Here is a 43,823-nt window from a genome sequence, read left to right on the forward strand (position 1 = left end):
AACGGCAACATGGTCGCGGGCCGCAACCTGTCGCTCGCCGTCAACGGCGACTACACGAACAGCGCAGGCAACAACCTGCACGCGGACGGCAACATGACCGTCAGCGCCACGGGCACACTGACCAACACGGGCACACTCGCGGCCAATGGCACGCTCACCGCGACCGGCGCAAACGTCGTGAACGCAGCGGGCGCAGGCATCAACTCGACGAACACGAGCGTCAACGCTGCCGGCACGCTGACCAACGCGGGACGCATCGAAGGCGACACGGTCACGACGAACAGCGCGACGCTCGCCAATACCGGTACGGTCATCGGCAACGATGTAACGGTGAACGCGAACGACGTCCAGAACACGGGCGCGGCGGCGGTGATCGCAGGCGCGAACAGCGTCCACATCTACGCGCAGAACTCCGTGACCAATGCGGACGGCGCGCTGATCTACAGCGCGGGCAATCTGGAAATCGCGAAGGATGGCACGCGCGACGGCTCTGGCATGCTCGCGAACCAGACAGGCACGCTCACCAATAGCGCCGCGAACATCGAAGCGGACGGCGACATCGACGTCGCGGCGCACACGGTCAACAACATCCGGACAGGCGTCGTTACGCAGGCGGGCACGCCGCAGGATGCGGGCAGCACTACCCTGGCGTTGTGGACGGCGGGCCTGTCGGGTGGCGGACTCGGCAGCCACAGCAGCCTGACGTTCCCGCAGTGGAACTGGCAAGTCGATAACGCACCGCTCAAGGATGCAATCATCGGCCAGTTGTCGAAACCTGTCACTGTCAAGATACCGGCGTCACAGGTCACGAATCTGGACCCAACCGCGCAGACCTTCTCACTGACGCAACCGATTCAGGAGCAGTACACCGATTCGTCCGGCCCCACGGTGCAGACGCGCAGCGTCACCAATAACCCGACGCAGTACTACAACAGCCTGAAAGACAATGGCGACGGTACGGTGTCGATCACCTTCTGGCCGGATTTCGACCCGAACAAAAACATCCGGCCAGATGGCGTCGATCTGCGCTACGACATTAGCGGCACGCACGACTACAGCGAGATCTCGCGCACGACGCAGACCACGAAAACCACCGACCAGCTCGTGAGCGCCGGCAACGCGGCGACCGTCCAGGCGCAGGGTGCAATCCGCATCAATGCGGACGGCGGCAGCATCAATAACCAGTCGTCGACGATGGCGGCAGGTGGTGATCTGGTGCGCCGCGCGGACGGTGGCAGGGTCAACGATACGGGCACGGTGCTCCAGCAGGCCGTCGATACGACGACCAGTTCCGTCTACTACTGGCACCAGAAAACGGGCGGCAGTAGCGACACGACGAAACCAATGACCGACGGCAAGTATGACGGGATCGCCCACACCGTCACGACCGTCGATGCACTACCCGCGATTGCTTCTTCGAACCAGAACGTACAGACCAACGCACAGACCATCAGCATCAATTCGGTTGACCGTCAGGGGCAGACGGTTGCCGGTTCGGGCGTCACGGGCGGCAGCGACGACGGCACGCAGACGGGCACCATCAGCGGCGGCTCGAACCGGCCGCAGACGGTCGGCGGCGCGACGGGTGGCATCCCGAACCTGAAACTGCCGGTCAATGGCCTGTACACATACAACACCGCGCCCGGTGCCACGTATCTGATCGCGACCGATCCACGCTTCACGCAGTACTCGAATTTCATATCGAGCGACTACCTGCTCAAACAGTTGGGCTAGCCAATTCACCTATGATCGACCAACGGGAACAGGTTCGACAAACATAACCGGACCTTTTACCAAACTGGACAAGTCGGACGCTGATTCTATGCGGAACACGACAGCCGATGCGGCCGGCATGATTTCAACCAACGCAGGGAGATTCAGCGCAGCGACAGCGGCTGCGGCCACTATCCCTTCGCCTTATTCCCCTGGATTGTCCGTGGCATCCTACGCCGCGAACGTGGTGGGATTAACTGCCGACGCCGTCGGACAGTTGGTTAAACCCGATGTTGGACAGTACACAAACAACGGAATCGTCAGTATCGTAGCCAACGCTGCCTCTGAGAAATATCCTGGCCTAGCTCCGGCGATTAACGAAACATCTAATGCTATTAACAACAGCGGTATTTCGAGCGCCGTGCAAAAGGCGACGAACAATTACTGGCAGAGTATCGTTGACAGTATCACCGGAGGTTCGAAGAAAAATGGGAAAAATTAAACTGATTGAGGACGGCAATTTCCCGCGCTGGCTCAGATTGGCCCTGATAGTAATTGGGATCGCTATCTTTTACTGCACCATCAAATTTGTGCCGCCGTCGCTGTGGAGCGGACTTCTTTTGATGATTGGTTTCGGTATCGCTCTTGTTGGCGGGATGACGAGCCGCGCAGCGATGTACAAGATCAAGCCATTCGACAACAGCTACAAGAAGGCTCGCGATAGCTACAAGGTCAAGGACGACGAAAACAACAGGTAAGAGAGACGCGGCGACCACATCGGTCGCCGCGTAGCAGGCCGACTCAGGAATCAGTTCTCACATGAAGATTAGCAATAGGCTGGCGGCGTTGCCGCTCTCAGCCCTGGTCACACTCGCGTCTGCGCAAAGCGTCCCATCGCTGGCGGACAAGGCGGCAGCGGCCCGCGCGAATGCCGAACAGAACCAGCAACTTCAGCAGCATCATGACGTGCAGCAGCGCGAGCAGACCGTCAACGCGCCCGCCGTGCGCTCGACTGTACCGAACGCCGGGGTGTTTCCCGAACTTCCTCACGAATCGCCTTGCTTTCGCATCGACACGTTCGCGCTTGATGTGCCCGCCACGCTGCCCGATGTCGCGCGCAAACACGGCGCGTCCAATCTCCCGCTCGATCCCTTCTGGTTCGGGCGTGAATGGCTCGACCATTACAAGGGCCAATGTATCGGCAAAGCTGGACTCGACCTACTCACGAAGGGTCTGCAACAGGCGATTCTCTCGCGCGGCTACGTGACGACGCGCGTGCTGTTACCCGAACAGGATCTGTCGACGGGCACGCTGAAAGTCGCACTCGTGCCGGGTGTTGTCCGTCATCTGCGCTTTGCCGATCCCAACACGCGCGGCACATGGAAATCCGCGTTTCCCGCACGCGATGGCGACCTGCTAAACGTGCGCGATCTTGAGCAGGGCCTGGAGCAGATGAAGCGCGTCGCATCGCAGGACGTGGACATGAAGATCGAACCCACCGACGCACCGGGCGAGAGCGATGTCGTTCTGAACGTCAAGCGCGCGAAACCCTGGACGTTCGTCGTGTCCGCCGACAACTCGGGCACGAAGTCAACGGGCAAGTGGCAAGGCAACGTGAGCCTCGGCATCGACAACCCGCTCGGCCTGAATGATGTCTTCACAGTCGGCGCAAACCAGGACCTGTCATTCAACAACAGGGCACTCGGCTCACACGGTTTCAACGGATCGTATTCCGTGCCGTGGGGCTACTGGACGGCAACGCTATCGGGCAACACAAACACCTATTATACGAACATAGCCGCCGTCAACGATACGTTCGTGTCAAGTGGCAACTCGCAGACCGCCGCCATCAGGATCGCGCGCGTGTTTTCACGCAGCCAGGCCGACGTATTCGGTGCATATGTGCAGCTATCGAAGCGCTTCGGCGAGAGTTTCATCGAAGGCACGACGATCCCGATTCAGGACCGTAACAACACCTTCATCGAGTTAGGCGCAACCGACCGCCATTACTTCGGCGGCGCGCAGTTCGACGGCACGCTCGCCTACCGTCAGGGCATTCACGGCCTCGGCGCGACAGGCGATCCGAACCCGGACCTGTATAACCCAGCGGACCAGGCCACGCCACACCCGACCTATCTGTACAAGATGGCGGTACTCGACGCGAACCTGTCGATACCGTTTGCCATTGCGTCACAGAAATTCCGCTACGTGACGACGTTTCACGGCCAGTACACGAACGACCTGCTGTTCTACATCGATGACCTGACCATCGGCAGCCGCTACACGGTGCGCGGTTTTGACGGCGAAACGATGCTCGCGGCAGAGAAAGGTTTCTACTGGCGCAACGAACTGCAATGGCCCATCTTTCAGACGGGACAGGCGCTATACGCAGGTATCGACTACGGACGCGTGTTCGGGCCGAACACGGCGATTCTGGTGGAGACTCAGCTCGCGGGCGCAGTGATCGGCGTTCGCGGCGGCATACCGGCGAAGTACGCGGGCCTGTCCTACGACCTCTTCGCAGGCACGCCCATTTACAAACCGGCCGGATTCCCTACTGCGCGCGTGACGGTCGGGTTCCAGATGACGGCGCAGTTCTAGGAATCCAACCAGACCGATCTCACCTGCCCGGGGGACAAGGTGTATATCCGAATATCCATGTTCACGCGTCGGAAGGATTCCACCCATCGCTACGACGTTTGGCTGGAGCTTATTTTTAGTGACGGAGCTTGTCCCATGTTTTTTAGAAACGCAATCGTGGCCATTGGCGCTATTACCTTAGGCGCTGCCTGCACGATCCTTCCGCAACCGACGCATGAGCTAACGACTGAGACGCCTGACTACGATGCAACCGTCTCAGCGCGCATTCGCATACTGACTGGAAACGGGGCAGGCGGCGCAATCTTTCGTCCGGGCGAAGCCTGCTACAAAGGGTTATTTGAACACGACGACAAAAAGGTCGTGGTCGGAGACGGGTTCTGGTCAGCGTGGAAATATTCTTCGCGCAGCATTACCATCGGCATGCCAGCCAGTCCGCGCAAGTGGATGACTTTCGATGGGCTCGAATTCAAGGATTTAATTAGGGAATACATTGTTCCCGCCGGGAAGCCACTCACGGTGGGTATGACAGTCAGTAGCAGCGCTGGAAATTACCACTCGTCATGTACACCTCCAGCGACAACCTTCGCACCCAAACCCGGTCAGGACTACGACATCTTCATGAATAGTGCCGGCAGCCGCTGCTGGGTCGAAGTCCGTAGAATTGACGGACATGGGATGGATGAACTCACAGTGCAAAAGGTTGCGCCCAAATGTGATGCGTCGCCGAAATAGGAACCGGTCTGCGCCGTGGGCGTCTCGTATGACCTGTTCGCGGGCATGCCCATCTACAAACCAGCCGGATTTCCTACCGAGCGCGTGACCGTCGGCGTACAGGCGACGATGCAGTTCTGACCTTGCGTGACAGGCAGGTGTATGCCCGCCTGTCGATTCACCTCCTGATTGCGACCACAAGCAACGCAGTCAGGAAAGTTGCTGAAAAGAGAAACAGTATGTGCCCGATGTCTTGAACCAGGCTTGCTATAAACATGCCGGTGGGCACTATTGAGCGGCCGGTGCCCTGGTCTTCCGCTTCGGCTGGCGAACCCGAGTCAAGGCACGACTTGCGTTTGCGTCGGCGGTTGCATTTTTCGCACCCCTGCAACGGACATAGGCTGGAAGGCCCGGTCGCTTTATCGGCAGTTTCGGGTCTGCCATGAGTTGCAACGATTCAGCCAGGTCCTTGTCCGGAAAGCTGTACCCGTTTGCGTTCATGCAAATGATCGTTGAGAAGTTAACGAAATCCTCGGCCTGGTTCTCGTAGACTTCGACACTCTTCCGCATCACTGACAGTATTGCGTCGGCGCGTTCCTGGTCGGCCGGGGTGATTGCCGGTCGACGATGAAGATCGTCAAGCAGTATTCGAATGGAGCGGAAGCGCGCGCTCATCTGCGCGCCACGCTGGAGCGCAGCCAGCGCGAGCTTTTTATACTTCTCGTCGACGGTGAGCGGTTGTCAAGCGGTTGGCTACACACTCTCAGAACATCGCGAATGGCGTCACGATCCAGAAACCGCCGGCTAGCATTCCGTCCGGCCACTCGCGCTCATCTCCAAGCACCAACAAACGACGATCTCAACACTTGTCATCAAGAGGATCAAGGTAGCGCGAATCCTATTCGTAATACTAATCGTCAAAAACAAAGTTATTAACACTTTCGTCCCGACGCTCAAACAATCGTGTGCGCAGATGACCATTCCTAGCCCATGATGTATCCTGCCAATCGCTTCGAGCGCGTAGCCGCTTTCGCGGGCCAAATCGTGAACGGCCCCGGTCGCTCAAGACGCTGTGCAACGACGCATGGGGCCAAGCCAAATCAGATTTAATTCGATCTCTGTCGATTGCATTTCGCCCGCACAATAGCGGCCCGATTCAAGGGGAGGCGTGCGATTCGGGCAATGAGAATGGCCCGAGCAGTTGCTCATGTCGGTTCCCGTTAATCCGGACGTTTGTGTCGCTGATGCGCACATTAGCAATATGGTGCGCTTCACCGATCGGCGCTATGGGCGCAGGCTCAGCATGACGCGTTTCGTTCACGCGCCATCAGATGATGTGCGAGCATGCGCGTGGATAGCGAAAATTTCTACGCCAGGCGCTTGTTGAAACCACCGTCGGCACTTGCTGCACTGAACGTGAGTGAGGGCGACCGCGAAATCTTTTGCCCCTATGCTTCTGTTTGTGTTGCAATTTAAAATATTACAAATCTTCCGCCAGTGCGTCAAAGCAATCGGCTTTTCAACCTGAGAGTATAAAAATGATCGAACAACTCAACCCTCAGCAATATAGACCAATGGAAGTCGATATTGCCTCTCTGATAGAGACCATCGCGGGGGGCAGGGCCGTGCTATTTGTTGGTTCGGGGTTCGCGCGTAACGCCATCGCGCTGGATGGCTCGACGTTTCCCACCGCAGAAGTGCTCGCGCGGGAGATCGGTGAACTTGGTGGCGTTGACGCGGACAAGGATCTGCGTTATGCGTCCGAGAAATATCTGCGTATGAATTCCGGGGAAAAGCTTGTTGACATGCTTCTGGAAGCTTTCTCCGTCAAAGAGGTGCTGCCGCATCAGACCACGATCGCAGCGGCTCCTTGGCGACGAATCTACACGACGAACTACGATCTAGTCGTAGAAGAATCTGCGAAGCGGGCCGGAGTTCGCATAGAATCTGCCGACATAGACGATCAGCCCGGTGACTATCTGGCTAAGAAAAATACTTGCGTTCACCTGAATGGATCTATACGCAATCTAAAAGCGGAAGATTTGAATGGTCGCTTCAAATTAACGTCGTCGTCATATCTCTCATCCGAAACATTCAATAGTTCCGCTTGGCATTTTCCATTCAAGCGAGATTTGGAAATGTGCACGGCGCTTGTTTTTGTTGGATACTCTTTATACGACATTGAGATTCAAAAAATACTTTACGAAAACCCCGATTTTATTGAAAAGACGTTTTTCGTTACAGCACCGAATGTTTCTGAGCGGGAGCGATTTACCCTTGCCCCCTTCGGGAATTGTCTTGCGATCGGAGCAGAACGTTTTGCCGAACACATAACTCTCTACTTGCAAAAATTTCTGCTTGATCGCAGCGTTGACCTACTGACCAGTTTTAGAAAATATGAGCTATGCGAGCAGAAAAGAGCACCTAGAGATGCCGATGCCGAACGTTTTTTGATGGTTGGGGACGTCAGCGACGCGCTACTTGAGACCAGTCTTCTCACGGGAGAAGGTGCGCCATTAGCCGTTCGTCGCACAGATCTGAATCTCGCTGCAGAAGCGGCGGCAAAAGGACGGCACGTCGCCATTATTTCGGATTTTGGCAATGGAAAGTCCGTTTTTCTGCGCAGTTTAACGATCTTGCTAGTGCAAAAGGGTAATGATGTATATGTCGTCGACAACCCCGACGACTACAACAGAGAAGATTTGGAAATTCTTGCGAAATCGACCAAACGCGCATTTTTGGTAATCGATAGCTACGATCAGCATGTTGACTTTCTTCAACATTTCACCGATCTATCTCCCGCAAACATCACACTGTTGATTGCAGCGCGCACCACCAAACACGAGCGGATGCAAGATACATTAAGCAGATTAAAAATAGATGTCTAGGAATTCGTCATCGACGAACTGGATAATGCTGAGACTGGAGAATTCGTCGAGATTGTTGATAATGTTGGATTATGGGCCGATCTCGTAACGTTGGGCGCAGACAATAAATCGAATCTGATTAAACGAAAGCATCGTGGTCAACTGCAGCAAACGTTGTTGAATATTTTGCAAGCCCCGCAAATGGTGGCTCGGGTCTCGGAGATCGTCAAATCGATTTTCACGAAAAACTCTTACAAAGACACGATTTTCGCGATTAGCGTTCTTTCTGCATTGGACTTTTCACTTAAACCAAGCCTCATTTCTGAAGTAGCAGGAAATGACGAGATTTACAGTTCCACGCTGCGAAGCAGTGAGGATTTCAAAAGCCTTGTGCGAATTGAGCGTGGATTGGTTTTCGCAAGATCGAGCGTATTCTGCCTCGCGTTGATCCGAAATCATTTTGTGTCGACGTATATTGTTGATCAGCTTCTTGCCATTGCAAAGCGAATGGATACGCACGACACGAGTCATCAGAAAGGTGAGGTTTTAAAATCTTTACTTCGATTTTCTGGAGTCGAACGCCTTTTTCCAGAGCGTCAACGAATTAATAATCTCGTCAGATATTACGAAGAGGTGAAAAGGCGCGTAACCTGGCTCAAACAGGATCCGCATTATTGGCTTCAATTTGGAATGGCATTGCTTGCGCACGACGAGTACGAAAAAAGTCAACGCATGTTAACCCAAGCATACGAATGGGCCGCAAAGAAGAATAATTATCATACCGTGCACATTGATATGCAGCAGAGTCGCTTGTATATGAAAATGTCGGTCAAAGAGGAGGACGCGACTCAGAGCTTTAAACTCTTTAAGAAAGGGGTGGAATTTTTGAGGGTGATTCCCGATGATGTCACAAAGTTTAAATATCTCGAAAACGTGGCTCCGATTTTCTCGGCAAAATTTGAAACCTTTAGTTCTGGGCAGCAAATAGAATTCATTAAGACTTGTCAAAAAATGGAACAGGAAATGCATGCGTTTATTGCTCGAGATGGTGGGTCCTACGGAGCAGAGCGAAGATTATCGGACGCCAGGACTAAGCTCGAAGGGACGATAAGCAGCGGTTTGAAAATAATCAAAACTGTCGCGTAGTTTGGGGCATGGTCCTCGTCTTTTCTGCCGGCAGGATCTCGAACTTGGTTGCGTCTCTAGCGGACCGCACCGAGATCCGATTCGCCGGCGTACCTCACTTCCGTAGATAGAGTGGGCTCTTGAATCGTGGGTCGGCTCCGATCGAAACTTCAGTCGAAGTCGACTGCTAAAGGTCTTTTTATTGATGGGCTGACGACTCTTCGACACGAGATCGTTCAGAATAACCCCAAGAAATCATCGATTTACGGGGCGGTTCGTGTTTTTTTAATCATGTGCTGCCGAGCACGGTTACTATCAAACACCAGCAAGCAACGATCTCGACATTCGTCACCCGTACGAACTACGCTGCCAGACTCTAGACGTCGATAACGATGTTAGGAGCGTACGCGTCGACGCGCAGACAATGACGTGTACAGGTGATCATCTGCAGCGCGTCACGAGACTATCTTGCTGCCTTATATTTTTTAGATGCGTGCGTTCACTCGTTGGTGAAGCGAGTGTGTTGTCGCCTAAAAGTATCGATGCGATCATTCTGGTGACGACAGGTTGATCATGGGTATGATCACTCTTGATTGTTGCATGGACGAGCGTGTTCCTATTGTTACTGGACCGCAATGAATCGCAAGGCACGTTACGACGGCAGACCTTCGGCGCGCATTACAGGCAGGGCGCGCGTGCGTGATGTCAAAAGCGATCAGCTGTTAATGGCAGGTGAGAACTGCACACGGTTCACGAGATCGAGGCCACAACTTTCGAAATGCCAACCGCTTATATGGACTTAATGGTGACGTGCGGTGAGCTTTAGATCAATTCGATAGTTGAGCGATTTGTTTTTTGTAGAAACAGTAAATCCATTCAAAAGCGAATGAATAACATGAAACGTTATCTGATCCTGACCGGCGACAAAACCACCGCAAACGGCACCGTGCAAGCGGCCTCGACGACGATTCAACTCGCAGGCCGCGACGTCGCGCACGAAGGCGACGACGTCGCGTGCCCCGCATGCCACTCAACGGGCAAGATCAAGTGCGACGGTCCACGCGAAGTGATGACAGCACCCGATGGCCGTCACGCCGCGTTAAGCGACGACCTATGTCTCTGCAAATGCAACCCGCCGCCAAAGCTGGTCGCATCACAGCAGACATTCTCGGTAGGCGAGTGATCCGTCCATCAGCACCCGGACATCGACGTATCACTCCACCAGCTTCGCCACAATCGGCTCGACCACTTCGCGCTGCCGTTCCGCCTTGATCCTGTAAAGCGCATCCGTCGGATGCACCCCATCGATCAGCAGCGCGCGCCAGTCATGCATCGCGCCGATATACGCATACTGCCGGATCAACGCGAGCCGGTAATGCTTCGCCATTTCATCGACCACGGCCACATAGCGCGGAACGATGGTCCTGTTCACGGCATAATCGACCGGGTTCGGTTCTTCGAGCACCACGATCCGTCCCGCGCCCTGCGACTCTTCGATAAACCGCATCAGATGCGCACGAAACGCAGCCGGCGGTTCCTTGACATGATTGTCCGCATCGTTGAGCGCAAAGTTGACGATCACGATATGCGCCGGCGAACTCGCCACCCACTGCGCGTAAGTCTGGCTATACCCGTTGTTGCCTTTCTCGCGATCGGCCAGCGTCGCGCCAGGTACGCCGTTGTTCTGCACGATCACATGCGGGCCGAAACGCGCCTGCAATGCAGCCTGAAGCAGGGCAGGCGGATTGTTCGGCGTCTGCCACGACTTCTTGAAATCGTCCGATGTCTGGTAGCCCCACATCGTCGAATCGCCTTGTGCGTCGATGATGATCGGCCGCTCAGTCACAGGCGCGCCGGATGCCGGACCCGTCGCCGCCACGGCATGCAGCGCGGCAACACCGAGCATGGCCGCGGCCAGGGCGCGCACCTGTTTAACACGCGAACAGGCGAGTCGATAGTCAGGCGTCATGGTGCCTCGCAATTGAATGGACAATTGAATGAACGTCAGCCGCCGCGACCGATTCTTGCGGCGTCACAAAGCGCAACACGAACTTGATGCACAATCGATGCTGCGTTCGGCACATACGATCTCCACGAGGAGCAGCGATGAGAGTTTCAGATCTGGAAGGCGCGTTACTCGATTACTGGGTTGCACGGGCGGACAATCTGCCCAAGCCGCGCATCGACGACGGCTTCTGCTGGATCGAAGAGCCCGCCTGCGACGGCGATCCCGCTGGCGCGCTCGAAGCCGCCTTCGCACCATCGTCCGACTGGGCGCAATGCGGCCCGATCATCGAGCGGGCGAGAATCCATCTGGTGCCGGCGGCAGCGGGCGAGCGCGCCGCGTGGACGGGCGCCGTTCCGGCGGGCGCGAGCACCATCGAACAGGTCGGCGAGACGGTGCTGATCGCGGCCATGCGCGCCTTCGTCGCGAGCCATTTCGGCGATACCGTTGCGGACCAGCCAGGCACGCACTGAGCCGAACGGTTCATTGTCTGATGCCTTGCCGCATCAGATGCATTCGAACACCACTTCGACAGTCTGGGTGCCCGCCCCGCGCACGCCGTTCGTGTGGATCTCGACGGTGTGCAGTTCCTTGTTCTGTTCGCGGCAGTACGCCCTTGCATGCTTGATCCCCGCGTTACGGACGCTATTCCACGACACCAGGCTGAAGCGCCCGTGACTCGTGACAAAGAGGTAGCCGTTCTGCTTTCTGTCCACGCCCGTTACCGCGGTACACGCGGTCAGCACGCCAATTCCGGCGAGCAGAATGCACTTCTTCATAGTCCTCCCTCGGTTGGCGCATTGTCGCGGGCGAGGGCCGCAACAGGCAACTGAAAAAAACGCTAACTGGCGTCAGGGCGGCGCGCGTGCTATCCGCCAGAGTGCACCCTGATTACATTATGCTTTCCCACGGGCGCGCAGTGCATGCGTCGGGTGTCGACGGGAGGATCGCATGGGCGGTGTGTGGCATGAAGTCTGGTTGACCGTGGTCGGCGAATTCGCCGACCTGAGCGACATCAAGGCGATCACGCAGGTCGTGATGCGGCTGGGCCTCGCGCTGCTGCTGGGCGGCACGCTCGGCTTCGAACGCGAACTGGCAGGGCGCGACGCGGGCTTGCGTACCCACATGCTGGTTACGACGGGTTCGGCTCTGTTCGTGCTGGTGCCGCTGCAGGCCGGTTTCTCGCAGGACAACATGAGCCGCGTGCTGCAGGGGCTGGTGTCGGGCATCGGCTTTCTGGGCGCGGGCGCGATCATCAAACTCAGCGCGGAACGCGAAGTGCGCGGCCTGACCACGGCGGCGAGTCTCTGGCTCGCAGCGGGCGTCGGTGTAGCGGCCGGACTCGGGCGCGAAGCGACTGCCATTCTCAGCACGGTCATCGCGCTGGTGATTCTGGCCGGCGTGCGGGCGATCAAGCCGCTTGCTGCACCCGCAAGCGAAGACAGCCGCGCATCGAATGAAAAGGCACGCGAGCGTTGAAGCGGAGCGCGCGGGGCGCCACTGGCAGCGCTCGCGGAGTAGCATGACAGCGAGCGCGAACACCATACCAGGCCCGCGCGACCGATCCTCAGGAGACATGCATGCTTCCCGTCGCCGACACCTACGACGCACTCGTTGCCGCATTCGAATGGCGCATTCCGCAGCAGTACAACATCGGCATCGATGTCTGCGACAAGTGGGCCGACGGCAGCGGTCGTCTCGCGTTGATCTGCGAGACGCGCGATGGGCAGGCGACGCACTACACCTTCGATGAACTCAAGTCGCTGTCGGACCAGTTCGCGCATGCGCTGCGAGCGAGCGGCGTGCAGAAGGGCGACCGCGTCGGCATTTTTCTGGCGCAATCGCTGGAGACGGCACTTGCGCATATCGCCGTGTACAAGTGCGGCGCGATTGCCGTGCCGCTCTTTGCGCTGTTCGGTCCCGATGCACTCGAATACCGTCTCGCCGACAGCGGTGCGGTTGCACTCGTGACCGACATGAGCGGCGCGCAGAAGATCGCCTCGGTGCGCCCACGTCTGCCCGAATTGCGCTCGGTTTTCTGCGTCGACATCGAGCAAGCTGACCGTGAGTTGCAACTCGACTCATTCTGGTCGGCGCTCAACGCAGCGCCGCTTCATTTCGACGCCGAACCGACCCAGGCCGACGATCCCGCCGTGATCATCTACACCTCGGGCACCACAGGCAAGCCGAAGGGCGCGCTGCATGCGCACCGCGTGCTGCTGGGTCATCTGCCTGGCGTGGAGATGCCGCAAGCGTTCTTTCCCAACGACGCAAAGCTGATGTGGACGCCCGCCGACTGGGCGTGGATTGGCGGCCTGTTCGACGTGCTGCTGCCGTCGTGGCACCACGGTATCGCCGTGCTCGCGCGGCGCTTCGAAAAGTTCGACGGCGAAGCCGCGTTCGATCTGATGCAGCGCCACGGCGTCACGCACGCGATCCTGCCGCCGACGGCGCTCAAGATGATGCGCACTGTTGTCGATCCCGAGCGCTGGCAGCTTTCGCTGCGCGCGGTGGCGAGCGGCGGCGAGTCGCTCGGCGCGGAACTGATCGGCTGGGGACGCCGCGCGCTTGGCGTGACGATCAACGAGTTCTACGGGCAGACCGAGTGCAACGTGGTCGTGGCGTCATGCGCGACGCTGTTCGAGCCGCGCTTCGGCTCGATCGGCAAGGTGGTGCCGGGCCATCGCGTGGCGATCGTCGACGATACGGGGCACACGCTGCCGCGCGGCGAACCCGGCAACATTGCGATTCAGGCACCCGACCCCGTGATTTTCCTCGGCTACTGGCGCAACGAAGACGCGACGCGCGCGAAGTTTCGCGGCGACTGGCTGCTGACGGGCGATATGGGCCTGATGGACGAGGACGGCTTTATCCGCTTCGTTGGCCGCGACGACGATGTGATCACCAGCGCGGGTTACCGGATCGGCCCGGCGCCTATCGAAGACTGCCTGCTGCGTCATCCTGCCGTGCGCATGGCGGCTGTGGTCGGCGCGCCCGACGCGCAGCGCACGGAGATCGTCACCGCGTTCGTCGTGCTCAATCCAGGCTATCAGGCAAGCGATGAACTCGTGCAGACGTTGCAGCAGCATGTGAAGACGCATCTCGCCGCGCACGAGTATCCGCGCACGATCCATTTCGTCGATGCATTGCCGATGACAGCGACAGGCAAAATCATCCGGCGCGAACTGCGCGACCGCGTCACGCCGCCGCGCTGAATCAGGCCCGCTCAGGCCAACTCAGGCCCACTCTCGCGGCGCGTCGTCCTGCGATGCCAGCGTGAGGCCCGCGACGGGCAGCGGCAGCGCTGTCTTGTAGCGCACCTGCTTGAGCGCAAAGCTCGAACGGATATTCGACACGCCGGGAATCTTCGTGAGCCACTGCACGATGAAGCGTTCGAGGCTCTGCATGTCGGGCACCACCACGCGCAGCAGATAGTCTGCGTCGCCCGTCATCAGATAGCACTCCATCACCTCGGGCCGCTCGCCGACTTCCTGTTCGAAGCGGCGCAGCGCGTCTTCGACCTGCTTTTCGAGGCTCACCTGAATGAACACGTTGATGCGCAGACCGATCGCCTCGGCGTCGAGCAGCGTGACCTGCTGACGGAACAGGCCGAGCTTCTCGAGCGCGCGCACGCGGTTGAAGCAGGGCGTCGGCGACAGGTTCACGGCGCGCGCCAGTTCGGCATTGGTGATGCGCGCGTTCTGCTGAAGCTGCTGCAGGATCGCGATGTCGATGCGGTCCAGCCGGCGCGCGGCCGGTTTTGCGTCGGAAGTCATGGTGTAAATATTCCGTTTTAGCGCGATTCGCAGGAATAAATACACTATCTGAAAGCGTGAGGCCGTGCAAAAGAGACGCACATTTTGTGGCTTGATGGGTAAGCTGAATACACGTTCCCGAGTCGTTTTCCCGTACGTTTTCCAGCTGGAGTTGCGCCATGACGGACTTATCGAGCGGTGCCCGCCCCGTTCTCGCCCTCACACAAGCTCGCCTCGACACCGATCCGCAGGAGACGGCCGAATGGCTGGCTGCCCTCGATGGCGTGGTCCAGCATGTCGGCCTCGAACGCGCGCAATACCTGTTCGACCGGCTGGCGGCGCACGCGCTCGGCAACGGCGTAGCGACGGCACGCGCCAACGTGACGCCGTACGCAAACACGATTCCCGTCGATCAGCAGTCGCCGTATCCCGGCGATCTCGACACCGAAGAAAAGCTCGCCGCGGCCTTGCGCTGGAATGCGCTCGCGATGGTGGTGCGCGCCAACCGCGCATACGGCGAACTCGGCGGTCACATTGCGAGCTATGCGTCGGCGGCCGATCTGTTCGAAGTCGGCTTCAATCACTTCTTCCGTGCGGCGAACGATCAGCACGGCGGCGATCTGGTCTACTTCCAGCCGCATTCGTCGCCGGGTGTGTACGCGCGCGCCTTTCTCGAAGGCTTTCTCGACGAGACGCATCTCGAACACTATCGGCGCGAGATCGCGGGGCCGGGCTTGTGTTCGTATCCGCATCCGTGGCTGATGCCGGATTTCTGGCAGTTCCCGACAGGCTCGATGGGCATTGGCCCGATCAACGCGATCTACCAGGCGCGCTTCATGCGCTATCTGCAGAACCGCAATCTGCTGCAGACGGAAGGCCGCAAGGTGTGGGGCTTTTTCGGCGACGGCGAGATGGACGAGCCCGAATCGATCGGCGCGTTGTCGCTGGCGGCGCGTGAAGGGCTCGACAATCTGGTGTTCGTGATCAACTGCAATCTGCAGCGGCTCGACGGGCCGGTGCGCAGCAATGGCCGCATCATCGATGAACTCGAAGCGCAGTTCACGGGTGCGGGCTGGAACGTGATCAAGGTGGTGGGGGGCTCGGACTGGGATGCGCTGTTTGCACGCGATCGCACGGGCGCCTTGCTGCGTGCCTTTTCGCATACGGTGGACGGACAGTTCCAGACTTTCTCGGCGAATGACGGCGCCTACAACCGCGAGCGCTTCTTCGGGCAGAACCCCGAACTGGCCGCACTCGCCGCACACCTGAGCAACGACGACATCGACCGCTTGCGGCGCGGCGGTCACGACGTGCGCAAGCTGCACGCCGCGTATGACCGCGCACTGAAGCACAACGGCCAGCCGACCGTGATTCTCGCCAAGACGATGAAGGGCTTCGGCATGGGTTCGATCGGGCAGGGGCGCATGACGACGCATCAGCAGAAGAAGCTCGATGTCGAGCAACTGAAGGCGTTCCGCGACCGCTTCCGTCTGCCGTTATCCGATGAAGACGTCGAGCAGCTCAAGTTCTATCAACCCTCGCAAAACAGCCCGGAAATGCAGTACCTGCATGCACGCCGGGCTGCCCTTGGCGGCTATCTGCCCAGAAGGCGGAAAGCGGCATCGCAGACACCGACCGTGCCTGCACTGCCTGCCTGGGGACAATTCGCGCTGGACGCGAACGGCAAGGAAATGTCGACCACGATGGCGATCGTGCGCATGCTCGGCAGCCTGTTAAAGGATGCGTCGCTGGGGCCGCGCGTCGTGCCTGTCGTGGCCGATGAAGCGCGCACGTTTGGCATGGCGAACCTGTTCCGTCAGGTTGGCATCTATTCGCCGCTCGGCCAGCTGTACGAGCCGGAAGATATGGGTTCGATGCTGTACTACCGCGAAGACACCGGCGGCCAGATACTCGAAGAGGGCATTTCGGAAGCGGGCGCTGTGTCGTCGTGGATCGCGGCGGCGACCTCGTACAGCGTGCACGATCTCCCGATGCTGCCGTTCTACATCTACTACTCGATGTTCGGTTTTCAGCGCATCGGCGATCTGATCTGGGCAGCGGCCGATCAGCGCGCGCGAGGCTTTCTGATCGGCGCGACGGCGGGCAAGACGACGCTCGGCGGCGAGGGCTTGCAGCATCAGGATGGCACGAGTCATCTGGCCGCATCGACGGTGCCGAACTGCCGCGCCTATGATCCCGCCTTTGCATATGAAGTCGCGATGATCGTCGATAAAGGCATGCAGGAGATGATCGAACGTCAGCGCGATGTGTTCTATTACGTGACGGTCACCAACGAGAACTATGCGCAACCTTCATTGCCTGCTACATCGTTTGATCGCGTGCGCGAAGGCGTGTTGAAGGGCATGTATCCGCTCGATGATGCCGAGCAGGAAAACGCTCAGGTGCAATTGCTTGGCTCGGGCGCAATTCTCGGCGAAGTGCAGGCGGCCGCGCGCATGCTGAAGGATGACTGGCATATCGATGCCGCCGTGTGGAGCGTGACGAGCTTTACCGAACTGCACCGCGATGGCGTCGCCGCTGAGCGCGCGGAGCGGTTGTTCGATGAAGACGATGCGGCGGTGCCGTACGTGACGTCGACACTGGCTGCGTCGCGTGGGCCCGTGGTTGCCGCGACGGATTACGTGCGGGCCGTGCCGGAACTGATTCGCGCGTACGTGCCGCGTCGTTATGTGACGCTTGGCACGGACGGCTTCGGACGCAGCGATACGCGCGCGGCGCTGCGGGCTTTCTTTGAAGTGGATCGTGCGTCGATCGTGATTGCTGCGTTGAAAGCGCTTGCCGATGATGGCGCGGTGGCACGTGATGTGGTCAAGGCGGCGGTTGCCCGCTACGACCGGCAGGGCGTCGATAAAGGCACGCCTTGGGAGAAGTGAGCATGCTGTTATTATGCGCCGGCATCCACGATGTGCGAGTCACTGTATTGGATGCCGGCCCAGCATGAGAACCACTACACCTGCGCTACAAGCAGATTGGCATCCCGCGCCAGTAACCACCGCCCATCCGTCTCTTTGCGAAGGATGGTCAGCGTATTTCCGGCATGCCGCACAGGCGGCACCGAGCCATCCTTCACGGTAATCGTCACTTCAAGTTGCGAGCGCAGGAAAGCCCAGTCTCCCAACACCTGAAGCTCGAGAATCTCGCTTTTACCGTCGATATCGATATGCTTCTGTCCTTCGGCAGCCGCCATAAAAGCGGCCTTACCGAACGGTTTTTGCCCAGGCACCATGAAAATCGCGTCGTCGGTCATGAGGCTCAGCACGGTTGCCGTGTCGCCGACCTTGCTGGCCGCAAGCCAGGTGTCGATCAGGTCGCGAATGGCGCGTTCGTCGTCGGTCATGGTCATGGTCATGGTGCAGTCCTCGCAGGTCGGTGTCCGGGCCGTCGATTGTAGACAACCCATGCACCGCATCAACCGGACCTGACCGCGCCGCTCATTTCGACGCGACGATCACACCGACACTCGCGCTCACCACGAACAACGTGCCCGCCAGTTGCAGCGCTGTCATCGGCTGATGCAGCACGACGAACCCCGCGAGCGCGCCGATGGCAGGCTCGACGCTCATCAGAATGCCAAACGACGAAGCGGGCATGTGCCGCAACGCAATCATTTCCAGCGCGTACGGCAGCAACGGCACGAGCACGGCAAGGCCGGCCGTGGCGGCAAGCTGCATCGGCGCGATGTTCAGGCCATGCTCCATGAGACCGAACGGTGTGGCAACCAGCGCCGCCGCGATCAGCGATACCGACAAACCCTCCAGTCCCGGAAACAGAGCGCCTGTTTTCTTCATCAACACGATGTAGCTGCCCCAGCCACACGCGGCGCCCGCGGCAAGCAGCATGCCGATGGGATCGCCCACCCAGCCCGCGCGATCGTGCGCCAGCAGCAGGACGCCCGCGATGGCGAGCAGCGGCCACAGCAACGCGCGCAGGCGCCGCACGCCGAGTGTCGCGACCGTCAGCGGGCCGAGAAAGTCGATGGCCACGGCAAGGCCGAGCGGAATCCGCTCGATTGCCGAGAAAAAGCACAGCGTCATGCCTGCCATCGCCACTCCGAGCACGCCCGCTGCCCGCCAGTGCGCGCGCGAGTAGCTGCGCAGTTTCGGACGCACGACCAGCGCGAGGATCACCGCCGCCCACGCGAGCCGCAACCATGTCGTGCTGAACGCGCCGAAGGCGGCCAGGGTCGGCGCGGACAGCGCCGAGCCGAACTGCCCGCACGACATCGACGCCATGCCGAGCAGCGCGGCAAAGCCGACATGACGTCGGGGCGCGGCGGACGATGGCGCTGTGTCAAAGGCGAGGGAATCGGCGAGCGTGGAGTCTTTCATGTCATGGCGAACGGAGTGCAGCAAACAGGCCCATCATATCGGCGAATTGGGGGTTAAGATAAGCTGATATTGCTTATGCCACTATCACGGACGCTAATAATGCGCGACTTCGACAGCAGTCTTCTCCGTGCTTTCGTGACGGTCGCCGAGACGGGCGCCGTCAGTGCCGCCGCCGTGCGGCTGGCGCGCACGCAGGCAGCCGTCAGCATGCAGTTGCGCAGGCTGGAAGACGACATCGGTCAGCGTTTGCTGGAGCGCTCGCCACGCGGCGTTCGCCTCACGGATGCCGGGCATCGGCTGCTGCCGTATGCGCATGCCATTCTCGGCGCCGGCGAAGACGCGCGCCGCGCGCTGGACGTCGGCGATGTCACGGGCACCGTGCGCCTCGGCCTGCTCGAAGATGTGGCCGTGGGCCGGCTGCCGCGCGCGTTGCGGCGCTTCTCGGCCGCGCATCCGCAAGTGGCGCTGGAGATCGTCGTCGATGCGAGCACTGCGCTGTCGCAGCGGCTCGCCGATGGCGCGCTCGACGTGCTGGTCGGCGATCCCGCGATGGTGGAGGCGACGCCCATCGTCAGCTGGACGCAGCCGCTGTTCTGGGTCGGCGCGCGCGGCTATCTGGCCGATTCATCCGTGCCGTTGCCGCTGGTCGCGTTCGGCGGCACGTGTCTGTGGCAGCAGCAGGTGATGACGATCCTGCGACGCGCGGGCATCGCGTGGCGCGTGGGCTGCACCAGCACCAGTCTGCCCGCCGTGCAGTCGGCCGTGGAAGCGGGGCTGGGTGTGTCGGTGCTGCTCGACGGCAACATCCGTTACGACACGATGCGCGTGCTCGGCGCCGCCGATGGCCTGCCCGAGCCGCCCGCCGCCGATCTCGGCCTGTTCGTGCGGCACACGCCCGGCGCGCAGGAAACGGCGGTCGATGCACTGCAGACTTTCCTGTGCGAAGAACTGGATCTCGGCTTTGTCGAGCGAACTTCTAGAGCGTTACGCAGGTGATGCGCAGCGAGTCGCGTGATAACCTCGCTGCGGCGGAGCATGTTTGAAACACGCGGCGGCGCATCGTGTTGTCCCCATGCCTCATGCAAACGTGATGTCCATACCGGATGGAACATCACGTTGCGCGCTCAACGACTTTCAATTTTTTTCTCGGAGTCTCTTTGCCCACGACTCATACGTCGCGTCGGCAGCCCAAGCAGGCACGCGCCGAATTTGCGCTCGACAGCATCCTCGAAGCGGCGGCCCGCACGCTCGAAGCCCATGGCAAGGCAGGCCTGACGACACAACGCGTGGCAGATACAGCGGGCTTCAGCATCGGCGCGATCTACCAGTACTTTCCGAACAAGGACGGCTTGATCGAAGCGCTCGCGCGGCGCGAACTGGAGCGTCTGACGGGCATGATGAAAGAGGCGCTCGCACAGCCCGCGCCGTTCGGCACGGGGCTCAACGCGCGCCGCATGATCCGCACGATAGCAACCTTCATCGGCGACCGGCCGCGCCTGTACGGCATCCTGCGCGCCGAATGGGCCGAGGCCGCGCCCGATACACCCATCGGGCAGGGCATGCTCGGCTACTTTGGCCTGATCGCCGGCACGATGAACCGCGAGAATCCCGAACTCGGCAAGCGCATTGCACGCGACGAATCGCGCTTCGTGCTGTTTCGCGCCATTTCCGGCGTGGTGCTCGCGACGGCACTGGAGCGCCCGCAATATCTCGGCACCGACGCCTTCGAAGACGAGATGGTGCGCCTGATTCTGGGCTTCCTGAGTTACGACCTGAGTCCCGACATGCCGCGGCTGGCACGCGAGGATGACAGTTTTACAAGCGCGTGAAAGTTACGAGGATTCCTCGTATTCGCAACACCAGGCTTGCCGGGCGTTTTTCCCCGATGTCATATTGTGTGTCCAAGGGCTGCCAGCGCGTGCGGATCGATTGAACGATCCGCGCCAATAACGCGCGACGGCCTCCTGAAGGGCACATCAATTCGATGCCGCTGCGATACCGTGACGATGTGCTCACAGCACAGTCGATCCACGCGGACGGTGCGACCGGGGAACGGCATGAACCATCATCAGCTCGAGTCGGATATCGAGCATCTCGAACATGTACTGGCGCGCATCTCCGGCACGGATCATCTTCCGCTGTCGTACTGGCGCAAGCGCGTCGACGACATCAGCGCGGCCGCGCGCATCCCTGCCCAGAAAACCCGCGCCAGAAAGCTCGATGAGGCGTTGAGCGCGCTGGAGTCTCGCGCAGGCGCGTGACGGTGGCAGGGCGGTAACGACGATAAGGAAGGTAACTATTGCAAGCGGACGCGCCATACATTGCACGTCCGCTTGCCCGCTTTGGCGAGTCGCGTTGCGTGGTGCGCAGCGTCAGCGCCGGATGACGCCCATGAGCAGCGTGACAAGAAAGATCACGATAAAGATGAAGAACAGCACCTTCGCGATTTCGGCCGCGCCTGCGGCAATGCCGCCGAAACCGAAGACCGCCGCGATGATGGCGATGATGAAAAAGATGGCAGCGTAACGAAGCATGAAAGGCTCCACGAGAGGATTGCTGGACAGATCGATGCGATGACCGACCCACACGCGGGAACGGCGTCGATGGGCAGCGGCGACGCCGTGATCGCAAGGAGCAACACGCGTGCCCATCGGGTCTTTCTGCGATGCCGTGCACGGCTTGCGCCGAAATCACATTTGCGCGGATCCCACCAGAAATTTTAGGCATTCATGCAACAGAGGGCGGCATATAGACAGTGTCGTCATGAGTGGCGCCCTGGTGCAACCGCGAAATCGTTTGCGTGCCGTTAAATACCAGATATCGGGTTTTAAAATGGCCACACGGTGCATGAAATAGTTTGTAATGTGAATGTTATGAACTGACAAATAATGAAAAACGAATATCCGTTCGCGATTATCGGTTTAACGTTTGCGAGCCTTTATCAGCTTTAAACCGATATTCGGATTGCTGGCTGCGCAAGCGTTTTCGTGATCCGTGATATTTTCGCGACACCCCTTTTCTTTGTGAAGGAACGCGTTAAAATGCGCGCCGATTCACAGAGATAGCGCTTCATATCCTCTGATCTTTCCAGTCTGCAGATTTTCATCCGTATGCGGCAGATGGACCGATTTAACATTCGGCCATCACTCCTGACCGAGGGGGTGTAAATCCCCGGGGAAAACCGCGCTTTAAGCCGGTCAGTAAAAGCAATAAACCGAAGAAAAAATCACATGCCAGTGGGGATTCAAACGATATTCGAAGCGCAATCGGCGCTCGACGGGGTGTTTCAAGGTTTCACGCAGCAGGCACGCAGACCGATGATCGCGCAACCGCGCGGGCTCGTTCGTGCGCTTGTGCACGCCCGCATGATTGCACTGACCGCGGCGGCCACGCTCGCGCTGCACGGCGTCGCCGTGCAGGCGCAGACGTCCGCGCCCGCTTCAGTGCAACCTTCCGCCCAGTTGCACGCGCAAGCATCGCGCGTCAACCTCGCTTTGTTCTATGGTTCGCGTGTGCCTGTCGGCGAACTGCAGGCGTTCGATGCCGTCGTGATCGATCCCGCCAGCGGCTTCGATCCGTCAGCGCATCCGTTGCGTCACACCGCGTGGCTCGCCCGCACCCGTGCCGACGCCGCGCAAACCACGCCCGATGCCTTCGTTGCCGCGCAGATCGCACCGCTGTGGCAACGTGGCTATCGCGGCTTCCTGCTCGACACGCCAACGGCCATCGCATCTGCCGAAGCGATCCGCGCCGCGCATCCCGATGCGCGTCTCGTGATCGGCGGCGATAACGCGTTGCAGGCCGCTACGCCGCACGCCAGTTCGCTGTATGCCGTGATCGGCCCGGCGCTGGTGCGCGACGCGCAGAACGGCAACGTCGCAGCAGGCGCGCGCGATGCGCGCCGCGCCGCCGCGCAGCAGTTCATGCAGGCGACAGGCGTGCCCGTCATCTCGATCGAAACCTGGCCTGCCGACGACCGCGCCTGTGCGCGCACCACGGCCGCGCAGGCATTGGCGCTGGGCGTCACACCGTATGTGACGAACGCGTCGCTGAACGTGGTCGGCATCGGTGCGATCGAAGTGCTGCCGCGCAAGGTGCTGATCGTGCAGGACAGCGACGGTGAGCTGCCGCTCGACGAAACGCCCGGCGTGCGCGATCTCGCGACGCCGCTCAACTATCTCGGCTACGACGTCGAGTTCGCGAACGTCCACGATCCGCTGCCGGACGGCATCACGCCGGACCGCTACGCCGGTGTGGTCGCATGGCTGCAGGGCGATGAAACGCCGAACAGCGGCGCCTGGCGCGCGTGGGTCGATGCGCGTCTTGCCGCACGCGTGCCGATGGTGTTTCTCGGCCAGTTCGGCTTCGACGCGGCGGAAGACGAAGGGCGCGCGCTCGATCTGCAAGCCGTGGCCGGACCGTTCACGGACAAGATCGAAACGGTGTCACGCGATCCGCTGGTCGGTTTCGAAGTCGATCCGAAGCTCGGCACGCGCGACCTCACGGGCGTGCAGGTCGGCAGCCAGAGCCAGTCGCTGCTGCGCGTGAAAAGCGGTGACGCGACGCTCGATCAGATCGCCATCACGCCGTGGGGCGGCTTCGCGATGAGTCCGTACACGGTTGTGTCGCTCAATGGCATCGGCCAGGAGCGCTGGGCGATCCAGCCGATCGAGTTCTTGCGCCGCGCATTGCGCCTGCAACCGATGCCGTCGCCGAGCGTCACTACGGAAAACGGCCGACGCCTGTTCATGTCGCACGTGGATGGCGATGGTTTCGCGTCGCGCGCGGAATTCCCCGGCGCCGACTACTCGGGCGAAGCGCTGTACCAGCAGATTTTCACGCGCTACAAGGTGCCGATGACGCTGTCGGTGATCGAGGGCGAAGTGGGGCCGAAGGGTCTGTATCCGCAGATCTCGCCGCGTCTCGAAGAGATCGCGCGCAAGATGTTCGCGCTCCCTTATGTGGCGATCGGCACGCATACGTACTCGCATCCGTTCGAGTGGGAAAACGTCGATGCGAAGACGGGTGAACGCGTGGACCGCGGTGGCGGCGACACGGCGTTCTCGCTGAACATTCCGAATTACACGTTCAATATCGACCGCGAAGTGACGGGGTCGATCGATTACATCAACTCGCGCCTTGCGCCTCCCGGCAAGAAGACCACGATCCTGCAATGGCCGGGCAACTGCGAGCCGCCCGCGATCGTCGTGCGTGCGGTGTACAAGGCGGGCGTGGATAACGTGAACGGCGGCGACACCGTCATCACGAAGAGCGCGAACAGCTGGACCAATATCGCGCCGATCGGCGTGCTGAAAGGGCCGGGCGCGTATCAGGTCTACGCGCCGAACCAGGACGAGAACGTCTACACCAACGACTGGCTCGGTCCGTTCTACGGCTTCACGCGCGTGCTCGAAACCTTCGACATGACGGACAAGCCGCTGCGCTTCAAGCCGATCGACATCTACTACCACATGTACAGCGGCACGAAGGTGGCATCGCTGCGCGCGCTCGACCAGATTTTCGCGGCCGTGCTGAAGCAGCCGGTGCTGCCCGTGCATATGACGGACTACGCGCACAAGGTGCTCGACTGGCGCTCGTTCGCCGTCGCGCGCTCGGTGCAGGGCGAAGCGTCCGATGCGAAGCAGCAAGACTGGATTGTGCGTGGCAATGGCGAAGTGCGTGAACTGCACTGGCCGCTGACCACGTCGCCGGATCTGCAGGCGTCGCATGGCGTGACGGGTTACGCAGCGGGGCCGGACGGCACCTACATCCATATCGCCGATGGCGCAGCGCGCGTGTCGTTCGACGCAGCGAATGCGAAGCCGCAAGCCAACGCGCTGCCGTATATCGCCGAAGCAAACGGCTTCGTGCGCGATTTCAAACGCGATGGCAAGAACCTGTCGTTCGAGTTCGGCAGCTACTACCAGCCGTTCGTGAAGCTCGCGAATGCGCAGAGCTGCACCGCGACCGTCGCTGGCCGTGCCGTGCCGCTGCAGCGCGACGGTGCCTACGTCCGCTTCGATACGCCCGCGCTGAATGCGCTCGAAGTCCACTATCAGCCTGTCGAGATCCGCTGTGAACGATAAAACGAACGACAACCGTCCCCGTATCGTTCCGACGTGGCTGGTCTACTCGCTCGCGGGCGTAGTGGTCGCGACCATGTACGGCGTGTCGCCGCGCGGCGGCTTGCGTCAGCGCGTTGCATCGGTGGGCGCGCCGAGCGAACTGAGCGTCGCGTATCTGGAAGCGTGGTCGAAGGTCCGGCCCGATAACGAGGAATTTCTCTCGCTGCTGGGCGCGCAATATCTGTATCTGGGCCGCACCGACGACGCCGAACGGATCGCTACGCGCATGGAAGCGCTCGGCACCGAGGACATGCTCAAGAGCGCGATGATGCTGCATCTCGCCGTCACGGAGCAGCGCACCTTCGCGATTCCCGAAGACGATCCGCGCCGCGTGGCCGCGCTCGAGAACTTGCGCGTGCGTCTGACGCAGGCGTCGGCGTTGCACTGGGCGCCGAAGGATCTCGAATGGCTCGCGCAGCGTTCGGCTGCCGTCGGCATGCCGGATCTCGCCGCCAAGCTGTATGCGCGCCTGTCGGCCAACGATCCCGACCAGCGCGCGAAGTGGGATACGCAGATCACGCGCTACGCGTTGCAGGTCGGCGATTATCATGCTGCTGCCGATGCATGGTTCCGTCAGGAAGCCGCCGCACAGACGCGCGATGAACAGCGCCGCTGTTTCGTCGCGGGCGTGCGCACGCTGCAGTCGGGCAATCTGCTCGACGATGCGCTCACGGCTGCCGACGCCCATATCGGCAAGCTCGCCGACGATCCCGCCACGCTGATCGTGATGCTCAATCTCGCGCGTGCGGCGAATCGTCCGGATGCGGTGGACCGTTACGCGAAGCTGCTGGCGAAGTACGCGCTGGCGGAACCGACGTCGCCGATCGGCGAGCATGTGCGCGAAGTCGCGCAAGCGGGTTATGCCTATATGGATGGTCCCGTCGCGTACCGTCATCGCGATGCACTCGTCAGTCTGCGTGCAGCGATGCGCGCAGCGGCGGCAGAGGAAGGGGACAGCGTGCGCGTGCTGCGCGTGGCGGCAAGTGTTGCACCCGCGCAAGCGCCGCAAGCACCGCACGCCGCCAGCGACCTCGCTGCACCGAGCGCCGCCGCGATCCGTTCAGATCCGAGCGTCGCGAACGTGGTGTTTCAGGCGTTCGTCGAATCGGGCGATCTGCCGAGCGCGCAGAAAGTCGCTGCACAACAGGTGCAGCGCGATCCGCGTTCGGTGGAATGGGTCAAGCGTCTCGCGCAGGTGGCCGAGTGGAATCGCGATCCGTCGCTGGCATTGAAGTCCTGGCTCGACTACGCGCAGCTGTCCAACGATCAGGTCGGCTGGCAGAACGTGCTGCGCATCGCACCGATGCTCGACGACGACGAAGCGTATCTGACGGCACTCGTGCATGAATCGCGTGCTACGCCGAACGATCTGAAGCTGGTCGACAACGTCACGGCCACCTATGAGCGTCTCGGCCGTCCCGACGATGCACTGGCGTTCCTGCGCTCGCTGCCGCGCGGCACGAATGCCGATGCCATCGATCAGCGCATCGGCCAGCTTGCCGAGCGCGCCGGTCACGACGATCAGGCGCTCGCGACCTATCGTGCCGTGCAGGCGCGCCATCCTAACGATGCCGACGCAGCGCTGCGCACGGCAAGCGTGCTGTACAGGCAGGGCGACTATCGCGCGTCGCTGGCTGCGCTGAAAGTGGCGCGCAAGGGCGCCAAAGACACCGACGAAGATTTCTGGCGCAACTACGCCGAACTCGCGCGTCTGCTGCAACAGGATGACGACGCGAACGAAGCGTATCGCCATCTGATCGCGAGCGGCGTGGCGACGCCCGAAGACCTCGGCGACATGACGTACTTCTACGACCCGTATCCCATCGATGCGGGCCGTGTCGCGGAGTTGCGTTATCAGCGCGATCACACGGTGCGCGCGTTGCAGGACGCGATCTTCTATTACACCGACGCGCAGGCGATGGACCGCATTGCGTTCCTGCTCGCAGGCCTCTCGCCGGAAGAGCTCAAGGCGGCGGAAGCGTCGCCGTCGCTGCTCGGCGTGCGCGCGGAATACTACCGGCTGATCAATGAGCCGCAGAAGGCGCTCGCCGATCTGAAGCGCGCCGTCGATCTGCCGGGCGCGAGTTCCGATCTGCGTGCGGCGTATCTGTGGACGCTGGTCGACTACGGCAGCGACGGCGACTTGCGTGAAGCGCTCAAGCGTTGGCGCGGCAATGCCGATCAAAGCTCGGCATTGTGGGAGCCGTACGCAGCCGCCGAAATGCGCCTGAACCGGCCCGTTGCCGCGCTCGAATATCTGCGCCGCGAGTCGGCGATGATGTCGCGTGATCCGCTGTGGCTGCTCACCTATGCCGACGCGCAGGAACAGGCGGGCCACGACGGTCTTGCCTGGTCGATCCGCAAGAAAGTATGGCTGCAGATGCAGCAGGACGAAGCGAAGCTCGCGAAGCTGCACGGCGCGCAACGCGCGGCGATGCGTGGCCGTACCGCGCAGGACGCCGAGACGCTCGACGATCTGCGTGGCCGTCGCGTGACGCTATCGGCCGACTATGCGACGGGCGACGAGTCCGCTGCCTTGCTCAACAGCCTGATGGCGGCACGGCCTGCATCGTCGGATAACGCGATTGCGCGCCGCACGATGATCGGCACGGCCAAGGGCTTGCCGGGCGGTGCGCCGCTCGATGGCGCGGGCTTGCCGGAGAACGCGCGCGTGCGCGGCGCGGTGGCGAAGGAAGTGGCCGTCGCGTGGGCGCTGTCGAAGGAAAGTAATCCGCTCGCGAAGCGCTGGCTTGCGCAGCAGTACGCCGAGCGCCTGTCGCGTCCCGCCGATGCACAGCTGACCATCGCGCTCGCCGAGAACGACATCCCTGAAATGGAGCGCCTGCTTGCAGTCGAACGCTCGCGTCTGCCCGTCAACGACCGCATCGACGCGACGATTGCCGTCGACCGGCCGGACCGTGCGCAGCAACTCGCGTTCAATGCGCTCGACGGCGCGCCGGAAGACACCGACCTGCACACGCGTGTGACGGAAACCACGCTCGACTGGCCGCAATCCATCGACGCCGAAGTCGTCAACCATATCGAGCATCCGCTCGATTACGTCGAGACGACGCTCGCCGCGAGCCACAAGATTGCCGAGCGTTATCTCGTCGGCGTGACGGCAGTGCAGCACTTCCAGCATTCGACGGATATCTCGCAGCTGGTCAACGTGCCGTCGGTGGATCGCTGGCTGAACATCTACGGCGAGCGCCAGACGCGCGATACCTCGTTCACGGTGACGGGCGGACGACGCGTCGGCGCGAATGAGTTCTACACGCTCGATCTCGCGAGCGAAGTGGGGCGCAACTCGCCGCTCACGCTCGGCGTGCGCGCGGGCCGCAACCAGGTCGCCGACGAAAACCAGGCGCTGCTGGTGGGCGGCATGAAAGACAACGTGATCGGCGATCTGACGTACCGGATGACGGAGCGCATCACGCTGCCGGGCAGCGTGGAAGCGGACCGCTTCTATAGCCAGTCGCGCAACTACCTCGGCAGCGGCGTGCTGTCGACAGCCGAAGTGAGCTACCGCATCCGCACGACGTACCCCGATTACACGCTGCGCGCGCTGCTCACGCACGGCGGCTACGGTGCAAGCGGACAGCCCGATGCGCGGCTGACGAACCTGCTGCCGACTGCATTGCAGCCCGCAACAGCGCAGGACTTCATGCCGGACACGTACACGCAGTACGGCTTTTACTTCGGCTTCGGTAACGATTTGCAGGAGCAGTACACGCATGCATGGCGTCCGTTCTTCGACGTTGGCATCGTGCATGACTCGATCCAGGGCTGGGGCCCGGACGTGAGTCTGGGCATTGCAGGCACCGTGCTGGGTGGCGATCACCTGGCTGTGTTCCTGCAGCATCAGCGCGTGTCGAAGATCGGCACGCCCGTCACGCTGCTGGGCGCGACCTACAAATGGTTTTACTGATCCGGCGCATTGGCACGATAACGACATTTCTGAGGAGTAGTTCGATGAGCAACATCAACGGCTGGTCACGTTTGATCAAGTGGGTGGCGGCAGCCACCGCGTCGGCGCTGGTGCTGGGCGCATGCGGTTCGATTCGCCAGGCGGGTTCGCCGTCGCTCGAATCGAAGGATTCCGTCGCCGTGGTGACGATGGCGAATTTCACGGAAACGCCGGCAGCAGGCAGCAGCGCCGCCGCCATCGCCGCGAACGCATTGCGCGAGAACGGTTTCGCCGACGTGCGCCTCGCACCCGTCGATGCATCGGCGAATGCGATGTTCGACACGGCACAGCGCGACATCGGCGAGAAGAAACTCGCATGGGCGCGTGAGCAGCGCGTGAAGTACGTGCTGACGGGCGCAGTGGAAGAGTGGCGCTACAAGGTCGGCGTGGATGGTGAGCCGGTCGCTGGCGTGACCTTCGAACTGATCGACGTGGCGTCGGGCCAGGTGGTGTGGAGCGCGACGGGTTCGAAGAGCGGCTGGACGCGTTCGAGCCTCTCGAGCGTCGCATCGTCGCTGATCGGCAGCCTGCTGTCGCCGCTGCGTACGCGCGGCTGAAGGCGTCGTGTGTCTGCCGCGAGAGTCGCGGCGGGCGCAGGGCAATCTGCAATACGCAAGCAACTCGACACGTGATGAGGAGTCGGCTGTGAATACCGTCACCGCGCAAAGCGCCGCCAGTGCCGCCAGTGGCGCGGCCAGGCCGCGTCAATCGAACCCGTTCGGCAATCTGAGCGCCGTGCGGCGCCTCGTCGCGCCCGCGGTGTCGCGGCCGTTTTCCATCGTCGAGACGATCGTGTTTATCGGCGGGGTGTTCGCGCTGTCGTATGCGCTCGATCACAACGATCCGTTCATGCTGCACGCGGGCTTCCCGTGGCTGTGGTTCGCGCCGCTCGTAGTCGCGCTGCGCTACGGCACGCTGCTCGGCGTGCGCGGCTGCGCGATGCTGATCGGCGCGTATCAGGTGTTCACGCAGATGCTCGGGCATGGCAGCGCGGCTGCATGGCCGACGCTGTATTTCACGGGCGGCGTGCTGCAGACCGTGATTGCAGGTCACTTCGGCGATACGTGGGGCAGCCGCGCGCAACGCGCGAACGCGATCAACGATTATCTGAACGACCGGCTGGTGGCGATCACCAACAGCCACTATCTGATGCGTCTGTCGCACGAACGGCTCGAAAAGGACTTGCTGACCAAGCCGACCACGCTGCGCGATTCGATCACCGAGTTGCGCCGCATTTCGGTTGCGCATGGTCTCGATACGAAGCCGAATCATTCGGACGACATGCCGGGCGCGCGCGAACTGCTGGAGTTCGTCGCGCAGGCCTGCCAGATCGAAGTGGCGGCGTTGTACCCTGTGCGTGACGGCAAGGTGGGGCGCGACGCGCTTGCGCATATCGGCGATACGTTCGATTTCGATCCGCGCGACGAACTCGTGCAGCACGCGCTCGAAACGCGCGCTGTTGCGCATCTGAAGAGCGAAGATCGTCCGGTGACGAATTCGCATCTGCTGGTGTGCGCGCCGCTGATTTCCGCCGACGGCCGCATGCTCGCGATGCTCGTCATCCGCCGCATGCCGTTCCTGTCTCTGAATTTCGACAACCTGCAATTGTTGCTGGTGCTGCTTGGCTACTACGCGGACGGCGTCGAGCACTCGCAGCAGGTGCGCGACATCCTGAACGACGTGCCCGATTGCCCGTATGAATTTGCGCTTGACGTGAGCCGTCTCACGCGCCTCGAACATTCGTCGGGCATTACGTCGTCGCTGGTGGCGCTGGTGTTCCCGCACGACGATGCGGGCGATTCGTTCTTCGAACACGTGATGCGCCGTCGCCGCTCGCTCGATCTGATGTGGCCGGTGAAATCGGCAGGGCAGTCGGTGCTGCTGAACCTGATGCCTGCGACCGACGCGATCGGCGTCGACGGCTATCTGGCGCGGATCGAATCGAGTCTGCGCGCGCAGTTCAATCTCGATCTCGAAGGCGCGCGCATCGGTGTGCATACGCTGCATCTGGGCAGCGACCAGCCGGGCCCGGCGTTGAAGCGCCTTCTCATGCGCAGTGGCATCGATGGATAACCCGACCGCAAAAAGCGCCACGGGCGGCGCGCTCGCGTTGCTGGTGTCCGCGATGGCGGCGCTCGGCATCGTGCTGGTGGCGTGCGCGCAGGGCGCAGGCATCGTCTATTTCGCCAACACCGCGACGGCTTACGATCCGCTGTGGCCGGTGGTGCTGCTCGACGTCGTGTGCGGCGTGCTGCAGGCGCTGCTGTTCCGCCTGCTGCTGCCGTTGCGTTATCGCGAGCCGCGCATGTGGAGCCTGCTGCTGCTCGGCTCCGCGTGCACGTTCGTGCCGCTGTTCGGCGGCCTCGTCGTGCTGGTGAGCTGCATCTGGGCAGCGCTGTATCCCGCGTCGCACGCTGAAGACGAAATGGGCGATGTGCCTGCGCCGGAGTTCGTGACCTATCTGATGTCGCGTGTCTCGCATGGCGGCGGCGCGCGTCTGCAGGCGCGTCTGGTGAACACGAAGGTTGCAGCGGCGGATCGTCTGTCGGCACTCGTCGCCATCCAGAGCATGCCCACGCGCACCACGGGTACGCTGCTGCGCGACCTGCTCGCCGACCCGGTCGAAGACGTGCGGCTGATTGCCTACGGCACGCTGGATCAGGCCGAAAACGACGTGATGCAGCGCATCTTCAACACTGCGAAAACGCTGGAAGACGCGCAGTCGGAAGGCGATCGTCACGCGCTCAACCGGCAACTCGCCGAGCTGTATTTCGAACTGATCTATCAGAACCTCGTGCAGGGCGTGGTCTACAAGCACACGCTCGAACAGGCCGACCGCTACGCACGTGCCGCGCTGGAAATAGACGGCAGCGACGCCGCGCTGTGGATGATCCGCGGCCGCCTCGCGCTGACCAACGGCGCCCCTGATGAAGCCGCGCAATACATGGACCGCGCGCAATCGCTCGGTTTTCCGCGCGAGCGTCTCGTGCCCTGGCTTGCCGAAGTCGAATATCTGCGCGGCGATTACGTGCGCGTATCCGAACTGCTGGCGTCGCTCGGCAATGCCGCGACGCTGCCGATGCTCAAACCTGTTGCGCGTTACTGGTCCACATGAAACCGTCACTGATGCGCCGCGCTGCCGACGCCGATGTCTGCCTGCTGCTCGAAGGCACGTTCCCGTATGTGCGCGGCGGCGTGTCGAGCTGGGTCAACGAAATGCTCCGCTCGTACCCGGAGATCCGCTTTGCGATTGCGTTTATCGGCAGCCGCGAAGAGGACTATAAGGGTGCGGCATATGCGCTGCCCGACAACGTCGTGCACTTCGAAACGCACTATCTGTACGAGACGGGCGCCGTCGACGAAAACGCCGCACGCGAGATTCCCGGCGATGCAGAGGCGTTCGCGCAATCGGCGGCACTGCACGACGCATGGCGCAACAGCGGCACGGTGGATGCCGGCGCGATGATGGCCGACATGGTGAACCTGATCGGCGACAAGGCGCCGCTCAGCGAGGAGCAGTTCCTGTCCAGCCGCGCGGCGTGGGATTTCATCGTCGATCAGTATCACCGCTATTGCACGGACCCGTCATTCACCGATTACTTCTGGACCGTGCGCATCATGCACAAGCCGCTGTGGCAACTCGCGCGCGTGGCCGAACAGTTGCCGCCGGCGAAGGTGTATCACACGGTATCGACGGGTTATGCGGGCTTTCTGGGCGCGTTGCTGCACTATCGGACGGGGCGTCCGCTGCTCGTGTCCGAGCATGGCATCTATACGAAAGAGCGCAAGATCGACCTGCTGCAAAGCCAGTGGATTCGCGACAACCGTGGCGCGTTCGAACGCGACATTTCGAAGATCAGCTATTTCCGCGAGTTGTGGGTGCGCTTCTTCGAAGCGCTCGGCAAGCTCGCCTATGACGCCGCCGACGATATCGTCGCGCTGTACGAAGCGAACCGTCAGCGGCAGATCACCGACGGCGCGCAAGCTGCACGCACGCGCAACATTCCGAACGGTGTCGATGTGGATGGCCTCGCGCCGCTCGTCGAGAAGCGCACTGTGCGCCCGCGCAACGTGGTCGCGCTGATCGGCCGCGTGGTGCCGATCAAGGACATCAAGACTTTTATTCGCGCGCTGTTCATCGCGTCGCGCGCGATGCCGGAAATCGAAGGCTGGATCGTCGGGCCGGAGGAAGAAGACCCGGCGTACGCGCAGGAATGCCGCGCACTCGCCGAAAGCCTCGGCCTCGCGAAGAACGTGAAATTCCTCGGCTTTCAGCGTATCGACGAGATTCTGCCGAAGGTCGATGTGATCGCGCTGACGTCGATCAGCGAGGCCTTGCCGCTGGTCGTGCTCGAAGGTTTCGCAGCCGGCATTCCGTCGATCACGACGGACGTGGGCTCGTGCCGCCAGCTGATCGAAGGCTACGGCGACGAAGACCGCGCACTGGGCGCGGCGGGCAGCGTGGTGCCGATCGCGAACCCGTCGGCGTTCGCCCAGGCCGTGCTCGATCTGCTCGGCGACGAACCGCGCTGGCTGGCGGCACAACAGGCCGGTCTGCAACGAGTGCGCCGTTTCTACACGAAGGCGATGATGATCGACCAGTATCGCGTGCTGTATGAACGCTTGATGGCTGCTCCGTCGCGCGTGAAACCGGCGCAAGGCGGGCAGGGCGGCGGCTGTCCGATGCATGCGGGCAGGGCTGCGGCGGCAGGTGCGGCACAGACGGAAGAGGTGCGCTGATGGCTGGTATTGGTTTCGAGCTTCGCAAGATCCTGAAGAGCCAGACGCTGTTCGGCGTGGCGCGCGCCTACGCTTACGCTGGGCTGATCAGTTCCGGTCCGCTGATCCTGTCGATCTTCGGCATTCTGATCATCGGTGTGATGAGCCTGGCGTTCGTGATACCGAAGTACGCGATCGTGCAGTTCCAGGTGTCGGTGACCTACCTGATTGCGTGCAGTCTGATACTCACGGGGCCATTGCAGCTTTCGTTCACGCGCTTCATTTCCGACCGTCTGTTCGAAAAGCGCGACGATCTCGTGCTGTCGAACTATAACGGTGTCGTGCTGATTTCGACGGTGGCGTCGGGCGTGCTCGGCGTGATTGCCGTGGCGTTCGGGTTCGGCGGCGAGCCGCTCATCTACCGGCTGCTGATGGTGGCCGGCTTCGTCGTGGTCAGCAACATCTGGATTGCGGTGATCTTCCTGTCGAGCGTCAAGCAGTATCGCCAGATCCTGTATGTGTTTGCGCTCGGCTATGGCTGCACGGTCGCGTTCGCATTGATGCTCAACACGCATGGTCTGGCGGGTTTGCTCGGCGGATTCGTGGCGGGGCATATCGTGTTGCTGGCGGGGTTGTCGGGTCTTATCTATCGCAACTATCGCAGTCCGCGTTTCATTTCCTTCGAGGTGATCCAGCGGCGCTTTGCGTACCCGAGTCTCGCGATGGTGGGCTTTCTGTTCAACCTTGGCGTGTGGCTCGACAAGTTCATGTTCTGGTATGCACCGGGCACGGGCGCGAAGGTGATCGGGCCGCTCAATGCATCCGTGATCTACGATATTCCCGTGTTCATTGCGTATGTGTGTGTGATGCCGGGCATGGCGACCTTCCTCGTGCGGATCGAGGCGGACTTCGTCGAGTACTACGACCGCTTCTACGATGCCGTGCGCAGCGGCGCCACGCTGCGCCACATCAACGATATGCGCGACATGATGGTCGGCAGCGTGCGCGCGGGCCTGTATGAGATCGTGAAGATTCAGGCCGTGGTGCTGCTGCTGATTCTCGCGTTCGGCCGTCTCGTGCTCGATGCGCTGGGCATTTCATCGCTGTATATGCCGCTGATGATCGTCGACGTGATCGCGGCGAGCCTGCAGGTGCTGCTGCTCGGCCTGCTGAATGTATTCTTCTATCTGGACGCGCGCCGCACGGTGCTGCGGCTGTGTATTGCGTTCGTGCTGTTGAACGGAATCCTGACTGGCATTACGCTGTACATGCAGCCGGATTTCTACGGCTATGGCTTTGCGTTGACGCTGCTGATTCTCGTGGTCGCTGCCGTCCAGTTGCTCGACCGCAAGTTCAGCAAGCTCGAGTACGAGACGTACATGCTGCGCAACTGATCGGTTTATGACAGCCAGTTCGATCGCCCGTTTCGGTATTTCGTGGATCATCGTTGCCTGTGCGGCGGTGGTGATCCTGTTGCTGTCGGTGGCATGGGTGAGGCCCGCGCTGGCCGCCTGCAAGCGGGCTTCATCGACGGGTATCGGCGCCGTGGCATTCTTCTACGGCGCGAACGTGCAGGCCGAGCGTTTCCAGCAGTTCGACACGGTGGTGATAGAGCCTGACAGCGGCTTCGATCCACGCGCGCACACGGCGCATTGCCCGAACTGGTACGCGTATGTCAGCGTCGGTGAAGTGACGAAAGAGCGCGCGTACTACGCGAAAATGCCGAAGACGTGGCTGGTGGGCAGCAATGCGGCGTGGTCATCGACGGTCGTCGATCAGACTGCCTCGGGATGGCCGGCGTTTTTCGTCGATGAGATCATCAAGCCGCTGTGGGAACGCGGCTATCGCGGCTTCTTTCTCGATACGCTCGATTCGTATCAACTGGTCGCGAAGACGGATGCCGAGCGCGTGCGTCAGGAAGCGGGCATCGCTGCCGTGTTGCGCGAATTGAAAGTGCGCTATCCGCAGGCACGTTTGATTCTGAACCGGGGTTTTGAAATCCTGCCGCAGGTGCACGATCAGGTGGCGGCCGTTGCGTTCGAATCGTTGTTTGGCCGCTGGGATCAGGCGAATCAGCGCTACGACGAAGTGCCTGCCAATGACCGCGAATGGCTGTTAGGTAAAGCGCGCGAGATTCATGAGCGCTACGGCTTGCCCGTCGTGTCGATCGATTACTGCGCGCCTGATGACGATGCGTGTCGTCACGAGATCGTCAACAGGATCAGCAAGCTCGGTATCGTGCCCTACGTGACGGATGGCGGCTTGCAGACGATTGGCCTGAGCCATTCGATTCTCAAGGACGCCGAGCCGCTCACGAAGGTTTCTCTGCGTCGCTGAAGCGGGGCGCCTCCCGCTCCACGCCACTCTCAACGCGATCTAGCGCAACTGCGTGACAGCCAGCAGCAACACCATGCTGCCGATCGCGCCATCCAGCACGCGCCACGCCGTGGCACGCTTGAACAGCGGCGCCAGGGCACGCGCGCCATATCCCAACGCCACGAACCACACCGCGCTGACGGCCATCGCACCGACCGCGAACTCGACACGCGAGCCTTGCGCTTCACGCGCGCCCGCCGTGCCGATCAGCAGGAACGTGTCCAGATAGACGTGTGGATTGAGCCACGTGAACGCGAGCGTCATCAGCACGATGGGCAGCGCGCGTTGCGCGGGCGGCGCGTTGTCGCCTCTTGCATCGGTGTCGAGCGCGGCATGGCCGGGGCGCAGCGCGCGCACCAGCGCGCTAATGCCGAACCACGCGAGATACGCGAGACCCACGTACAGCAGCGCGTGAATGAAGGTCGGGTAGCGCTCGGCGAGCACCGCTGCGCCGCCGACACCCGCGCCGATCAGCAGGAAATCCGACAGCGTGCACAGCAACACGATCTTGCCGATATGCGAGCGCATGATGCCTTGACGGAGCACGAACGCGTTTTGCGCGCCGATAGTGACGATCAGTGAGGCGCACAACGCGGCGCCATGCGAAAAAGCGAGCCAGTTCATGATGGTTTGACGGAAGAGAAGAATCGGATGGCAGGAGTGTGCCGCGCTGGCTAGAATAAGAGAAGCTAATTTCGGTTAAGCCGCTTAAGGAACGCTAATGCTGGACTATGCCTTGCTGGATGCGCTGGCGGCTGTCGTGCGCCACGGTTCGTTCGACCGCGCGGCGGCGGCGCTGAATGTCACGCCTTCGGCGGTGTCGCAACGCGTGAAACTGCTGGAAGAACGGGTCGGCAGCGTGCTCGTCCAACGCGGGCAGCCCTGCACGGCGACGCGCTCGGGCGCGCTGCTGTGCCGCCATACCGAGCGCGTGCAGTTGCTCGAAGCGGAGTTGAACGGCCGCATGCCGGAATTGCCGGGCGCATTGCTGGAGCCGTGGCCCACATTACGCGTCGCAGTCAACGACGACAGCGGCGGCACGTGGTTTATCGATGCCGTTGCCGGTTTTTGCTCGGAGCGCGGCATGCTGCTCGATCTGGTGATCGACGATCAGGATCACACGGCGCAGCGGATCCGCGACGGCAGCGTGCAGGGTGCCGTGACGACGCAGTCCGAGCCGGTGCAGGGCTGCCGTTCGACGCGGCTGGGGCGCATGCGTTATCTCGCCGTGTGCACGCCCGCGTTTTACGAGCGCTATTTCAGCGCAGGCATCAGCCGCGAAACGCTGAGCGGCGCGCCGTGTGTCGATTTCAATCCGAAAGATCAGTTGCAGAAGCGCTTCGTGCAGAAGATCACGCGTGGCGTAGTCGATGCGCCGACGCACTGGATCCCGCATGTGTCCGGTTTCCTGCGCGCGTGCGCGACGGGGCTGGGGTGGGGCATGTGCCCGGAGCGCATGATCGCCGCTCAACTGGAAAGCGGCGAACTGATCGACATGGCGCCGGGCAAGCATCTCGATGTCGATCTGTACTGGCAAAGCTGGCGGCTGTCGATTGGCTGGCTCGACGACTTCGGCGCCGCGTTGCGCAAGCGCTCAGCCGAGCTGCTCGACTGACCGCTTGCCGTTCGATGTTCAATGCAGCCGGATCACGGGATGAGCGCGCCGCCGCAACCAATGGCTCGCCGTATCGAGTGCCATGCGCGCGAAGCCTGTGACCGTCATCACGTGCTTGCGGTAGATCAGCCGGTACACGACCGTGGCGAGCCAGCCGTCGACATACATGGGCCGCTCGCGCAGTCCGCTCAGACTGCCGATCGTGCCGACATCGCCGAAGCCGACCAGCGTGCCGGCATCGCGATACGTGCACTCGGGCAGCGCTTCGCCGCAGCCACGGCACTTCACCGCGCGGGCCAGAAACATCGCCTGTTGATGCGCAACCTGGGCACGCGGCGCGAGAAAGCCATCGGCGTGTGACGGGCAGGCCGCGCAATCGCCGAGCGCGAAGATGTTCGCATCGTTCGGGGTTTGCAGGGTACGTGTGACCAGCACCTGCGCATTGCGATTCGTATCGATGCCATCGAACACGCGCAGCACTGGCGGCCCGGCAATGCCCGCCGTCCAGATCGCGATGTCGCTCGGCAGATGCTGACCGTCATGCGTGAGCACGGCATTGGCGCGCACTTCCGTCACGCGGGTTTGCGTCAGCACATCGACGCCGAGACCGCCGAGTATCCGCTGCGCACGTGCTGAAATACGCTGCGACAGTGCGGGCAACACGCGGTCCGTGCCTTCGACCAGCCGGATCTTGAAGTCGCGCTCCGGATCGAGTGCGAAGAGGCTGTAGCGATGCAGCAAACGGATGCTGTCGCGCAGCGCCGCCGCCAGTTCGACGCCCGTTGCACCCGCACCGATGATGTTGATCGACACAGGCTGCACATGCTGTGCACCGCTCACACGACGAACATGATTGGCACGCGTGCAGGCATCGAGCAGCTTGCGACGGAACGATTCCGCGTGCGTGACGGATTCGAGCGGCAGCGCGTGCTCGGCCGCACCCTTCACGCCGAAATAGTTGGTCACGCTGCCGAGCGCCAGCACGAGCGTATCGAAGGCGATATCACGCGCGGGCAGCACTTCGCGGCCATCGGCGTCGCGCGTCGCGCTGAGCGTGATGCGACGCTGCGCACGATCGAGCGATTGCAGCGAGCCCTGTTCGAACTCGAAGCCGTGACGGCGCGCCTGAATCGCATATTGCAGCTGATGCGTGGCGGGATCGATCTGCCCTGAAGCTGCTTCGTGCAACAGCGGCTTCCAGAAGTGCGTCGGCGAACGGTCGACGAGCACGATATGCGCGTGCCCGCTCTTGCCGAGCGATTCGCCAAGACGTGTCGCGAGTCCCAGTCCTCCCACGCCGCCACCTACGACGACGATACGGTGCGGCGCAGTGCATGGGCTGCTGGCGGTGTGTCGATCGATCGAAGTCATGCTTGCTCTCCTGAACGTTTTCAATGCTGTTTTCAATGCCGCTTTCAATGCGATTGATGCGTGAACGTCATCAGTGAGGTCGAGTATAGAATTGAGGAAAACCGCAGCACAATTTAATGTTTGTACAGAACATATAGGTTTTCACTTATGTTAAAAGCGGCGACATTCCGGCAATTGAAAGCGCTTCATACGGTGGCAAAGCTCGGTAGCGTGTCGGGCGCGGCGGAGGAGTTGCGTCTGACGCAGCCCGCGGTGTCGTTGCAGATTCGCCTGCTCGAAGAGGCGGCTGGCGCGCCGCTTTTGCAGCGCGTGGGGCGTGGCGTGCAACTGACAGCGGCAGGTGAAATCCTCGCGCGCTACGCGCTTGAAATTCTCGACCTGTGGAACGGCGCCGCCGACGATCTCGCCGCCTTGCATGGCGAGCAGGGCGGCACGCTGCGCATCGGCGCGATCACGACGGCCGAGTACCTGATTCCGCCGTTTCTGGTGCGCTTTACCGAGGCGCGTCCGCAGGTGAAGGTGCAATTCAAGGTGGGCAACCGCGCGGACATCATTCGCATGCTCGCCACGCATGAAATCGATCTCGCCGTGATGGGCAGCCCGCCGCGCGAGTTGCGCACGGTCGCCACCGTATTCGCGAAGCATCCGATGGCATTCGTCGCGTCGCCTTCCCATGCGCTGATGAAGAAAAAGCGACTTACGCTCGGCGATCTGGAACCGGCGAACCTGTTCGTACGCGAGCGCGGTTCGGGCACGCGCTCCACGGTCGAAAACCTGTTCAGACAGGCGGGACACAAGATCCACATCGGCTCCGAACTGTCGAGCAACGAGGCGATCAAGCAACTGGTGGAAGCGGGCCTCGGCATCTCGTTCCTGTCGCTGCATGCGTGCACGCTGGAGTTTCAGGCGGGGCTGCTCGCGCTGCTGCCGCTGCCCGACAACCCGATCGAACGCGACTGGTACGTGATGCATGTGTCTGACAAGCGCCTGCCGCAGGTGGCGAGCCTGTTCCGCGATTTCCTGATCGAAGCGGGCACGAAGGGCAGTGTGCCGATTCCGATGCCGTCCGGCGCGGCCGCAAGGAAGCGCCGCCACGCATGAAATCTGCCGATTTTTTTCGACGTTTCAGGCCGCACGCGGCTGATTCCTGACTTTCACGGACGGGGTGCGTTAGCTGAAAACCCTTGCTGGAACGGGATTTCCGGTTACATCGACACTTATCGAAGTAAAGGTTGTGCGGGCGATATTTTTGCCAGAATTGTTTGTCTTTACAGTGGCGTCCAGACATTTGTTAAAAAGCGGACGCCGCCAGCCTGTGGCGAGCCGCGGGATTTCCCTGGCAGTCAGAGGAGTCGGAGACATGAGCAGCCTCACCGAGAGCAACAACAGCAGCCTCACGACCGTCGAAACCTTCGGCTTCGAACGCATTCCTGACGTGTCGCGTTACGCGCGGCCCATCGATCTTTTCCGGCTGCTGTTCGGCGGCTGCAATACGTTTTCCACTTCCGTGCGCGGTAGCTTTCCCGTGCTGCTCGGCCTGTCGTTCTGGGCTGGCGTCGCGTCGATCCTGATCGGCGTGCTGGTGGGATCGTGCATTCTTGCGCCAATGAGCCTGTTCGGCATGCGCAACGGCACGAATGACCCGGTTTCGTCGGGCGGACATTTCGGCATTCACGGCCGGATTGTCGGGTCGTTTCTCGCGCTGCTGACATCCGTTGCATTCTTTTCTCTGGCCGTGTGGAGTTCGGGCGATGCCCTCGTGGGCGGCGCGAACCATCTGCTTGGCTTGCCCGTCAACGGCTTCACGCTGAGCGCGGCGTACGGCGTTTTTGCCGTGCTGGTGCTGACGGTGTGTATCTACGGTTTCCGCTTCATGCTGTGGGTCAACAAGATTGCCGTGTGGACGGCGAGCCTGTTGTTCATCGCGGGCATCTTCGCGTTTGCCGGCCCGTTCGATAGCCACTACGCGGGCAAGTTCGCGATGGGCTCGATCGGTTTCTGGCCGGCGTTCGTGAGCGCGGTGCTCGTGGCGCTGAGCAACCCTGTTTCGTTCGCATCGACGATGGGCGACTGGGCGCGCTATATTCCCGAAAACACGCCGAAGCACCGCACGATGCTCGCGGTGATGATTGCGCAGATCGCGACCTTCGTGCCGTTCTTCTTCGGTCTGGCGACAGCGACGATCATCGCGCAGAAAGCGCCTGATTTCATCGCATCGAATAACTACGTGGGCGGCCTGCTGGCGATCTCGCCGAACTGGTTTTTCCTGCCCGTGTGTCTGATCGCGATCATCGGCGGTATGTCGACGGGTACGACGGCGCTGTACGGCACGGGTCTCGACATGTCGAGCATGTTCCCGAAACTGCTCAACCGTGTGCGTGCGACGTTCCTGATCGGTTGTGCGGCGATTGGCTTCATCTTCCTCGGGCGCTTCGTGTTCAACCTCGTGGAAAGCGTGTCGACCTTCTCGGTGCTGATCAACACGTGCAGCTGCCCGTGGATGGTGATCATGATCATCGGTTACGTGACGCGCCGCGGCTTCTATCTGTCGGACGATCTGCAGGTGTTCAATCGCGGCGGACGCGGCGGCCACTACTGGTTCACGCATGGCTGGAACTGGCGCGCGATGGGCGCGTGGGTGCCGAGCGCGGTGGCGGGTCTGTGCTTCGTCAATCTGCCGGATCAGTTCGTCGGGCCGCTTGGCGACCTGGCGGGCGGCATCGACATCAGCTTGCCCGTGGCACTGACGATGGCTTGCACGCTGTACGTTACGCTGCTGCAGTGCTTCCCCGAGCCGGATGGCGTGTATGGTCCGCAAGGCCGGCGCTGGCTGCGTGGCAGCCACAAGGCGACGCATGCGCACATCAAGGTGGTCGAGCCGCGCACGGCGGAAGGCATGCGCGGCAACTACCGGATGACGGCGCCGCGCGAAGAAGAGTTCGATACGCAGGACGCCGCGTAATCGAAGTGCGAAAGCAGTAGCATCATTATCAAAGACAGTAATTGAGCAGGTGACAAGATGAGCGAGTCGGTGAAACGCGCATTCGAAGGGGTAAAGCTGTTCCCGTTCTGGCTGGACAATCCGGCGGCGCCTGATGTCGAGCGCGAACTGATCGGGCCGACTACGGCCGATCTGGTGATCGTCGGCGGTGGCTTCACGGGTTTGTGGGCCGCGATTCAGGCGAAGGAAAACGATCCGAAGCTGGACGTCGTGCTGATCGAAGCGGGCAAGATTGCGTATGGCGCATCGGGCCGCCCGGGCGGCATTATTTCGACGTCGGTGATGCACGGCTTGCCGAACGCGACGCGCGTGTTCCCGAAAGATCTCGACGTGCTCGAACGTCTTGGCCAGGAGAACCTCGACGGCTTCAAGGAAGCGCTGGTGCGTTATGGCATCGAGGCCGATGTCGAATGGAACGGCGAGATGACGGTGGCTGTCGAGGAATAGCATCTGGGCCATCTGCAGACGGATTTCGAACTGCATGTATCGCATGGTCATGATGTGGTGTTGCTCGATAGCGAGAAGGCGCGTGAGCAACTGGATTCGCCGTTGTTTGCGGGCGCGATGTGGTCGCGGAACCGTAGCGGCACGATTCATCCGGCAAAGCTTGCGTGGGGTTTGAAGGCGGCGGCGTTGAAGCTTGGTGTGCGCCTGCACGAGCATTCGCCGCTGACGCGACTCGAAGAAGCGGGCCGCAAGATGATCGTGCATACGCAGGCGGGGCGCATTGAAACGCCGCGTGTGCTGCTCGGGACGGGGACGGCGAATGTCGGCGTGTCGGACATTAACCGGCGTGTGATGCAGGTGCGCGATCACATCATCGCGACGAGTCCGTTGACCGATGAGCAGATGGCTCGTATTGGCTGGAAGAACCGTCAGGGCGTGTATGACACGCGGACGCAGCTCAATTACTTCCGTCTGACCAAGGATAACCGGATCATCTTTGGCGGACGTGTCAGCTATCACTTTGGCGGGAATAACAATCCTGCTCAGGATCGTGATGAGAGCACGTATTACAAGCTTGCTGAGGCGTTTTATCGGACGTTCCCGCAGCTGGATGATGTGAAGTTCACGCATGCGTGGGGTGGTCCTATCGACTATTGCTCGCGTGGGGCTGTGTTTGCGCGCAAGTATCACGGTGGGAAGACTGTGTTTGTCGCTGGGTATACGGGGTTTGGCGTGGCCGGGAGTCGGTTCGGCGCGCGCATGGGGCTCGAAATGCTCTGGAATCGCGATACCTTGATTACTTCGCTCGATATCTCGCGGAAAGGGCCTTCTTATATTCCGCCTGAGCCAGTCCGATGGATCGCTGCCAAGATTACGTTTAATGCGTTTGATGGCGCTGATGATCGCGGTGGGTGGAGGCGCTGGTGGATTAATTCGATTAAGGCGCTTGGGTTTCCGATGTAGTGGTTTGGTTTTTGGTTTTGGTTTTTGGGGTTTGTTTTTGGGTGGCATCCGCTTTTTGTTAGTTGTCTGCTAGTGTTGCCCCTGTGCTGGGCGGCACTTACTTTCTTGTGTGT

The 43,823-nt window shown here is 61.3% G+C and carries 34 protein-coding genes and 2 pseudogenes; 27 read left to right on the forward strand and 9 right to left on the reverse strand.

What is annotated here, in order from left to right; translation table 11 throughout:
* The 5 genes and pseudogenes from DK391_RS30735 to DK391_RS30750 form a co-directional block, all read left to right on the forward strand.
* A pseudogene (locus DK391_RS30735) lies at positions 1-1,734 on the forward strand (filamentous hemagglutinin); the annotation flags it as partial.
* A gap of 118 nt (positions 1,735-1,852) precedes the next feature.
* On the forward strand, positions 1,853-2,215 hold the full coding sequence (locus DK391_RS44510; RefSeq protein WP_162600952.1) for a lipase family protein: 363 nt from the start codon (positions 1,853-1,855) through the stop codon (positions 2,213-2,215).
* Complete coding sequence (locus DK391_RS30740; protein ID WP_109481770.1) at positions 2,202-2,471, forward strand: hypothetical protein; 270 nt, start codon at positions 2,202-2,204, stop codon at positions 2,469-2,471. Before DK391_RS44510 ends, DK391_RS30740 begins: the two co-directional genes overlap by 14 nt.
* A 61-nt stretch (positions 2,472-2,532) precedes the next feature.
* Positions 2,533-4,314 carry a ShlB/FhaC/HecB family hemolysin secretion/activation protein gene (locus tag DK391_RS30745; protein ID WP_109481771.1) on the forward strand — a complete coding sequence of 594 codons (1,782 nt, stop codon included), beginning with the start codon at positions 2,533-2,535 and terminating at the stop codon, positions 4,312-4,314.
* A gap of 135 nt (positions 4,315-4,449) precedes the next feature.
* Positions 4,450-5,046: a hypothetical protein gene (locus DK391_RS30750; protein ID WP_109481772.1), complete on the forward strand. Its 597-nt coding sequence runs from the start codon at positions 4,450-4,452 to the stop codon at positions 5,044-5,046.
* A gap of 267 nt (positions 5,047-5,313) precedes the next feature.
* On the opposite strand, the gene DK391_RS30755 is transcribed toward DK391_RS30750, so the two are convergent.
* Positions 5,314-5,700 (reverse strand): hypothetical protein, encoded by a 387-nt coding sequence (locus DK391_RS30755; protein WP_109481773.1) that lies wholly within the window; start codon positions 5,698-5,700, stop codon positions 5,314-5,316.
* Between the two features lie 863 nt (positions 5,701-6,563).
* Between DK391_RS30755 and DK391_RS30760 the strand changes: the two genes are divergently transcribed.
* From DK391_RS30760 to DK391_RS30770, 3 genes are all read left to right on the forward strand, one after another.
* On the forward strand, positions 6,564-7,913 hold the full coding sequence (locus DK391_RS30760) for an SIR2 family protein (RefSeq protein ID WP_109481774.1): 1,350 nt from the start codon (positions 6,564-6,566) through the stop codon (positions 7,911-7,913).
* 90 nt (positions 7,914-8,003) lie between these two features.
* Positions 8,004-9,038, forward strand: a complete 1,035-nt coding sequence (locus DK391_RS30765; RefSeq protein ID WP_162600953.1) for a hypothetical protein — start codon at positions 8,004-8,006, stop codon at positions 9,036-9,038.
* Between the two features lie 874 nt (positions 9,039-9,912).
* Positions 9,913-10,200, forward strand: a complete 288-nt coding sequence (locus tag DK391_RS30770; RefSeq protein WP_109481776.1) for a PAAR domain-containing protein — start codon at positions 9,913-9,915, stop codon at positions 10,198-10,200.
* A gap of 30 nt (positions 10,201-10,230) precedes the next feature.
* Here the strand turns inward: DK391_RS30770 and DK391_RS30775 are convergent, their stop codons facing one another.
* Positions 10,231-10,986 carry an SGNH/GDSL hydrolase family protein gene (locus DK391_RS30775; protein WP_109481777.1) on the reverse strand — a complete coding sequence of 252 codons (756 nt, stop codon included), beginning with the start codon at positions 10,984-10,986 and terminating at the stop codon, positions 10,231-10,233.
* A gap of 137 nt (positions 10,987-11,123) precedes the next feature.
* On the opposite strand from DK391_RS30775, the gene DK391_RS30780 reads away from it, so the two are divergent.
* Positions 11,124-11,495: a DUF2591 domain-containing protein gene (locus DK391_RS30780; RefSeq protein ID WP_109481778.1), complete on the forward strand. Its 372-nt coding sequence runs from the start codon at positions 11,124-11,126 to the stop codon at positions 11,493-11,495.
* 33 nt (positions 11,496-11,528) lie between these two features.
* Here the strand turns inward: DK391_RS30780 and DK391_RS30785 are convergent, their stop codons facing one another.
* Complete coding sequence (locus tag DK391_RS30785) at positions 11,529-11,801, reverse strand: hypothetical protein (protein ID WP_109481779.1); 273 nt, start codon at positions 11,799-11,801, stop codon at positions 11,529-11,531.
* 172 nt (positions 11,802-11,973) lie between these two features.
* Here DK391_RS30785 and DK391_RS30790 point away from each other — a divergent pair, with 172 nt between their 5' ends.
* Both DK391_RS30790 and DK391_RS30795 read left to right on the forward strand, forming a co-directional pair.
* Positions 11,974-12,501 (forward strand): MgtC/SapB family protein, encoded by a 528-nt coding sequence (locus tag DK391_RS30790; RefSeq protein WP_109481780.1) that lies wholly within the window; start codon positions 11,974-11,976, stop codon positions 12,499-12,501.
* A 101-nt stretch (positions 12,502-12,602) separates the two neighbouring features.
* Positions 12,603-14,237, forward strand: coding sequence for an acyl-CoA synthetase (locus DK391_RS30795; protein WP_109481781.1), 1,635 nt, complete (start codon positions 12,603-12,605; stop codon positions 14,235-14,237).
* A gap of 21 nt (positions 14,238-14,258) precedes the next feature.
* Here DK391_RS30795 and DK391_RS30800 read toward each other — a convergent pair whose 3' ends face one another.
* Positions 14,259-14,798, reverse strand: coding sequence for an Lrp/AsnC family transcriptional regulator (locus DK391_RS30800; RefSeq protein ID WP_109481782.1), 540 nt, complete (start codon positions 14,796-14,798; stop codon positions 14,259-14,261).
* Between the two features lie 158 nt (positions 14,799-14,956).
* Between DK391_RS30800 and mdeB the strand changes: the two genes are divergently transcribed.
* Positions 14,957-17,671 carry an alpha-ketoglutarate dehydrogenase gene (gene mdeB, locus DK391_RS30805; protein ID WP_109481783.1) on the forward strand — a complete coding sequence of 905 codons (2,715 nt, stop codon included), beginning with the start codon at positions 14,957-14,959 and terminating at the stop codon, positions 17,669-17,671.
* A 74-nt stretch (positions 17,672-17,745) separates the two neighbouring features.
* On the opposite strand, the gene DK391_RS30810 is transcribed toward mdeB, so the two are convergent.
* Positions 17,746-18,135 carry an SgcJ/EcaC family oxidoreductase gene (locus DK391_RS30810; RefSeq protein WP_109481800.1) on the reverse strand — a complete coding sequence of 130 codons (390 nt, stop codon included), beginning with the start codon at positions 18,133-18,135 and terminating at the stop codon, positions 17,746-17,748.
* 94 nt (positions 18,136-18,229) lie between these two features.
* Positions 18,230-19,126, reverse strand: a complete 897-nt coding sequence (locus tag DK391_RS30815; RefSeq protein ID WP_109481784.1) for an EamA family transporter — start codon at positions 19,124-19,126, stop codon at positions 18,230-18,232.
* Between the two features lie 99 nt (positions 19,127-19,225).
* Between DK391_RS30815 and DK391_RS30820 the strand changes: the two genes are divergently transcribed.
* The 3 genes from DK391_RS30820 (at position 19,226) to DK391_RS30830 (ending at position 21,387) form a co-directional block, all read left to right on the forward strand.
* Positions 19,226-20,122 carry a LysR substrate-binding domain-containing protein gene (locus DK391_RS30820; protein WP_109481785.1) on the forward strand — a complete coding sequence of 299 codons (897 nt, stop codon included), beginning with the start codon at positions 19,226-19,228 and terminating at the stop codon, positions 20,120-20,122.
* A gap of 161 nt (positions 20,123-20,283) precedes the next feature.
* The gene (locus DK391_RS30825) at positions 20,284-20,955 is read left to right on the forward strand and encodes a TetR/AcrR family transcriptional regulator (RefSeq protein ID WP_109481801.1); all 672 of its coding nucleotides are present in this window, start codon (positions 20,284-20,286) and stop codon (positions 20,953-20,955) included.
* Positions 20,956-21,183: 228 nt separating this feature from the next.
* Entirely contained in the window at positions 21,184-21,387 is a 204-nt protein-coding gene (locus DK391_RS30830; protein ID WP_109481786.1) for a hypothetical protein, read from the forward strand.
* A gap of 111 nt (positions 21,388-21,498) precedes the next feature.
* Here the strand turns inward: DK391_RS30830 and DK391_RS30835 are convergent, their stop codons facing one another.
* The gene (locus DK391_RS30835) at positions 21,499-21,660 is read right to left on the reverse strand and encodes a DUF1328 family protein (RefSeq protein WP_109481802.1); all 162 of its coding nucleotides are present in this window, start codon (positions 21,658-21,660) and stop codon (positions 21,499-21,501) included.
* 696 nt (positions 21,661-22,356) lie between these two features.
* Here DK391_RS30835 and DK391_RS30840 point away from each other — a divergent pair.
* From DK391_RS30840 to DK391_RS30875, 8 genes are all read left to right on the forward strand, one after another.
* Positions 22,357-25,212, forward strand: a complete 2,856-nt coding sequence (locus tag DK391_RS30840; RefSeq protein WP_109481787.1) for a sugar ABC transporter — start codon at positions 22,357-22,359, stop codon at positions 25,210-25,212.
* Complete coding sequence (locus DK391_RS30845) at positions 25,202-29,179, forward strand: tetratricopeptide repeat protein (protein WP_109481788.1); 3,978 nt, start codon at positions 25,202-25,204, stop codon at positions 29,177-29,179. Before DK391_RS30840 ends, DK391_RS30845 begins: the two co-directional genes overlap by 11 nt.
* 44 nt (positions 29,180-29,223) lie before the next feature.
* A complete protein-coding gene (locus DK391_RS30850; RefSeq protein WP_109481789.1) occupies positions 29,224-29,775 on the forward strand; it encodes a penicillin-binding protein activator LpoB in 552 nt (183 codons plus the stop codon).
* Between the two features lie 88 nt (positions 29,776-29,863).
* Positions 29,864-31,291, forward strand: coding sequence for a PelD GGDEF domain-containing protein (locus DK391_RS30855; RefSeq protein ID WP_109481790.1), 1,428 nt, complete (start codon positions 29,864-29,866; stop codon positions 31,289-31,291).
* Positions 31,284-32,333, forward strand: a complete 1,050-nt coding sequence (locus DK391_RS30860) for a hypothetical protein (protein ID WP_109481791.1) — start codon at positions 31,284-31,286, stop codon at positions 32,331-32,333. Before DK391_RS30855 ends, DK391_RS30860 begins: the two co-directional genes overlap by 8 nt.
* On the forward strand, positions 32,330-33,958 hold the full coding sequence (gene pelF, locus DK391_RS30865; protein ID WP_109481792.1) for a GT4 family glycosyltransferase PelF: 1,629 nt from the start codon (positions 32,330-32,332) through the stop codon (positions 33,956-33,958). The genes DK391_RS30860 and pelF overlap by 4 nt, the downstream gene beginning before the upstream one ends.
* Positions 33,958-35,331: an exopolysaccharide Pel transporter PelG gene (pelG, locus tag DK391_RS30870; RefSeq protein WP_109481793.1), complete on the forward strand. Its 1,374-nt coding sequence runs from the start codon at positions 33,958-33,960 to the stop codon at positions 35,329-35,331. The genes pelF and pelG overlap by 1 nt, the downstream gene beginning before the upstream one ends.
* Positions 35,332-35,338: 7 nt before the next feature.
* Positions 35,339-36,274, forward strand: a complete 936-nt coding sequence (locus DK391_RS30875) for an endo alpha-1,4 polygalactosaminidase (RefSeq protein ID WP_109481794.1) — start codon at positions 35,339-35,341, stop codon at positions 36,272-36,274.
* Between the two features lie 39 nt (positions 36,275-36,313).
* On the opposite strand, the gene DK391_RS30880 is transcribed toward DK391_RS30875, so the two are convergent.
* Positions 36,314-36,937 carry a LysE/ArgO family amino acid transporter gene (locus DK391_RS30880; RefSeq protein WP_109481795.1) on the reverse strand — a complete coding sequence of 208 codons (624 nt, stop codon included), beginning with the start codon at positions 36,935-36,937 and terminating at the stop codon, positions 36,314-36,316.
* Between the two features lie 97 nt (positions 36,938-37,034).
* On the opposite strand from DK391_RS30880, the gene DK391_RS30885 reads away from it, so the two are divergent.
* Positions 37,035-37,928 (forward strand): LysR family transcriptional regulator ArgP, encoded by an 894-nt coding sequence (locus DK391_RS30885; protein WP_109481796.1) that lies wholly within the window; start codon positions 37,035-37,037, stop codon positions 37,926-37,928.
* A gap of 18 nt (positions 37,929-37,946) precedes the next feature.
* Here the strand turns inward: DK391_RS30885 and DK391_RS30890 are convergent, their stop codons facing one another.
* Positions 37,947-39,299, reverse strand: coding sequence for an NAD(P)/FAD-dependent oxidoreductase (locus DK391_RS30890; protein WP_109481797.1), 1,353 nt, complete (start codon positions 39,297-39,299; stop codon positions 37,947-37,949).
* Positions 39,300-39,446: 147 nt separating this feature from the next.
* Between DK391_RS30890 and DK391_RS30895 the strand changes: the two genes are divergently transcribed.
* The 3 genes and pseudogenes from DK391_RS30895 (at position 39,447) to DK391_RS30905 (ending at position 43,710) form a co-directional block, all read left to right on the forward strand.
* Complete coding sequence (locus tag DK391_RS30895; RefSeq protein ID WP_109481798.1) at positions 39,447-40,400, forward strand: LysR family transcriptional regulator; 954 nt, start codon at positions 39,447-39,449, stop codon at positions 40,398-40,400.
* A 259-nt stretch (positions 40,401-40,659) separates the two neighbouring features.
* The gene (locus DK391_RS30900; RefSeq protein WP_109481799.1) at positions 40,660-42,261 is read left to right on the forward strand and encodes a cytosine permease; all 1,602 of its coding nucleotides are present in this window, start codon (positions 40,660-40,662) and stop codon (positions 42,259-42,261) included.
* Between the two features lie 57 nt (positions 42,262-42,318).
* A pseudogene (locus tag DK391_RS30905) lies at positions 42,319-43,710 on the forward strand (FAD-dependent oxidoreductase).
* The last annotated feature ends 113 nt before the right edge of the window (positions 43,711-43,823 follow it).

This window comes from Paraburkholderia sp. C35 (assembly GCF_003121405.1).
GTDB lineage: Bacteria > Pseudomonadota > Gammaproteobacteria > Burkholderiales > Burkholderiaceae > Paraburkholderia.

Excerpts from the sequence above, each read along its gene's own strand:
- DK391_RS30860 (WP_109481791.1), top strand. The coding sequence starts at position 31,284 with ATGGATAACCCGACCGCAAAAAGCGCCACGGGCGGCGCGCTCGCGTTG.
- DK391_RS30875 (WP_109481794.1), top strand. The coding sequence starts at position 35,339 with ATGACAGCCAGTTCGATCGCCCGTTTCGGTATTTCGTGGATCATCGTT.
- DK391_RS44510 (WP_162600952.1), top strand. The coding sequence starts at position 1,853 with ATGATTTCAACCAACGCAGGGAGATTCAGCGCAGCGACAGCGGCTGCG.
- DK391_RS30885 (WP_109481796.1), top strand. The coding sequence starts at position 37,035 with ATGCTGGACTATGCCTTGCTGGATGCGCTGGCGGCTGTCGTGCGCCAC.
- DK391_RS30815 (WP_109481784.1), bottom strand. The coding sequence starts at position 19,126 with ATGAAAGACTCCACGCTCGCCGATTCCCTCGCCTTTGACACAGCGCCA.
- DK391_RS30780 (WP_109481778.1), top strand. The coding sequence starts at position 11,124 with ATGAGAGTTTCAGATCTGGAAGGCGCGTTACTCGATTACTGGGTTGCA.
- DK391_RS30900 (WP_109481799.1), top strand. The coding sequence starts at position 40,660 with ATGAGCAGCCTCACCGAGAGCAACAACAGCAGCCTCACGACCGTCGAA.
- DK391_RS30770 (WP_109481776.1), top strand. The coding sequence starts at position 9,913 with ATGAAACGTTATCTGATCCTGACCGGCGACAAAACCACCGCAAACGGC.
- pelF (WP_109481792.1), top strand. The coding sequence starts at position 32,330 with ATGAAACCGTCACTGATGCGCCGCGCTGCCGACGCCGATGTCTGCCTG.
- DK391_RS30750 (WP_109481772.1), top strand. The coding sequence starts at position 4,450 with ATGTTTTTTAGAAACGCAATCGTGGCCATTGGCGCTATTACCTTAGGC.
- DK391_RS30890 (WP_109481797.1), bottom strand. The coding sequence starts at position 39,299 with ATGACTTCGATCGATCGACACACCGCCAGCAGCCCATGCACTGCGCCG.
- pelG (WP_109481793.1), top strand. The coding sequence starts at position 33,958 with ATGGCTGGTATTGGTTTCGAGCTTCGCAAGATCCTGAAGAGCCAGACG.
- DK391_RS30810 (WP_109481800.1), bottom strand. The coding sequence starts at position 18,135 with ATGACCGACGACGAACGCGCCATTCGCGACCTGATCGACACCTGGCTT.
- DK391_RS30785 (WP_109481779.1), bottom strand. The coding sequence starts at position 11,801 with ATGAAGAAGTGCATTCTGCTCGCCGGAATTGGCGTGCTGACCGCGTGT.
- DK391_RS30820 (WP_109481785.1), top strand. The coding sequence starts at position 19,226 with ATGCGCGACTTCGACAGCAGTCTTCTCCGTGCTTTCGTGACGGTCGCC.
- DK391_RS30795 (WP_109481781.1), top strand. The coding sequence starts at position 12,603 with ATGCTTCCCGTCGCCGACACCTACGACGCACTCGTTGCCGCATTCGAA.
- DK391_RS30775 (WP_109481777.1), bottom strand. The coding sequence starts at position 10,986 with ATGACGCCTGACTATCGACTCGCCTGTTCGCGTGTTAAACAGGTGCGC.
- DK391_RS30895 (WP_109481798.1), top strand. The coding sequence starts at position 39,447 with ATGTTAAAAGCGGCGACATTCCGGCAATTGAAAGCGCTTCATACGGTG.
- DK391_RS30745 (WP_109481771.1), top strand. The coding sequence starts at position 2,533 with ATGAAGATTAGCAATAGGCTGGCGGCGTTGCCGCTCTCAGCCCTGGTC.
- DK391_RS30840 (WP_109481787.1), top strand. The coding sequence starts at position 22,357 with ATGCCAGTGGGGATTCAAACGATATTCGAAGCGCAATCGGCGCTCGAC.
- DK391_RS30850 (WP_109481789.1), top strand. The coding sequence starts at position 29,224 with ATGAGCAACATCAACGGCTGGTCACGTTTGATCAAGTGGGTGGCGGCA.
- DK391_RS30880 (WP_109481795.1), bottom strand. The coding sequence starts at position 36,937 with ATGAACTGGCTCGCTTTTTCGCATGGCGCCGCGTTGTGCGCCTCACTG.
- DK391_RS30835 (WP_109481802.1), bottom strand. The coding sequence starts at position 21,660 with ATGCTTCGTTACGCTGCCATCTTTTTCATCATCGCCATCATCGCGGCG.
- DK391_RS30830 (WP_109481786.1), top strand. The coding sequence starts at position 21,184 with ATGAACCATCATCAGCTCGAGTCGGATATCGAGCATCTCGAACATGTA.
- mdeB (WP_109481783.1), top strand. The coding sequence starts at position 14,957 with ATGACGGACTTATCGAGCGGTGCCCGCCCCGTTCTCGCCCTCACACAA.
- DK391_RS30740 (WP_109481770.1), top strand. The coding sequence starts at position 2,202 with ATGGGAAAAATTAAACTGATTGAGGACGGCAATTTCCCGCGCTGGCTC.
- DK391_RS30790 (WP_109481780.1), top strand. The coding sequence starts at position 11,974 with ATGGGCGGTGTGTGGCATGAAGTCTGGTTGACCGTGGTCGGCGAATTC.
- DK391_RS30760 (WP_109481774.1), top strand. The coding sequence starts at position 6,564 with ATGATCGAACAACTCAACCCTCAGCAATATAGACCAATGGAAGTCGAT.
- DK391_RS30800 (WP_109481782.1), bottom strand. The coding sequence starts at position 14,798 with ATGACTTCCGACGCAAAACCGGCCGCGCGCCGGCTGGACCGCATCGAC.
- DK391_RS30755 (WP_109481773.1), bottom strand. The coding sequence starts at position 5,700 with ATGAGCGCGCGCTTCCGCTCCATTCGAATACTGCTTGACGATCTTCAT.